We start from the raw sequence: 56,949 nt of genomic DNA on the forward strand, positions 1-56,949 counted from the left end.
GGGTGGGGTGACGGTGGCGCAGCTGCGGCGGATCATGCCGAACCTGTCACAGGCGAAGGCGGAGCAGTACCTGCCGCACCTGAACAAGGCGATGGCGGAGGCGAACATCAACACGCCCCGGCGCAAGGAGATGTTCCTGGCACAGCTGGCGCATGAGAGCGGCGAGCTGCGCTACATGGAGGAGATCGCCTCCGGCGCGGCGTACGAGGGCCGCAAGGACCTGGGCAACACGCAGCCGGGCGACGGCAAGCGCTACAAGGGCCGTGGCCCCATCCAGCTCACGGGCCGCGCGAACTACCGTGCGGCGGGCAAGGCGCTGGGCATCGACCTGGAAGGGCACCCGGAGCGCGCGAAGGATCCGGACGTCGCGTTCCGCATCGCGGGTTGGTACTGGCAGTCGCGCAACCTGAACAGCTACGCGGACGCGGGCAACTTCCGCGAGGTCACCCGCCGCATCAACGGCGGCTACAACGGCCTCGCGAGCCGCGAGATGTACTACCGCCGCGCGCAGGACGTGCTGGGCTGAGTCCGTCTGGGACGTGGGACGCGGGTCCCACGTTCTGGCGCATGGATGCGAAAGGGTGCCTGTGATTCCGGGCACCTGACCGTGGCGCACCGGCTGCACGGTGGACCGGCTCCTCCTTCCTCGGAGCGAGCCTGATGTCCCGAATCGATGCGCCCGGTAGCAGTCCCCTGTCCCCCGAACCCACGCTTCCCGAACCCGATGCACCCGCGCCACAGGTTCGCGTGGGCACGACCGCGTCCCGCAGGACTTCCGTCAGTGAAAGCAGTGCCTCCGCTTCTGGGCGCAACGAACTGCGGCCCTATGACGGCCCTGCCGTCGCTCCCACCGCGCCCCGGGCCTCCGCGCACGCGGATGGACCCTCTGTGTCCGCGCGCGAGCTCGCGGCGATGGGCGGCCGGCTGCGTTCCCCGTCCGCTCCCGTCCCCGAGGATGTCTATGCCTCGGTCCGCTCGCACCTGACGCGCAGCCTGTCCAATCCCTTCCTCACCGACAGCGACCTGAAGGCCACGCACGATGCGCTCGGCTCCGTGCCTCGCGACGCGTACCGCGCCACGCTGGAGCGCATGGACCGTGAGGGACTGCTCGCCACCTACGTGTCCCGGATGGATGCGCCTTCGCGTCAGTCCTTCCTCGAACAGGCCGCGTCCAATGGCGTCCTCTCCCGGCGCCCGGGCAGCGTGGAGGGTTCGCTCGGCATGCCCGGACGGCCGGAGACCTTCGTCAATGATCCGAAGCTGCCCGGTGCCCTTCGCGACGCGGTGAATGCCCACGCCACCGATACCGGTCGCGCCACCGTCGTCGCCTACGACGCATACCTGCAACGCTACGGCGACGCCGTGGCCCAGGCCGGCAGCCTCCAGGCCCTTCGCGCGCTCGGACCGCCCCAGACGCTGGACCTGCGTGAGACGTCGCTCGGCCTCTCCTGGTCCGACCCCCAGCGTGAGCGCTACGAAGCGGAATGGAAGGCCGGACTGGGGCGCCCTCAACACTCGCTCGTCCAGGCCTACGAGACCGTCACCGCCCGCGCGCAGGTCCTCTCCGGAGAACGGCCCGCCGGTGCCTTCGTCTCCGCTGAAGCGAGCGCGTCCCACGAGATGCTCGCCTTCAAGCGCGAAGCCCATGCCTCCGCTCGCGGCGCCACCGACGTCCAGACGCAGGCGGGGATCCACACCAAGGCCGGGCCCCTGGGCCTGGAGGTGATGATGGACGCGCACGGCAAGACGGAGACGGAGCTCCAGGTGGACCTGGGCATCGCCAGCGTGAGCCGCGACTCGGAGGGCAAGGTGGAGCTGTCCCTCGGCGCGGGCCCGCATGCCCGTGCCCATGCGTCCCTCAACCCTCGCACCGCGGAGTTCGGCGGCGGCATCGCCTTCGAAGTCTCCGACAAGTCCGGTCAGAGCCACGCGGGCCTCAAGCTGGGCTATGGCCTGCGCGGCCTCACCCCCGAGCGCGCCGCCCAGGCCGTCCGCAGCGACGTCCCCGGCCTCTTCAGCCGCCCCCGGGACCTGGACCCAGGCACCGCCTGGGATGCGCTGCCCGCGGAGCGCCGGGCCCTCTACGAACGGCAGGGCTGGACGCGCGAGGAGTGGGCCCAGGACTCACGGCGCTGACTACCGCACGTTCGCGAGCAGCAGCTTCTCCACCACCACCACGTCGTGCCACACACCGTCGAGCGAGGCGTGCTTCTCGTGCACGCCCACCTCGCGGAACCCCAGCCGCCCGAGCAACGCGCGGCTGCGCACGTTGGTGGCGAAGACTCGCGAGGTGAGCTTGTGGAAGCCCGCTGCTTCCGCCTCCTTCAGCAGCACTTCCATCAGGTGCCGGCCCACGTCCCGGCCCCGGGCCCGCGGCGCCACGTAGATGCTGAAGTCCGCGATGCCCGCGTAGCACTCGCGCGGGCTGTACGCGCTGGTGGAGGCGTACGCGATGACGCTTCCGTTCTCCTCCGCCACCAGCACCGGATGGCGCTTGCCCAGCCACGCGTCGATGTCCTCGGGCGTGCGCGGGCGCGTTTCGAAGGTGGAGGCGCGCTCGGCGAGGGCCGCGTTGTAGATGGCCGCGATGGCGGACCGGTCCTCCCGCGTGGCGGCCCGGACGGTGGGCGGCGCGGTCATGGCGTGGGCGGGGACGAGGGCTTCGCCGGCAGCGCCTCCGGCTCGGGTTCCGGACGCAGGGAGATGGCGGTCCACAGCGCCAGGTGCCACGGGATGAGGGCCAGGGCCCCGACCCCGACGGCCGCGCTCCCCAGCAGGGCCATCAGGCCCCAGAACACCGTCACCACCCACAGCCCCACCGACCCGACGACCTGCAGGTCCCGCGACCGCCCCTGGTGGCCCGCCAGGGCGGCCAGGGTGAAGAGCCAGATGCCCGCGCCGATGCCGAGCGTCACCTCGTCGGCGTTCAGATTGAAGTTGGTGAGGATGAGCCGGGCCCCCAGCAGCGCCACCGATTGGTACAGCAGGGACACCACCGCCAGCACGACGTCGCCCCCGCTCAGCCCCGACTCCTTCCCGCCGGCGCCCTTCGTCTCCAGCAACTCAACCGGCAGCTCCATGGCGTAGGGATAGCCCAGCGCGAGCAACGCCTCCTTCGCCGCGCTGCGCACCTTCATCCCGCCCGAACCCGCGTAGTCCCCCACCGCGTTGTTCCGGTCCAGCAGCGCCAGCAGCAGGTCCGCCCGCTCGCGCAGCGGTTCGTCCGGCGCGGGTGGACGGCCCAGGCCCACGATGAGCGCGTCGACGTCCGCGCGCACCATCCCCGGAGAGCGCACCTCCTCCAGCAGGACCGTCAGCGGCGGGAACGATTCCGCCATGGGCGCGGGAATGTCGGTGGGCGCCTCGTCGGCGGTGGACGGCGACGGCGCGGAACGGAGGGCTTCCTGGGACATGGGTGCTCCTACAGGGACAGTCATCCTCCGGCGGGAGCCCGGGAGCAAGGGGGGCCCCCGGCCCTCGGGTGCCAGGAGGAGACAGTGTCCGTGGAACCGCGGCCCGCCGCGGATCAGCGCAGGAACTTCTCCACCACCACCACGTCGTGCCACGCACCGTCGACCCGCGCGTGCTTTTCGTGGGTGCCCACCGTGGTGAACCTCAGGCGTTCAAACAGCTTCAGGTTGTGCGTGTGGTCCGCGAAGACGCTGGTGGTGAGCTTGTGGAGGCCCTGGGCCTCCGCCTCCTTCAGCAGCGCCTGGAGCAGCAGCTCGTCCACGCCACGGCCCCGGACCTCCCTGGCCACGAAGAGGCTGAAGTCCGCGATGCCCGCGTAGCACTCGCGCGAGCTGTAGGCGTGGGTGGACACGCATGCCACGACGCGCCCGTCCTCCTCCGCCACCAGCACCGGATGGCGGCCGTCCTGCCCGCCCTCGAACGGCTTCTCGAACTCCGTGGGACGCCGCGCCAGGGCCGCGTCCTGGAGACCCTCGATGGACTCCCGGTCCTCGGGCGTGGCGGGCCGCACGGTGGGCGGTGGCGGCTTCGCGCGCGGGGGCACCGGGGCCTCCAGCGGAGGCGGATCCGGCGTGTACATCATGAATGCGCCCACCAGCGTCAGGTGCCAGGGCATCAGGAGCGCAGTGACGAACTCGCCCTTGAACAAGGCCACCCCGGCCATCAACGCCCAGCACACCGCTTGAAGCAGGAGCAATGCCGACCCCTGCGTCTGCCGCTTCAGCTCGTCCCTCGCGATGCCCCACAGCGACAGCAGCGAGGGGAACAACACCAGGACGGCCACGGTGCCGAAGCCCTTGGAGAACAGCGCCTGGAAGTCCCACGGCGTCACGTTCTCGAGCGGCATCACCCGGCGCAGCTGGTACAGCGCGATCAGCGCGATGCAGACGGCGGTGCCCCAGCCTGGCGGCGAAGGGCTCGCGGCCTGGGGGGCCGTGGCGCCGGAGGCCGGCTCATCTTCCAGCGCCACGGGGGGAACCAGGGACAGCATGGCCGCCTCGGCCTCCTGCCAGGACTGCTTCCTGGGGGAGGCGGACTCCGACTGGGGGTGCTGGGGTTCCTGGGACATGGCGTCACTCCTCTTCCTCCATCGGGCCACCCGGGAGCAAGGGGGTGGGGCCGCCGTCCGGAGGACGAGGGAGCAACCGCCGGAAGGAGGCCACCTCCCGTCCGCGTGCGCACCCTTCCCGGGCACACCCCTGACTTCCCTTTTGCGACGAGCGAGGACACCCGATGCCGATGGAACGAGCGCAGCGGTTCGTGGACGCACTGCTGAAACTGGAGGAGCACGGCGACATCGAGCCGATGGTCGCGCTCTTCACCGACGATGCGCAGGTGAGCAACGTCGCTTCACCCAGCGTCTTCTCCGGCGCCGACGGCGCCCGCCGCTTCTGGACTGAGTACAAGGGCACCCTGGGCCAGGTGAAGTCCACCTTCCGCAACATGATTGAGTCCGGCGACCGCGTGGCCCTGGAGTGGGAGACGCAGGGCACCGCGCACAACGGGGCCGCCGTCGCCTACGAGGGCGTCTCCATCATCGAGTGGGACGGCGACCGGGTCCGCCGCTTCTTCGCCTACTTCGACCCGCATGCGCTGGGGCAGGAGCTCGCGCACGGCACCGCGCCCCGCTCGGAGGTGCCTTCGACGACACCGGCCTGACACGCGAAACTTCCGGCGGCCCCTGGGGTTCTTATGGCTCCAGCCATCCAGGGGCATGCTGTCATCACAAGGTTCACCCGCACTCACTGTGCACTTCCGTGCACCAGCACCGCGAGCCGGGGTAGCCTGGGAAGGCATGGCCCCCCCTTTTTGACGGGCCGCGTTGTCTCCCCCCGGGAACCCCATGATGACCCGCGTCATTTCGCCCCTCCTGGCCGTCCTGCTCCTGGCGGCCTCCCCCGCCGGCGCGGCCCTCGCTCCGGACGCTCCCGTGCTGGTCGCCGCGGCCAAGCGCAAACCCACGAAGCGCAAGCCCGTCCCTCCGCCGCCGAGCCCCTCGCAGGAGACCGCGCCCGCGGCCACCCCCGCGGCTCCTCAGGTGACGCCGGACGTGACGCCGCCGGTGTCCGCCACGCCGGAGTCCGGCTCCACGGGCGCCCCCACGAAGCAGGACTCCGGCACCCCGCCGTCGTCGGAGCCCAGCCTGGACTTCGACCTGCTCACGCCGGAGGCGGAGGCCTCCGCGGGCCTCCTGGATCCGAACCTGCAGAAGGACCTGGAGACGCGCCGCACCATGCTCAAGCTGCACCAGGGTCTGGGCCTGGCCATGGCCGGCGGCCTCACCGCGGCCACCGTGCTGGGGCAGATCCAGTTCAACGAGTCATTCCGGGGCGGCGGGGATGATCGCACGCTGCTCGCCTGGCACCGGGGTGTCGTCATCGGCACGTCGCTGCTGTTCGCCACCGTGGGCACGCTGGGCCTGCTGGCGCCGGATCCGGTGGAGCGTGCGTTCCAGTGGGACACGGTCACGTTCCACAAGATCTTCATGAGCCTGGCCACCGCCGGGATGATTGCCCAGGCCGTGCTGGGCATCCTGGCCACGCACAGCTACGGCGAGCTGCAGGAGCCCAAGTACGCCACCGCGCACCAGGTGGTGGGCTATGCCACGTTGGGCTGCGTCGCAGCGGGCATCGTGACGCTCACTTTCTGACCCGAACCCCCCTGTCGTGAATGTCTCCGCGCGCCGGCCGTTGTGCGAAGGCAAGCCGTATCCCCCTCTGGAGGACGCCGTGATTGCTCGACGACTCGTTCTTTCCGCTGCCCTGCTGCTCGCGCTGCCCGCCGCCGCGCAGAACGCGAAGATGTACTCGGTGAAGAAGGACGCCAGCTCCCTCACCTACAAGCTCATCCACAAGATGCACACCGTGTCCGGCAAGGCCGCCCCCAGCGAGGGCAAGGCCGTGTTGAAGCCGGACGGCACCCTCCAGGTGGCCGTGCGCGCGCAGGTGAAGGACTTCGACTCGCAGAACTCCAACCGCGACACGCACATGCTGGAGGTGACCGAGGCCTCCAAGTTCCCGCTGGTGGAGGTGAAGGCCGTGGGCTCCGGCGTGAAGACGCCCGCCACCTTCCCGGCCTCCGTGCCGGTGACCCTCAAGGGCAAGCTCACCTTCCACGGCGTGACGAAGGACGTGGAGATCCCCATGACGGTGAAGTTCGACTCCGCCACGCAGGTGACGGCGGATGGCTCCTTCAAGATCAGCCTGGAGGGCTACAACATCGAACGGCCGACGCTGCTACTCGTGAAGGTGGAAGACGAGCTGGTGCTGGAGCCGCACCTCGTCTTCTCGGAGGGCACGTGAGCTCGTCGCGTCGCGACTTCTTCAAGAAGCTGCTGGGCACGGGCGTGGTGGTGGCGGGCCTGCCGCCCGCGTGCGCGCCCAACATCGACCCCGCGCCGGTGCTGGACGTGCCCGCGCCCGGCGAGGACGGCATCGTGGCGTTGGTGGTGCAGCGCTACCCGGACCTGTCCCGCACGGGCGGCGCGGTGACGCTGCGCTTCCCGGGCGGCTCCGGGCAGGAGAACCTGCTGGTGATGCACCCGTCCGCGGACACCTATTCGGTGCTGTCCGCCACGTGCACCCACGTGGGCTGCCCCATGGGCTTCGACGGGACGGAGGCCGTGTGCCCCTGCCACCTGTCGAAGTTCAACGCCACGACGGGCGCGGTGACGAATGCGCCCGCCACGGTGCCGCTCAAGGTGTACGTGGCCACGTACAACGCGGGCACGCAGGTGCTGAGCATCAACATCAAGGCAGGCAGCGACAACTTCCCGTCGGTGATCGACGGCAAGGTGACGCTCACGTTCGCCGAGTTCCCGGACCTCCAGAACACGGGCGGCATGGTGAGCGGCAACCCCACCGGCTACGGCAAGACCATCTTCGTCTTCAAGCTGGAGGACGGCTCCTACTCCGCGGTGGACTCGGACTGCCCGCATGCGCACTGCGAGGTGGGCTTCGAGTCGAGCCTCGACGAACTGCTCTGCCCCTGCCATGCGTCCACGTTCACGAAGACGGGCGTCGTCACGCAGGGCCCTGCCACCAGCGACCTGAAGAAGTTCACGGTGACGGTGGACGCGTCCGGCGTGATCGTCACCATCGCCTGATCAGGGACGACGGGAGGCCCTCGGTGCCTCCCGTCCCCACCGGCCGGTGTCAGCGCAGCCGGCTCCAGAACGAGCGCCGCGAGGAGATGCGCTCCAGCGCCTCCTGCAGCTCCTCGTCCTGATCCGCGCGGCTGGCGATGTCCCCCAGCGCGATGATGCCCACGAGCCGGTCGTCGGGCTCCACCACGGGGATGCGGCGCACCTGACGGCGGCCCATCAGCTCGATGACGCCGTGCAGGTCCTCCTCCGGCAGCACCGCCTCCAGGTCCTCCGTCATCACGTCCGCCGCGCGCAGGCCGTCCACGGCGCGCTGGCCGGCGAAGGCGCGCAGCGCGAGGTCGCGGTCGGTGACGAGCCCCAACAGCCGCCCCTCCGCGTCCACGATGGGCACCACGCCGCAGTCCTCGTCGCGCATGAGCTGCGCCACCTCGCGCAGGGAGCTGTCGCGGCGGGCGGTGCGCACCTGGCGGGTCATGATGTCGCGCGCGGTGAGGGGCTCGCGCTTCCAGCGGCGGCGGGAGGTGCCGGACGCGTCGCGGGACTCGCGCAGCCGTGGGTCGAGCGGGAAGGACTCCTCCCGCTGGGGGGACATCCTGTCACGCGGGCTCGGGTCCGCGCGGGATGACGCTGACGCGCGGGCCGGACGGTCGCGCAGCAGGGGCTCCTCGCCGCCGTAGCCGGTGCGGTCCCACTCGCGGTAGTCGGCGCGCTCGGGCCGCATCTCCTGCACGGTGCCTTCGCCCTGGGTGCGCACGGGGCCCGCGCCGTTGGCGTAGCGCGGGTCCCGGTCATCGCGGCCGTAGGGCCCGGTGGTGCCGCCGTCGCGCTCGCCCTCTCGGTCCGCGCGCCAGGTGCCGGTGTCGTCCACGTCCGTGCGCACGCGGCCCATGCGCCACGCGGCGGCGCGGTGGAAGCGCCCCTGGCGGTCGGCGGGCGGCTCGTCGCGAGCGGGGCTCCAACCGCTCACGTCGGACTCCGCGCGCTCGCGCGAACCCGGGGGTGCCACGTCCGGCGCGCGGTGCGTGGCCATGGCGTCGGTGGGAGGCGTGGAGATGTCCGCGCGCCCCAGGTCATGCCTGCCGTTTCCGTTGCTGTAGTCCTTGGTGCCCATGTGCGTCGCAAGCCTCCTCGACTTGCGAACATGGGAAGCGGGCCCGGACGCGCAAAGCTCCAGCCAGCCAGGTGCGGCGCCGCTTGCCCGTCCGCCCTGGGCTGGAAGGCGGCGACCCGCGCGGGGACGTCAGCGTGCGGGTGTGGCACCGCTCGCCCGTCCGCCCTGGTGCGGGAGGCAACCCGCGCGGGACGTCAGGCGACGGTGAGCGCGTCGCCCAGGTGCACCAGTCCCCGGAAGTCCTCCAGGTCCGCGCCCGCGTCCGGCGCGGCGATGGCCAGCGCGCCCAGGGGCAACCCTTCGGCCAGCCGGGCCAGCAGCGAGCGGTGGGCCTTCGCGCGTGCGTCCTCCACGCCCGCCAGGTGCTCCAGCCCGATGACGGCGTCCGTGTCCGCGGCGTTGCTCGCGTGCGGCTTCAGCGCGGCGGCCGGGGCCAGGCCGTCCTCGCGCGCCCAGCTGCGGTTGAGCACGTAGCCCGCGAAGGGCAGCCCCTTCGCCTGGAGCGCCTCCTGGAAGAAGCCGGCCTCGCGCAGCGCGGCGGCCTCTGGCGACGTGACGAGCAGGAACGCCGCGTCCTTCGACGACAGGTGTTCGCGCAGCCGGTCCGCGTGCAGGCGGATGCCGGCGAACAGTCCGCCGAAGGCGGCGACGAAGGAGCGCATCTCCTGCGCGAAGCCGCCGCCGAAGATGCCGTCCAGCACGCGGCCCACCAGCGCCTGCGCGCCCTGCCACAGCCGGCCGGTGCGGCCCGAGTCGGGCCCGAAGAGGGAGATGACCCGGTCATCCAGGAAGCGCGACAGCCGGCCCGGGGCCTCCAGGAAGTCCAGCGCGTGGCGGCTGGGCGGCGTGTCCAGGAGGATGAGGTCGTAGTGGCCTTCCGCGAGGAAGGTGTCCAGCGCCTCCGCGGCGGCGTACTCCTGCACGCCCGCGACCAGCTCCGACAGGAAGCGGTACAGGCGGTGCTCCAGGATGGCGCGCGCGGCGCTCTCCGTGGCGGACATCCTGCGCACCATGCGCTCGAAGACGACGCTCGGCTCCAGCATCCACACGTCCAGCCGGCCCGTGCCGCGCGGGCCGTCCGCGTAGAGGCGCTCCGGAGGCACGGTGGTGGGCTCCGCGCCGTTCTCCTTCAGCCCCATGGCCTCCGCCAGCCGCCGCGCCGGGTCGATGGTGAGCACCAGCACGTGGCGCCCCGCGCGGGCCGCGGCCACGCCCAGCGCCGCCGCCGTCGTCGTCTTGCCCACGCCGCCCGCGCCGCACAGGACGATGATCCGCTTGTCGCGCAGCAGTCCGTCCAGGTTCATGGCGTGGCTTCCCGGCCGTCGTGAGTCGCGGCCCCTTCGAGTGTGGACACCAACAGCTCCGCCAACCGCTCCACCAGCGCCATGCCCGTCAGCGCCAGCTCCGGCATGCCCCAGTGGGGCACGCTCAGGCCCGCCGCCAGCCGCTGACGCGCTTCCCTCGCGCGCTCCAGCCGCTCCAGCGCCCGCTGTCCCCGGTGCGGCCCGTGCGTCTCCAAGAGCCGCTCCAGCGCCGCGCGCGACTCCGGCGTGAAGGGGTCCTCCGGCATGCGGTTGAGCACCGCCGCGGACAGGGGCAGGCCCACGTCCTTCAACTCGCCCACCAGCGACAGCGTCTCGCTCACCGGCAGGGGCTCCGGCAGGGTGGTGACCACCACGCCCGTGCGCGCGGGGTCCTGGAGCAGGTCCAGCCCCTCGCGCACCGCGCGCCCCACGGGCCCGCCCGGCATCAGCGACAGGATGCTGCGGGGCAGCGTGGCCAGCGCCAGCGCGTGGCCGGTTGCGGGCAGGTCCACCACGGTGAGCGGGTGCACCATGCGGCCGTCGGGGTGCGTGCGGCGCAGGAGCGCCAGCAGCTGGAACATCAGCCCCATCTCCTTCAGGGCCGGTCCCGCCTCCAGGAAGCGCCGCAGCGCCCGCGAGCGCAGCGCGGCCTCCGCCAGCCACTTCACGGGCAGGGTCTCCTCCAGGAACAGCCGGTGCCCCTCCGGGGCCGACAGGCGCACGAAGGACAGGTTCGGCGCCACGGGCACCACGCGCGGCCCCGCCTCCTTCACGCCCACCAGCCCCGCGAGCGTGGACGGGCCGCCCTCGTCCGGGGACAGCTCCGCCAGCAGCACCGGCCGGCCCGCGCGCGCCGCCGCCACCGCCAGCGCCGCGGAGAGCGTCGTCTTGCCCACGCCGCCCTTGCCCGACACGAGCACGGCGCGTCTGCTCCACAAGGACTCCAGCACCACGCTCCCATCCTCCGCGCCATGGGCGCGATCCTTCACAGTGAGCAAGGAAGCGCGTCCCGACAACCGGCCGGGGATGCGCCCAGGGGCGGCCGTCCGCCTGGCCGCCCGCTGGAGAGCATAGCGGTTTTCCGTTCACTCCCCGTCGGGTCCCCGCGCCGCGCTGCCCCGGCCGTGACACAAGCCGCGCCCCTGGCGCCGCATCCGGCGGTGCGTGGAGCCATGACGCGACGTGCGAGGAATGACCCGGCCCGTGAGGACACGTGGCGCCCGCGGGCGGCGAACCCGGAGGGTTGGACGGACAGCCCCCTCCGGAAAGAAGGGGTCACGGACTGGTGACGCCCCCCGGATTCTGGGTACCCTTCAGCCCTCTGCGTGGGAGAGGGCATGGCGGTGCTGCGGGAGTGGGTCTTCGGGACACAGCGTGTCTCGCTGGAGTCCTCCGACATCCTCTGGACGAAGGTCCGGGGTTCGTTTTCAGAGACGGACGTGCGGGAACTCGTGGACGTGTTCCACGAACTGGGGGCGGGGCCGGACAAGCCCCTGTACCTCGTCGTGGACCTGAGCAGCTCCGAGGGGCTGTCGGTCGCGCCGCGCAAGTACCTGGCCGAACACGTGCGTCCCACGTGGTTCCGCGCGGTCGTCTTCTTCGGCGCCAAGCGCACGCACCGCGAGGTGCTGCGCGCGCTCGTGGTGGCGCTCAACTTCACCGGCGACGCGAAGCTGGAGGCGGAGTTCGTGGACTCGGAGGCCCAGGCCCGCGCGTGGCTGACGGCCCACCGGCGCCGTCAGGACGCGCCTCCAGGCTGAGGGGCGCGCGGGCGGCCGGGGGGAGCTCCGGAGCTCCGGAGTGCGTCAGTGGACGGCCCAGCGCTCGGCGATCTCCTCGCACGCGAGCACCACGTCCCCCAGCCGGCGGATGTGCGCGCGCGGCGCGACGAACAGCGAGCCCGCGAACACGTCCACCACGGTCATCAGCCGGTGGTCCGCCGGGCCCAGCCGGCATAGGTGCTGCTCCGCGAAGCGCTGCAGCAGCGTGCCGATGTACTGGCCGCTCCGCTCGTCCAGCGGGTGCGTCTTGGAGAAGTAGAGCTTCATCAACCCCACGCGCGGGTTGCCCTGCTTGTCCAGCCGCTGCACCACCACCTCCGGGCGCACGCTGATGGTGACGCCGGCCATCTCCAGCACGGGCGGCTCCGCGCCCACCGCGCTGATGATGGCGTCGTCCAGGTCCAGCCAGGGCACCAGGTCCGCGAAGCGCTCCAGCGCCTCCGAGCACAACTGCATGCGCTGCGCCTCGAACTCCGTCTGCGGCACCGCGCAGGCGAACCGGCGCTGGGACTCCCGCAGCACGTTCAAATCCAGGCCCCGGCAGAGGAAGTCCGTGATGGCCTGGGACGCCTCCGGATAGCGCAGGTACTGGGCATCCGGCGGGTGCTTCTGGTCGTGGATGATGCGCTTGCGGCGGGCGGGCGTGGCGACCAGGTACTCGCCCAGCTTGTTCACCGAAACGCGCGGCAGTTCACGGGTTTCCGTCATGATTTCCCCCTCTGGAAGGCTGTCGGAATAGGTACACAGTACAGAGGGGGTCTGACATCCAATGGACAGGCGGACCTTGTCCGAAAGGGCAGGTTCGCGCGGGGGCGCTTCCCAGGGGTGGCGGGGTCCGGCAGGGTTCCGTTCCAGCAGCCGGGGGGAGGACCGCATGGAGCATCAGATTCGCGAATGGACGTGTGGCGCGCATCGGATCCGCATGACCGCGCCGGACGTGTTGCACACGAAGTACACGGGCGTCGTGGGGTTGCAGGACGCGAAGTGGGCGCTGAGGGTCTACGAGGAGATGGCGGCGCAGGGGCCGTTCTACCTGGTGGCCGAGGTGCCCGGCTCGGAGCTGCCGGCCGAGTCGCGCAAGTACCTGGCCAACAACGTGCGCGCGGAGTGGATGCGCTCGGTGGTGTACGTGGGGTCCGACCTGTCACAGCGCGTGGTGGGCAAGGCCATGTCGGTGGCCATGCTGCTCACCGGCCACGCGGCCAGCTTCGACACGGTCTTCGTGGACACGCTGGCGCAGGCGGACGCGTGGGTGAACGCGCACCGTGTGGATCACGCCCCGCGCCGTACGGGCTGAGCGCTGGCGGCATCCGGACGTGACGAAGGGCCAGGACGGGGCGGGAAGCCCGGGTCCTGGCCCGTGGTGTTTTCAGGGGACCGCCCGTCCGCGGCGCGGCGCCTGAACGGGTCCGACAGTCGGACCCGTTGGGACCGGGCGGTGGGCGGGGACCTCAGCGCTCGCGGCCCGGCATGCGGTCCGGGTGGCCGTAGCGGTACACGTCGGACAGCGGGTTGGTGCCCGCGTCGCTGCGAGGCCCGTCGCCATCCGGGATGTCGTCGAGCACGGCCCCGGGGGCGCGCTCGCGCGGGTCGTAGGGGTGCAGGCCGCTGGCGTCGTGGAGGCGCAGGTCGCGGTCGTCGGCGTCGTCCACGTCTTCCTCGGTGCGGAGGCGGACGCCCTTCTCGTCGGCCTCGGTCAGCTCGCGGCGGGACCGGGTCTCTTCGTCCTCGTCGGAGCTGGGGCGCTTCGGCTCCGTCTGCTCGCGAGGAGTGGAGGGCGTGGAGCCCTGGCCTTCGCGGAGGGGCTCGGTGCCTTGCCGTCGATCCGTCGGACGGCCGTAGAAATCCTCGGCGGGCTGCGGGGGTGCGGGACGCTTGTCGTTGTTGGCCATGAAGGATTCCCTCCGTCGGGAGAGGTTCTTCATCCACCCCCGTGTCCGGCAACCTGCTCCCGAAGCACTCGCCAGGGCCTGGAGGGCAGGCAGCCAGGCGGCAGGGCCCTCCCGTGCGCGGTGTCAGGGCAGCACGAGGAGGATGCCCCCGGCGAGCGCGGGTGCCTCGTCATCGCCGATGGCGCGCACGTGGCCGTAGCCGAGCTGTCCGGAGGTGTTGAAGCCCCAGCACAGCGCCCGGCCGGTGGCGAGCACGGCGCAGGTGTGCTGGCCGCCCGCGGTGATGGACGTGGCGGGGGCTCCGCCCACGTCGATGACGGCGGTGCCGGGCGCGGACAGGGAGCGCGTGTTGGCGTATCCCAGCCGTCCCCGGGCGCCGTTGCCCCAGCACTGGAGCTGGCTGGACTCGAGCAGGGCACAGGTGTGCTGCGCCCCGGCGGCGACCTGGACGGCGCGAAGGCCCGAGCCCAGTGCCACGGCGGTGAGGGGCGTGGCGTAGTCCGGGTTGCCGTTGCCCACCTGGCCGAAGGCGTTGGCGCCCCAGCAGCGCAGGGCGCCGGTGTCCAGCAGGGCGCAGGTGTGGTTCGTGCCCAGGGCGAGCTGCACGGCGGTGCCGCCCACGTCCACGTCACCGGCTGACGACGGCAACTCGGTGTCACCGACATCGTCATCACGGCTGTAACCCAGTTGCCGGTAGGCATTGGCGCCCCAGCAGCGCGGATGGCCGGAGAAGAGCAGGGCGCAGGTGTGGTCGCCGCCCGCGACCAGGTCCTGCACGGGGGCTCCGACGGGGACGTCGGTGGTGGGCGGTGGCTCGTTGTCGCCCAGGGTGTCGGTGTGGCCCAGGCCCAGCTGCCCGTGGGCGTTGTCGCCCCAGCAGCGCACGCCGCCGGAGGTGAGCAGGGCGCAGGTGTGGTTGGCGCCCGCGGTGATGCGCAGCGCACGGGCACCGCCCAGGTCGACGGTGCCCACGCTGGCGATGGGCTCGTCGTCACCGATGGCGCGCGAGTGGCCCAGGCCCAGCTGGCCGGAGGCATTGGCGCCCCAGCAGCGCACGCGCCCGGTGGAGAGCAGGGCGCAGGTGTGGCCCAGGCCGGTGGCGAGCTGCACGGCCTTCTCGCCCACGGCGAGTGGCACGGCGCCCCGGGAGGCGGGCGTCTCGTCATCGCCGACGTTGGCGGTGCCGGTGTAGCCGAGCCGGCCCTGCGCGCCGCCGCCGAAGCAGCGCACGGAGCCGTCGTTGAGGAGCGCGCAGGTGTGGCTGTCCCCGGCGCGAAGCTGGGCGACGTCCGTGGGGCCCCCCGTCTGCACGGGAGCGTCGGGGAACTGCTGCGCGCCCAGGCGGTAGGAGGCGGTGGTGCGGCCTCCTGCGGCGTCGGTGACCTGGAGGGACAGGCGGCCCTGGAGCGAGGGGGCGTAGTGCTGGAGGACGGTGGGGTTGGCCTGGGTGGTGAAGCCCGGGGCGGGTGTCACGGGCGCGTCCGGGGTGAAGCTCCACGCGTAGTCGAGCGTGCGGGAAGGCTGGTTGTCGGAGACGGAAGCGGACCACGCGACGTCGGAGGTGCCCGCGAGGCGCGACGCGGCCAGGCCCTGGATGACGGGGTTGAAGAGCACTCGCACGGTCGTGCCCAGCGAGTCCGAGGACTGATCCGCGGGCAGGACACGCGTCACGAACGTGGTGCTGACCGAGTGCCCCGCCGGGTTCGCGACGGTGAGCGAGTGGGTGTAGTCGGTGGGGCTGGGGATGCCGAAGGGAGGCAGGTAGCGGGCGACGAAGGCGCCGGAGGTGCCGGTGAGCGTGAACGTCCCGCTGGAGGGGACGAAGGAGCCGCCACCGGGCGCGGGCGTGAGGGTGAACGTGAGGGCTTCTCCGGAGGTGGCCTCGACGAAGAAGGTGAGGGTGGCGGGCTGACCGAAGACGAGCTCGCCAGGAATCTGGATGCGGGGGATGCGGGGCAGGGTGATGGGCGCGCCGTCGTTGGTGGGCGCGAGCGTGATGGCCACGGTCTCCCGGTCCGCGACCAGCGTCTGCGTGGTGCTGCCCTGGAAGAGGAGGACGTCGCCGCCGCTGTAGGCCCGGGCGATGAACGTGAGCGAACGGTGGCGAGGCAGGGACGGCATCGTGCCGGACCACCCGGAGGGCGAGGGCACCAGATCGAAGTTCGTGAACAACGCGCTGTGGCTGGCCGCGTCCTCCACGTCGATGCGGATGCGGGTCACGTCCGCGAAGGAGAAGCCCAGCGCGCGACGTGTCTGGGATTCGGAGCCGACAGCGTCCGCGGAGACAGTGAACGTGACGGAGGCGGTGGGCTCCGGCGTGACGGTGTCACCCGTGGATGACGGAGCAGTGCACGCGGAGGCGATGCACAGCAGGAGGAGCGCGAGGGCGGCGGGCTTCGTCATGGCTCACACGGGAAGACGGCGAAGCGGGCGCCCGGAGTGTGCCGGGCGCCCGCGAGTGCTCAGGGCCTACGGCGTCGGGGGCAGGAGCTGGATGTCGGCGGTGGGGGACGCGACGTTGGTGGTCGCGCCGTAGCCGAGCTGGCCCTGGCTGCCCAGGCCCCAGCAACGGGCCTTGCCGGTGGAGAGCAGCGCGCAGGAGTGGTTGTCACCGACGCTGACCTGGTAGGCCGTGGACCCGCCCAATTCCACCGAGGCCGCCGGCACGACGGCGGTGCCGCCGGTGTTGCCGAGCTGGTAGGCGGAGTTGCTTCCCCAGCACCGCACGTCGCCCGTGGAGAGCAGCGCGCAGGAGTGGTCGTTACCTGATGACACCTGCAGCGCGGTGACACCGCCGAAGTCCACCGCCGTCGTGCCCGGGTTGCCGAGATACTTGACGTAGCAGGTGATGGCCCAGGGTTGGCTGTACTCGCAGACGCCAATCTGGGTGCCGCCTCCGCCCGAGCCCACCTGTCCCAGGTAGTTGTTTCCCCAGCAGACGACGGAGCCGGACCGCAGCAGGGCGCAGGTGGCGTTCCGGTCCACGCTGACCTGGGCCACGAGGCCGGTGGGCTCCACCGGCGTCTGGCTGCCGGGCTTGAGGGACGCGCCCACGGCCTGGAGGTGCGGATAGCCGAGCTGCCCGTAGGTGTTCTTGCCCCAGCACAGCAGCCGTCCGGTGGAGAGCAGGGCGCAGGTGTGGTTCTCGCCCGCGGCGACATCGGTGGCGGTGTTGTTGCCCAGGTCCACGTCACCGGCCTGCCAGGGCTGCTCGTTGTCGCCGATGGTGTCCGTGTGGCCGTAGCCCAGCTGGCCCGCGTTGTTGCGGCCCCAGCAGCGGACCTTGCCGGTATCCATCACCGCGCAGGTGTGGTCCTTGCCAGCCGACAGGCGGATGGCGGGGCCGCCCAGGTTGACGTAGCCGAACTCCGTCACGGCCTCGCCATCACCCAGGTTCTGCGTGGTGTTGTAACCGAGTTGCCCGAAGTCATTGCGTCCCCAGCAGCGCACCAGCCCCGAATCCAGCAGGACGCAGGAATGGTCACCCCCCGTGGCCAGCTTGGTGGCCTTGCCCAGGATACCCACCGGGCCCGCCAGGTACGGCAGCCGTGCCTGGGTATTGCCCCAGTTGCTGGTGCTCGCGTAGCCGAGCTGGCCGTAGGCGCCGTAACCCCAGCAGCGCACGGAACCGTCGTTCAGCATCGCGCAGGTGTGATTGCTGCCGCCGCGAAGGGTGCTGATGCCATCGAGGGGGCCCTGGGCCACGGGCTCGTCCGGGAACTGATCCGGCGTGAGCTTGTAGTTGAGGGTGGTGGTGCCGTTGTTGGTGTCGGTGACGGAGAGCTTCAGGTCGCCCTGCAACGTGGTGGCGTAGTGCTGGAGGGTGGTGGGGTTCGTCTGTGTCGTGAACTCCGGCAGCGGGTCCGGCGTGGTTCCGGTGGAGGGAGTGAAGGTCCACGCGTAGGTGAGCGCCTCCTCGGGCGTGTCATCCGCGACGGTGGCGCTGAACTTCACGTTGGTGCCGGTGCGCTGGGCGTTCAGGCCGTTGATGACCGGGTTGAAGAGCACGGCGACGGAGGTGTCGATGACGCCGTTGGTCGTCTCCGGAGGCATGACCTTCGTGGTGAAGGTGGTGCTGATGGAGTGGCCGGCCGCGTTGGTGGCAGTGACGGTGTGGCTGAAGACCGTCTCGGTGGCGACGGTGGGAGGCGAGTACTGGGAGACGAAGGCGCCCGCCGTGTTCAGCAGGGTGATGCCGCCGTTCGGGGGAGAGAAGGCGCCGCTGCCCGTGGCCGACGAGGAGATGGAGTAGGTCAACGCCTCACCGACGTTGGCCTCGACGAAGAAGGTGATGTTGCCCGACTGCGCGGAGGCGAAGGCGCTGGGGATGCTGATTTTGCGGATGCGGGGGATGGAGATTTGAGCGCCGTTGGTGGAGGGCGCCAGGGGGATGGTGACGGTCTCGAAGTCGAGGTTCAGCGTGGCGTCGAGAGTGCCGGAGAAGAGGGGGTTGCCGGAGGCATCGAGCGCGCGTGCGAAGAAGGTGAGGGCCTTGGCCTTGGGGAGGAAGGGGAGCTTCCCGGTCCATGCCCCGGCGGAGGTGAAGAGGTCGAAGTTCTTGAAGATGACGAGGCCGCCAGCGCCCTGCTCGGAGACGTCGATGCGGATGCTCTTCACGTCGGCGTAGGAGAAGGCGAGGGCGGAGACGCGGCCCTTCTTCACGGCCTCGGCGAAGATGTCCTGGGCGCCGATGGAGACGGTGACCTGGGACTGCGTCTGTTCGGAAGGCGCGGAGGGCTCCTGCGCACTGGTGCCGGAACTACACGCGGCGATCCAAGGCGAAGACAGGGACAGCAGCAGCGCACCCAGCACGCCGCGAGACCAGCGGGGAGACGTTCTCTTCACGATGCACTCCAGGGTTGACGAAAGAGGAGGCCCGACGTCCACCGTCGGGCGAGACAGCGGGCGGGAAGGGGGACGACGGAGCCCACCCCTCCCGTGACGTCGAAAGCGGAGAGGACGCTTCTCATGCGCGGGAGCGTCCTCTGCGGTTCATCGATTACGGCGAGGGCGGCAGTAGCTGGATGTCGCCCGCGGCGGAGGGCTGCTCGGTATCACCGATGTGGTTGGTGTTGCCGTAGCCGAGCTGACCGGAGTTGCCCTGGCCCCAGCAGCGCGCCTTGCCCGTGGAGAGCAGCGCGCAGGTGTGGTTTCCGGAGGACACGGACACCTGGTACGCGGTGGCGCCATCCAGGTCCACGGCCGGGCCCGGCGTGGACTTCGCCGCTGAGTTGCCATAGCCCGTCTGGCCGTAGAGGCCGAATCCCCAGCACCGCACGCTGCCCGTGGAGAGCAGGGCGCAGGTGTGGCTCATGCCTGTCGAGATCTGCAGCGCGCTGGTGCCCAGGTCGATGCTCCCCGAGTCCCTGAGCAGGTAGCTGCCGTTGGACTGGCCCGTGCCCAGTTGATACGAGCCATTGAAGCCCCAGCACCGCACGGTTCCCGTCTTCAGCAGGGCGCAGGTGTGATTGCTGCCGGTGGTGATCTGCGAAACCGGGCCACCTGGATCGAACGGGGCCTGGCCGCCCGGCAGCTCGTTATCACCAATGGTGAGGGTGTGGGCCTGACCGAGCTGGCCATGGAGATTGTAGCCCCAGCAGAGCATCTTGTCGTTGGAGAGCAGGGCGCAGGTGTGCGTGCCTCCTGCGGCGACATCCGTGGCCGTGGCTCCGCCCAGGTCCACGTCGCCCGCCTTCCAGGGCTGCTCGTCGTCACCAATGTTGTTCGTGTTCCCGTAGCCCAGCTGGCCGTACTGATTGCGGCCCCAGCAGCGCACCTTGCCGGTGGCCATCACCGCGCAGGAGTGCTCCGCGCCCACCGCGATGCGGATGGCGGGCCCGCCCAGGTTGACGTAGCCGAAGCTGGCCACCGGCTCGCCGTCGCCCAGGTTCTGGGTGCTGTTGTAGCCCAGCTGTCCGTAGGTGTTCTGGCCCCAGCACCGCACCAGGCCCGTGTCCAGCAGCACGCACGAGTGGTTGCCACCCGCCGCCAGCTTCGTGGCCTTGCCTAGCAGCTTCACCTCACCGGCCGTGTACGGCAGCTCGTTGTCGCCGATGTTCTGGGTGCTCTCGTAGCCGAGCTGACCGAAGGCGCCGTAGCCCCAGCAGCGCACGGAGCCGTCATTCAGCAAGGCACACGTGTGGTCGTTGCCGCCGCGGATGCTGTTGATGCCGGAGAGCGGTCCTTCGGCGACGGGGTTGTCCGGGAACTGATCCGGAGTGAGCTTGTACGTGAGCGTGGTGGTGCCGTTGTTGCCGTCCGTCACGGCGAGCTTCAGGTCACCCTGCACGGCGGTGGTGTAGTTCTGGAGCGTGGAGGGGTTCGTCGCGCCGGTGAACACGGGCACGGGGTCCGGCGTGGTGCCGGTGGCGGGCGTGAAACTCCACGCGTAGGTGAGGGCTTCCTGCGCCCCGTCGTCGCTCACGTCGGCGGTGAGGATGACGTTCTGCGTGTCGCGGACGCGTTGGCCGTTGAGGCCGTTGATGACGGGGTTGAAGAGGACGGCGACGGAGGTGTCGATGACGCCGTTGGTCGTCTCCGGAGGCTTCACCTTGGTGGTGAAGGTGGTGCTGATGGAGTGGCCAGCGGGGTTGGTCACCGTGACGGTATGGGAGAAGACCGTCTCGGAAGACACCGTCGGGGGCGTGTACTGGGAGACGAAGGCGCCCGCGGTGTTCTGCAGTGTGATGGCACCGTTGAGCGGGGAGAAGCTGCCGCTGCCCGCGACGGCGGAGGTGATGGCGTAGCGCAGCGCTTCGCCATTCGTTGCTTCCACCGCGAAGGTGATGTTGCCCGACTGCGAAGAGGCGAAGGCACTGGGGATGCTGATCTTTCGGATGCGAGGGAGGGAGATGACAGCGTTGTTGTTGGCGGGTGCCAGGGGAATGATGACGGTCTCGAAGTCGAGGTTCAGCGTGGCGTCGAGCGAGCCGGAGAAGAGGGGGTTGCCGGAGGCATCGAGCGCGCGTGCGAAGAAGGTGAGGGCCTTGGCCTTGGGGAGGAAGGGCAGCTTCCCGGTCCACGCCCCGGCGGAGGTGAAGAGGTCGAAGTTCTTGAAGATGACGAGCCCACCGGCGCCCTGCTCGGAGACGTCGATGCGGATGCTCTTCACGTCGGAGTAGGAGAAGGCGAAGGCGGAGACGCGGCCCTTCACGGCCTGGGCGAAGATGTCCTGGGCGCCGATGGAGACGGTGACCTGGGACTGCGTCTGCTCGGAAGGCGCGGAGGGTTCTGGAGCGCTCGAACCGGAGCTGCACGCGGCGAGCCACGGAGACGACAGCGACAGCAGCAGCGCGCCCAACATTCCGCGCGAACGGAACCAACGAGGGGATGACCTCTGCACGGAACACTCCTGAAGGCGAAGGGAATTGCAGACGGAAAGGAAGCGGGCGCCCCGGTCCTGCGAGCGCCCGCGGAGGCGTCAGCGACTACGGCGCGGGGGGCAGGAGCTGGATGTCACCCGAGGCGGAGGGCTGCTCGTTGTCGCCGAGGTGGTTGGTGTTGCCGTAGCCAAGCTGTCCGGAGTTGCCCTGGCCCCAGCAGCGCGCCTTGCCCGTGGAGAGCAGCACGCAGGTGTGGTTTCCGGAGGCGGAGGACGCGACCTGGTAAGCGGTGGCTCCGTCCAGGTTCACGGCCGGGCCCGGCGTGTTGCGCGCCGTCGTGGAGCCGTAGCCAATCTGGCCGAAGTTGGCCTGCCCCCAGCACCGCACGCTTCCCGTGGAGAGCAGGGCGCAGGTGTGGCTCACGCCCGCCGTGACCTGCAAGGCACCGGTGCCCAGGTCGATGCTGCCGGAGTCCTTGAACAGGAAGTTGCCGCCGGGCTGCCCGGTGCCCAGCTGGCCATTGCCATTGGCGCCCCAGCACCGCACGGTGCCCGTCTTCAGCAGGGCGCAGGTGTGGTTGTTGCCCATGGCGATCTGCGCGACCGGACCGCTCGGCTCGAGCGCGGGCTGGCTGCCCGGCACCTCGTTGTCTCCGATGGTGCTGGCGTGGGCGTAGCCGAGCTGTCCCTCCAGGTTGTAGCCCCAGCACTGCATCTTGTCGTTGGAGAGCAGGGCGCAGGTGTGGTTGCTGCCCGCGACCACATCCGTCGCGGTGACGCCGCCCAGGTCCACGTCGCCCGCGGTCCAGGGCTGCTCGTCGTCGCCGATGTTGTTGGTGTGTCCGTAGCCGAGCTGGCCGTACTGGTTGCGGCCCCAGCAGCGCACCTTGCCCGTGGCCATCAGCGCGCAGGAGTGCGTCTCGCCCACCGCGATGCGGGTAGCGGGACCGCCCAGGTTGACGTAGCCGAAGCTGGCCACCGGCTCGCCGTCGCCCAGGTTGTCCATGTTGTTGTAACCGAGCTGCCCGTAGTTGTTCAGGCCCCAGCAGCGCACCAGGCCCGTGTCCATCAGCGCGCACGAGTGGTTGCCACCCATGGCGATCTTCGTGGCCTTGCCGAGCAGCTTCACCTCACCGGCCGTGTACGGCAGCTCGTTGTCACCGATGTTCTGGGTGTTCTCGTAGCCCAGCTGTCCGTAGGCCCCGTAACCCCAGCACCGCACGGAGCCGTTGTTGAAGAGGGTGCACGTATGGTCCCGGCCGTTGCGGATGCTGTTGATTCCATCCAGCGGCCCTTCGGCGACGGGGTTGTCCGGGAACTGATCCGGGGTGAGCTTGTAGGTGAGCGTGGTGGTGCCGTTGTTGGCATCCGTCACGGCGAGCTTCAGGTCGCCCTGCAAGCTGGTGGCGTAGTTCTGGAGCGTGGAGGGGTTCGTCGCTCCGGTGAAGGCGGGCACCGGGTCCGGGGTGGTGCCGGAAGCGGGCGTGAAGCTCCACGCGTAGGTGAGGGCTTCCTGCGCCCCGTCGTCACTCACGTCCGCCGTGAAGATGACGTTCTGCGTGTCGCGGACGCGTTGGCCGTTGAGGCCGTTGATGACAGGGTTGAAGAGGACTGCGACGGAGGTGTCGATGACACCGTTGGTGGTCTCCGGGGGCTGCACCTTCGTCGTGAAGGTGGTGCTGATGGAGTGCCCGGCGGGGTTCGTCACCGTGACGGTGTGGCTGAAGACCGTCTCGGAGGACACCGTGGGAGGCGTGTACTGCGAGACGAAGGCACCCGCCGTGTTCTGCAACGTGATGGCGCCGTTGAGCGGAGAGAAGGTGCCACTGCCCGTAACGGCGGAGGTGATGGCGTAGCGGAGCGCCTCGCCGTTGGTGGCCTCCACCGCGAAGGTGATGTTGCCGGACTGCGCGGAGGCGAAGGCGCTGGGGATGCTGATCTTCTTGATGCGGGGCAGGGAGATGACGGCGTTGTTGTTGGCCGGGGCCAGCGGAATGGTGACGGTCTGGAAGTCGAGGTTCAGCGTGGCATCGAGCGAGCCGGAGAAGAGGAGGTTGCCGGAGGCATCGAGTGCGCGGGCAAAGAAGGTGAGAGCCTTGGCCTTGGGGAGGAAGGGCAGCTTTCCAGTCCACGCCCCGGCGGAGGTGAAGAGGTCGAAGTTCTTGAAGATGACGAGCCCGCCATCACCCTGCTCGGAGACGTCGATGCGGATGCTCTTCACGTCGGAGTAGGAGAAGGCGAGGGCGGAGACGCGGCCCTTCTTCACGGCCTCGGCGAAGATGTCCTGGGCACCGATGGAGACGGTGACCTGGGACTGCGTCTGCTCGGAAGGCGCGGCGGGTTCCTGCGCACTGGTGCCCGAACTACACGCGGCAATCCAAGGCGAAGACAGGGACAGCAGCAGCGCGCCCAACATGCCGCGCGACCGGAACCAACGGGGGGATGATCTCTTCACGAAGGCACTCCTTGGGAGGACAGAAGACAGACAAAGGTCAATGGCTCACTGCGGACACACGCCGGCCTCACGTGCCTGGGCCGGAGCCCGGAGACACGTTTCCCGTGCCGCGCTCGGAGGGAGCACGGCCGGGGGACGTCATGGAAAACAGGGGGGTGGACAGGCCTGCGCCGACCCGGGGGGACCTCCCGGCCCTCGGCGCATGTCTGTTCTACAGCTGGAAACGCAAATGACAGTGCCAGCGGGTGAAAATGCTGTCACGCCTTTTATTGGCTTCTGTGAAAGTCTGTCAATGTCTGGGTTTGCGCTGACTGGCGGGTGGAATGCGTGTCAGTCGCGGCGGACCCGCGCGGTGACAGGAATCGTCAGCCCTCTCGGCACGCGAACTGGAAGAACGGGCCGGCAAGGTGATGCACCGGGTTGCTGAGTGAGAGGAATCAAGCAACTCACGGAAGCTTCGTGAAACACCCTGGTTCTTGGCGGCTCGTATGAAATCCGGAAAAGACAGTCATGGACCGGCAGCGGCACCCCATTGGTCCCGGGGGACTCGGGTGGTGGGAGTCCCAGGGAGCCTGTGCCGGAGCGGCTTCACACCGGCTGGTGGCCGTCGTCGTCGTCCTCGAAGTCGTCTCCCGGCGCCTCCGCGTCCGGTCCGCCCAACTCGTCAAAGTCCTCCACGAGCAGGGGGGCGTCATTCACGTCCGGCGTCACGTCATCACCCCCCATGAACGGCGGTGGGCGTTCCGCGCCCGAGGCCTCGAACGCCGCCTCGGACGCCATCGCGGCCTCCTCGGCGGTCAGCTCCGCCGGGTGCAGCCCTCCCTCCAGCAGCTCCGCCTGATTGCGCCGGCCGGTGGCCTCCCTCGCCGCCTCTTCCACCTCTTCCGCCGCGGCCTGCCGTCCGTACCCGGGCGCGTGGTCGCGCAGCCACTCCCGCAGCACCGCCGCCAGCGCCGCCGCCGTGCCGAAGCGGTCCACTGGGGATTGGCGCAGCGCCCGGACCAACACCGCGCGCAGCCCCTCCGGCACGTCGCGCGCCAGGTTCTCCACCTCCCTGGGGCCCACCAGCGCCATGCGCGCCGCCACCTCCGTCAGGGGCATCCACGTGGGCCCCTGCGCCTGCACCGGCGGCAGGTCCGGCGGGGGCGGCGGGGCTGCCGCGTCGTCCCCATGCGCCAGCGGGTGCGTCCCCGTCAGCACCTCCAGCAGCACCAGCCCCAGCGAGAAGAGGTCGCTTCGCGCGTCCAGGGGCTCGCGCCGGAGCGCCTCCGGTGAGGCGTACGCCACGTCCCCCTTCACCAGCGGACGGCTGGTGATCTCCCGGCCCGGCAGCGTGGAGAACGCGGTGGTGAAGTTCGTGAGCTTCACCTCGCCATGCACGCCCAGGCGCAGGTTCCGGGGGCTCACGTCCCGGTGCACGATGCCCAGCGGCCGGTTCCATTCATCCCGCAGCGTGTGCGCGTGGTGCAGCGCCTCCGCCACCTCGGAGACGACCCACGCGCCGAACGCCGGGGACATGGGCTTGCGCCGCATGGCCACCAGGTTGAGCACCGTGTCCAGCGACCGCCCCTCCACGTACTCCATCACCACGTGCGGGACGCCCCGGTACGCCTTCAGGTGGTAGACCTTCGCGATGCCCGGGTGGTTGAGCCGGAACGTCAGCTCCACCTCCTCCACCAGCCGCCGCCGCTCCACGAAGCCAGACGGGTTGCGCAGCCGCTTGATGACCACCGGGCCCCCCAGCCCGCCCCGGTAGCGCCGCCGCGCCAGCATCAACAGCTCCCCCGTGGAGCGCACCTCCAGCTTGCGCACGAACTCGAAGGCCGTGCCTCCCACCGTGAACAGCACGCGCGGCCGGCGGGGCACGCCGGGAATCTCCTCCGTCGTCGTATCGGGCGTCTTCATGTCCTGCCTTTCAACCTGTGAGGTCGAGCGGGAATCGCTCAACCCCGCAGGTAGCACAAACCCTGTCGTGGGGAAAACCTCCAGGGTTGGATGAAGTGCAGGGGACTCCCAGGGTTCACCCGCCCCGGCGCAATCCCAGACGCCGGAGCCACTGCTCCCACCGCCGCCGCCACGCCAGCCGCCGGGCCACCCACCAGGGCATCGGCGGGGGCAGGGGCGCGGCCAGCCCCAGCGACGGTCCCGGCGGCCCGGAAGGCGTGGGCGCGCTGGAGTGGGGCGGGGCGCCGGGAACGCGCCGCTCGTAGGCGCGGGCCCAGCGGCGCAGCTCGCGGCCCTCCTCGTTGCCGTCGAAGTACGCGTCGGATTCCTCCGTGACCGCGTCCTGGGGCGGCGGCGCGTTGAACAGCGGCGTGTCCCAGCTGTCCGGAGCGCGCTCCAGCGCGGCGCTCAGGTCGGCGTAGAGGTCCGCGCCCATCTGGTAGCGCTGGCTGGCGTCCTGGCGGAGCAGCCGGTCACAGATGTCATTGAGGGCGCGGGGCACGCGGGGGTTGAGCGAGCGCGCCGTCCGCCCCTTGATGTTCTGGATTCCGCCCAGCAGCGCCGCGGCCGGCAGGCCCGGGGGATAGGGGAAGTCCCCGGTGAGCACCTGGAAGAGCGTCAGCCCCAATGAATAGAGGTCATCCGTGGGCTGATAGACGTAGCGGGACATGCCCCCGGGGTTGTCCAGCCAGTAGCGCAACAGCTCCGGGCTGCGGTAGCTGGGCGTGCCCGGCGGGGGCCGCCCGTCCGTGATGGCCGGGGCGCAGGCGTGGTCGCTGGAGCCGAAGTCCACCAGCACCGGCCGCGCGTCCGACGCCCGGACGATGATGTTGCTGCCCTTGATGTCGCGGTGGCGCACGCCCGCGCGGTGGATGAAGTCCATGGTCAGCGCCAGCTCGGAGAACAGCCGCGCCACCTGCCGCGCCGTGGGTTTGGCCTCCATGGCCCAGTCCGACAGCGTGGGACCCTCCACGTAGTCCATGACCAGGAAGAGGTAGCCCGTGCGCGGGTGCGGCCAGCGGTGGTAGCCGCGCAGCGCCACCACGTTGGGGTGGGTCATGCGGTGCAGCACGCTCACCTCCTTGAGCGTGCGCGCGTCCACCTGCGAGCCGTCCTCGGCGTCCTGCGGCCCCTGGAGCGCGAACTTCAGCGCCACGTGGAAGCCCCCGGTCTCCGCCAGGAACACGGTGCCGAAGCCACCGGTGGCCAGGCGCTTCAACAGCCGGAAGCTGCCCACCACCTCCTGTGGCTGAAGGAGCAGCGGATGTCCTCCTTCCAGGCTCATGGCGTCACGCCTCCTACGCCCGGGGAGGGCCAAGTGGATGCTGGATGTGGAGAGTTCAATGGGAGAGGGAGAACGTGGCTGGGAGGATGCATGCGCGAAAGTGCCGACTGGACGTGGCAGGTCCATAGCATGGCGGATGCCCCTTGGGGTAGTATTGGTGCCGTGTCAGGTAGGATGCCGGACGCCTGACTTCATGGGAGACATGCTCCGGCCAGGGGTGGTGAGCGGCAATGAACGAGGAGCTGGCCATCACGGTGGGCACGGCGGCGCGCGAGGCCCGCGAGCGGCAGGGCCTGACCCAGGGCGACGTCGCCAGCCAGGTGGGCATCGCGATGGAGGTCTACAGCCGCATGGAGCGCGGGCGGGTGCTGCCCAGCTCCACCACCTTGCGCAGGCTGTCCATGGTGTTGCGCATCCGCGCGGACACCCTCCTGGGGTTGGACGGGCCCACGCCGCCACACGAAGCGCTCACGCTGGCGCTCGCGGACCGCGAGGAGGACCCTCCCTCCCTGCGCCGGCTGGTGCGCGCGTTGAGGCCCCTGGATGAAGAGGACCTGAAGGCCATGGGGCTCATCATCCAGGGAGCGCTCGCGCTGCGGGACCGCTGAGCCCACGGGCGCCACGGCCCCGAAAACTTGCGCCCTGGGGGAGAGATGCAAGGTTTTGGGGGTGCCCTCCCAGGTGAATGGAAATCTGAACACGGTGTTTGGCGCGGCCGCCCGTGACGCGCGGCTGCGGTTGGGACTCACGCAGGCGGACGTGGCGGACCGCGTGGGCATCGCCATGGAGGTCTACAGCCGCATGGAGCGCGGCAAGATGCTGCCCCGCGCCCAGAACCTGCGGCGGCTGTGCGACGTGCTGTCCGTGTCCGCGGACGCGCTCCTGGGCGTGGGGCCTGGCCCCTCTCCGGTGTCGCCCCGGGCCACGCCGCGCCAGGAGGACTCGCTGGAGCTGCGGCGCCTGGTGCGCACGCTGCGTGAACTGGAGCCCCGCCAGCTCAAGGCCGTGGCGCGCGTGGTGCGCACGGTGGTGTCCGTCATGCCCCCAAAGCCAGCCCCTGAGTCCCCGCCGACGTCCCGGAAGAAGCCGCCGGCCCCTGGCCGGAAGCGCCGCGCGGGTTAGCTGAAGCCCCAGGGGCGGATAGGATCACGGCCCTGGCATCCCGGAGGCCTTCCAGGCTCGCCTGCTAGTTCGTGCTGATGGCGTCCTGGGGAGTCGTAGCGCTCCGGGGCGCGCGAATGTCCAGCTCCGCCAGCACTTCGCCCGCCTGCCGCATCAGCTCCCGCAGCTCGGCTTCCGCCTCCTTGGGGCCGAAGAGCTTGCCCTCCCCCTGCCAGCGGTGCAGGTCCACCACCAGCTCGCGCGCCGTCTGGTAGCGGCCAGCGGGCGACCTTTGAAGCAGCCGGTTGAGGACCACGCGCAGCACCTGCGGCAGGGGTGCCAGCAGCGAATCCAGGTCCGCCTGCGTGTAGGTCGCCGCGCGCCAGATCGCGTCCTGGACCGCGGCGGGACTTCCCGCCGACCGGGCCCGCTTGATGGCACGCCGGCAGCGCGCGAGTTGCCTGTCCGGCAGCGCTTCCTTCACCGCTCCGGTCAGGCTGTCCGGGGCGTCGAGGAGGTTCTTTCCTGTCGCCAGCTCCAGCAGGACATTGCCGAGCGCGAAGAGGTCCGAGCGCGCATCCGCGAGGCCCATCAGGAGCGTCTCCGGGGAGGAGTAGAACGCATCCCCCTGCGGCCGATGCACGGTGGACGCCACGCGGCCGGGCAGGTCTGAAAGGGCGAGCCCGAAGTCGGAGACCTCCACGCTGCCCCGCCAATCCACGAAGACGTGCGCCACGTCGAGCGCCCGGTGAACGATGTGGAGGGGCCTTCCCTGCTCGTCCCTGGCGCCGTGGGCATGCTCCAGGGCCGCCGCCACCTGCGTCCCCAGGTACAGCACGAACAGGGGCGACAGGTACCGCCTGCACTCCCCGGCGACCGTGATCAGGTCGTTCAGGCTGTTTCCGGACGGATGGTCGGTGATGACGTACCAGCCGCCTTCGCCCTTGTGCAGCCCGTGGACGCGAAGAATCCTCGGGTGATCAAGGTAGGCCGCGAGCCGCACCTGCTCTTCGAGCTTCGCCCGTGCGCGCTTGACGCGGGCCCCCTCCTCGACGGTGGGACGCCCCACCGCCTTGAGCAGCACCTTCCCCCGGATGGCGCCCTCCAGCGTGCGGCGCCGGGCGAGCAGCAGGCTCAGCCCGTGATGGGCCTCTCCCAGGTCCTCGCGGAACTCGTACTGGAAGCCGTCCTTCACGAAGAGAATCGCCCCTCGTGGAACCTTGAACTCGATTGCCGGCACGCTCTGCCCTCCTCACGTTCGCGCGGGCCCGACGCCAACGCTTCACGGCGAACGCTACCTGGGAGATGGGCAACGAGGGAACGACCCTACAGGGTCCTGTCGGGATTGGCGCGGGACGGCCGGAATCAAGCACCTACCCAACACGTCGCCACCTGGGGCTCAGGGCCAGCGGTCCACCACGAACCCGGTGTTGCTGTTGCGCGCTTTCACCTTGCCGTCCTTGAATGCCTGGGCCCGGCTCTCGACCACGAAGCAGATGGGGTATTCGTCCTGCCCCGGGAGCTTCACGCGGTCATACCGGACGACGAGCGCCGGCCCGTTCACGCGGCCCATCTTGTCCGACAGGTAATAGGCCTTGCCGTAGAAGCGTGTGCCGGCAGGGGCGAGCGCCATCATCTCTGGATATCCTTCGTTTTCCACGCGGATCCCCACCACGTCATCCCCCGAGGTGAACCATATGTCCTCAAATGGCGAGTGTCGGTCATCAAGCTGGAGCGAGAACCTGTCGAAGCGCGACCAGTGAAGCTGCTCGCGCATCGCCTCTTCCGCTTCTGCCGGGCAGGTGAAGGACTCGGGCCGGAGCTGCGCACCGGGACACCCCGCCGCCAGCGCCGCGACGAGCGACAGCGCCGCGCACTCGACGACGGCGGCGGGCTTCTTCTTCAGGCGGGGCGTGCGTCCCTGGGACGGACCTTCGGGTGCGGGGGTCTTCAAGGCGGATCCTTCCTTCTGTGTTGCGTCGATTGCAGGCCCCGGGGGAGCCACGGGTGAGCGGCTGGGGGGTGACATATCAGGAGGCGCAGTCCTCCCAGGTACGGACCGGTTGGGGCTGGGAGGAGGTGGGCTCGCGGCAATGCGCGACTCGTTCCAGAGGCCCGCGACAACCCCGAGCGCGACGAGGACGGCGATGCCCGCGGGCCACCACGACCGCCGGCGCGGACGCTCCAGGAGGGCGCCCGGCCGCTTGAGGGGAACGGGAGTGGGTTGCAGCGGCAACGCCGCGGGAGGCCCCCCATGCGCCGGCTCCGCCGGGTGCTGTTCCGAGGGGCGGTGCACAGGCACGTCGTATTCGGCGGCGGTCTGCTGCCGGAGCTCCGCCAGCTCGCGGCGGAGCGCCTCGGTGTCAACCGGACGCCGCGCAGGCTCTCGTGACAGCAGGGTCAGCGCGAGGTCACTCACCCCTTCAGGGACGCGAGGATTCATCGCTCGGGGAGCTGGCGGCACGAAGACGCGGCTGTTCAGGTCGAAGCGCGCGCGAAACTCCGTCGGTCGAGGGTCGGTCAGCAGCTCATGGAGCATGACGCCCAACGCGAAGATCTCGTCAGCCACCCGGGAGGCGTAGCGGGCTCGGGGCTCGTCCTTGTGGTCCTGCATGAACTGGAACTGCTCGGGGGCCCGGTAGCGTTCCGTCCCCGGAGGCAAGCCGCCATCCGTCAGGTCCTCGGCGAACGCATGGGTCGCGCATCCAAAATCGATGATGACGGGCTCGCCGTCGCTCTTCCGGATCAGCACGTTGGACAGCTTCAGGTCCCGATGCAGGATGCCCCGGCGGTGCATGTAGGCCAGCGCCCCGGCGATCTTCTCGAAGACCCCAAGGACTTCGCGAAAGGAGGGGTGCTTGCGCTCGGCCCACTCCGCGAGCGTCCAGCCGTCCACATAGTCGAGCGCGAGATAGAGGTTCCCACTCTCCGCGAGCCCGTAACCGCGCGGCCGGATGATGTTCGGATGGTCCAGCATGAGCAGCGTCGTCACCTCGCGCAGGGTCCGAGCGTGGGTCTGCTTCGGGTCGCCGCTGGCCTCCCGGTGCCTGGCGACCTTGAGGGCACGACGCTGGCTGTTCTTCTCGCCAAGAAAGACGAATGCGAATCCGCCGCCGCCCAGCGCCTTGGAAACCTGCCACCCGTCAATGAAGGTGTTGGCCGATGCTTCCGTCGGATGCAGGGTCACTGGGACGCCCCCGCTCCGGACTTCGGGAAGCGCACGTCCGGAGTCGATAGACGGCGCCCGCCATCCCCGCGCACCTCCACGGTGAAGACGAGATCCGCCTTCGGATCCATCACGGGCACTTCCACGACCGCGAGCACGCGCCCCCGTCTTCCAGAGGGGATCGGTCCTCTCGGCTCCACCATGAGCCGCGCACGCAAGGGCATGCCGGCCCGGCCCGTGAATGTCGCCTCCTGCGGCGTCCAAGGCGGCCGGCCAGCGCCGTTAGTGATTGTCATGTCCACGAGGATCCAGCCCTTGCCTCGAAACGAGATGCCAGCTTCGGAACCGAGCCCACTCGCAGTATCCAGCATGTCTTGGACTCTGGAGGTCGTGACGCCCTCCGAGCCCAGGTAGCCGAGCAACACGAAGTCTTCGGGCTTCGGCACCGGAGCGGGAGCGTCCGCCGGACAGGTCCCGTTCGGCGGCTCCGGGCGTTGCACGTCGATCCGCGAGTTCACTTCGGCGGGGTCGGTCACGAGCACGAAGGCGGCCCGTGCGGGCGCTCGGCCGTCGGCGAAGAAGACCCCGAACTCTTGACGTTCACCGTCGCCAAGGTCGGCCACGGGCTGAACGATGACGGAGCGTTCGCCCGCATCCAGGACGCGGATCCGGCACTCGTCGAAGGTCAGGGTCTTCTTCTGGATGGGCGAGGAGAAGAGGAACACCGTCGGCGTGTCTCCAGCGACGTGGACGACGGGCATCGGTCCGGTGGACGTGCTGGAGAGGAGCACGGAGCGCTTGCGCTCAATACGCGTCCGCGTGGCCGGCTGGGACTGCGCGGCGGCTCCCCAAGCAATTGTTAGCGCGAGGGGAAGAGCCAATCTGAAGGGTTGGAGCAAGGATGCGTAACCTCCCGAATGGGAAGGCTACCATCGCCGCCGTTCGTGCAGCGGGGCTCATTCCTGCCGCCGGAGCGGCGTCCCAGGCCCCTGAATCGGGTCAGGGCGGCGCACGTCCGCCAATCGCCGGGAACCGCTCATAGGCCCGCTTGAGCGCGTCCAGGTGGGCGGGGTTGTCCAGGTCGAGCGGCGCGTCGGTGAGCTGCACGACCCATCCGCCCGATTCCGTGCGCCGCGCGCGTGAGAGCAGTTCGGCGTCGCGCGTGGGGTCCGGGAACCCGATGGCCTGCGCGGCGGCAGCCGACCAGTAGTTCAGCCACCCAAGGTAATAGGGAATCTCGGGCGCGCGGATGTGCTCGAAGAGCCTCAGGGCGGGCAATCCCCGGCGTGGGGATGGGGGTCCTTCCAGCGTGGGGGCGGTCTGATACGCGATGTCCACGGCGGCGTCGTCTGGCGTCGCCTCCCCCCATCGCGCACGTGCCCCTTCCGCTACGCCCTCAAGCACAGCCGCCGCTGACGCGATCACGGGCTTGTCCAGTGGCAGTTTGGCATGCACTTCGAACAGGTCCTGAGCACCTGGGCTGAAGAGTCCTGATCTTTCCCTTCCCCAGACCGTCACGGGGGAGCCCTGGTCTCCGTTGCACACGATCGGGAATCCTCCATCCTCGATCTTTTCCAGGATCCACCCATCACGCAGCGGCAATGCGATAGGACGCCCGCCATTGGAGAGTCTCCACTCCAGCCGCAGGCCGGGAAGCGCCTTCTCCATTCCATGAACGCTATCAATTGTGCGGCGGTCTTTGCCCACAAGCGCGGGCGCGTAGACGATGATGCCGAGTCTTTTTCGGGCAGTCATCGTTTGCACCCCGTGACAACGATATTGAGGCTCCGGTCCTCCCGCTGAAGCGCGTCTTTGTGCGCCTGGGTGCTCACCCCAATGACGAAACCATATCCACACGCCGCCGCGGCCTTCCGCTCTTTGTTCAATTGTTTGATTTCCTTCTCAATCTCCCGATCTCGAACATAGTCGTTGTACGTATCAAATTGATGGGTCTTGATCTCCCACAGCTTGCGAACGCCGACTTGCAGCGCATCGAAGCGCACGCCTCCAACGAGCACGTCCATCCCGGGATAGCGGTTGGGCGGGAACCTGTCGGCGCACTCATTATGCGGGTCGTCCTCGCCCGCGTGAGGTACTGGAACAGGCTCGCAACTGGCGCGGCCCGTCCGGTCCACAGGGACAGGCGGCACCGGGGGCTGCCAGTCCTGCCCCGCTGGCTCGGGCTTCGGCTTGGGCTTGCGTTGCGCTTCGGCTTCCCGGGATGACACCTTCGCTCCTCGTGAGGTCCCTGCTTCCTCGGGGTAGGCATGGCGGAGTTCATATGCATCCAGCGCTTCCTGGATGGCGACGGCGACCACCAATCCTCCAAGCACGATGACGGCTCCCACGGCGATCTCAGGAGCCGCCAGCACGCAGAACCCAAGCCCCACGGCTGCGGCATCCGCTGAGGCGACCGAGCATCTTCCCGTGGTGTCGTGGAACTCGATCCGGTCAGGGTCGAGGGTCCGATAGCACTTCTCCACCAGCACGGGCCAAGGCTGGGAGGCCTCACGGACAGCGCACCGCCCCCCGTCCGTCCACGGCAGCGTCGCCGCTCGCTGGAGGTTGGCGAGCCTCGGGTTCCGGGACACGAACTCTCTTGGGCTCGGCGCCGACGTGGCGCACGAGGAGAGGATGATCAGGAGTGCGGCGCAGGCGCAGAATCTCATGGTCACGTTCTTTCAGTCGAGCCAGGGGAGCAGGGCTGTCGGCCTGTGGAGACTGGCAGCAAGTGGTCGACGACTGGGGCCTGGAACGTGCTGACGCGCTGCAGCCCTGGCTCGAAGGGGCACGAGATGGCGCGGCACGAATGAACAGTGGCCGGCCGACGAGCGGAGCGGGCCGTCCCCCGCGCCCGCGTCCCGGAAGAAGCCATTGGCCCTGGGTCGCAAGCGCCGCACCCCTTGGCGCGGCGCCAAGGGCAGACAAATCCTTCCGGACTGCAATCCGCTGTTCGCCCGCCCGCTCTCCGGACCCGGGACCGGGCCTTCGTGCGGGTCCCTCTCCCCAATGGCAGACAAGTGGGGTAGCACGGGGCGCACGCCATGCTTCCTCCCCCGACGCCCGCGGATGAGCCGCGGCGCCTCCAGGCGCTGCGTTCGCTGTGTCTGCTGGACACGCCCGCCCACGAGCGCTTCGACCGCATCGTGCGCGCCGCGTCGCACCTGTTCCGGGTGCCCATCGCGCTCGTGTCGCTCATCGACGAGGACCGCCAGTGGTTCAAGGCCCGCCAGGGGCTGGACGCCACGGAGACGCCTCGCGAGGTGTCCTTCTGCGGCCACGCCATCCTCTCCGCCTCCACCTTCGTGGTGCCGGACGCGCTGAAGGACCCGCGCTTCCACGACAACCCCCTGGTGCTGGGCGCTCCCTTCGTCCGCTTCTACGCGGGCCACCCCCTGCGCGCCGCGGACGGCAGCCGCGTGGGCACCTTGTGCCTCATCGATTCCCAGCCTCGCGACTTCTCCGACGCGGACCGCGCCGCGCTCGCGGACATGGCCGGCTGGGCGGAGGTGGAGCTCAACGCCCTGCATGAGCGCGAGGCCCGCGCCGCGCTGGAGCAGCAGGAGCGCTTCTTCGAAGTCTCCGTGGACATGCTCTGCATCGCCGCCATGGACGGCACCTTCCTGCGCCTGTCCCGGGCCTGGAGCCGCACCCTCGGCTTCTCCGACGCGGAGCTCTACAGCACGTCCCTGGTGGACCTGGCCCTGGAGGAGGACCGCGCCGCCACCTCCAAGCACCTGGCCCGCGCCCTGGAAGGCGCCCCCGTCCTCCAGTTCGAGCACCGCGCCCGCTGCCGTGACGGCTCCTGGCGCTGGCTCCAGTGGAACGCCGTGCCGGACCCGGAGGAGGGGCTGCTCTACGCCGTCGCCCGCGACGTCACCCAGGCCCGCCTGCTGGAGGAGGAGCGCCACCGCGTGGAGCGGATGAAGAACGAGTTCATCTCCACCGTGAGCCACGAGCTGCGCACGCCGCTCACCTCCATCCGCGGCTCGCTGGGCCTGCTCTGTGGAGGCATCGCCGGTCCGCTGGACTCGCAGGTGGCCCAGATGGTGGGCATCGCCCACAAGAACAGCGAACGGCTGCTGCGCCTCATCAACGACATCCTGGACCTGGAGAAGATGGAGTCCGGCCGGCTGGACCTGAACCTGGCCCCCACGGACGTCGCGCCGCTGCTGGCCCAGGCGCTCCAGGCCCACCAGGGCTACGCGGACGAATACGGCGTGCGCCTGGAGGCCGTCGTGGACATCCCCGACGCCCGCGCCCGCGTGGACGAGGACCGCTTCATCCAGGTGCTGGCGAACCTCCTGTCCAACGCCATCAAGTTCTCCCCCCAGGGCGAGCGCGTCACCCTGTTCCTCACCCGCGAGGCGGGCGCACTGCGCGTGGGGGTGCAGGACCATGGCCCGGGCATCCCGGAGGCCTTCCAGTCCCGCGTCTTCCAGAAGTTCGCCCAGGCGGACGCGTCCGACACCCGCAAGCGCCCCGGCACCGGCCTGGGGCTGAGCATCGCCCACGGGCTGGTGGCCCGCATGGGCGGCACCCTGCGCTTCACCACCGCCCCCGGCGCCGGCACCCGCTTCTCCTTCGACCTGCCGGAGTGCGGCCCCGGGCCGGACGCCACCTGAGGGGATCCACTTCCGGCCCGCGCCCGTAACCCCCGATCCAAACCCCTCTTCCCGGAGCACTCCCTCCCATGGCGAAAATCGAGAAGGTCCTGCTCGTGGACGATGAGGATGACATCCGCACCATCGGGCAGCTGAGCCTGAGCCGTGTGGGGGGATGGAAGACGGTGCTCGCGTCCTCGGGCGCGGAGGCCCTGGAGAAGGCGGGTCAGGAAGGTCCCGACCTCATCCTCCTGGACGTGATGATGCCCGGCATGGACGGGCCCACCACGTTCGGCCGGTTGCGCGCCCAGCCCGCCACCGCGAACACGCCCATCATCTTCATGACCGCCAAGGTCCAGAAGCAGGAGGTGGCGCGCTACCTGGAGCTGGGCGCGGTGGGCGTCATCGGCAAGCCGTTCGACCCCATGACGCTGCCGCAGGAAATCCGCCGCCTGGTGCCCTGATGGAACCCCGCCTGTCCAAACGCTCCGCCGCGCTGGCCGCCGGCGCCCTGGTGCTCCTGAGCGCCCTGTTCGTCCTGGGCCGCCCGGGCTCCACCGCCGACCACGACCGCTACCGCACCCAGCTGCGGCAGCTGCGCGTGGCCACGTCGGAGCTGGAACAGGACGTGCTGCGTCAGCGCGTGGGCATGGCGGAGCTGCACGGCGCCTCCGACCGGGACTTCGAAGCGCTGGCGGCCCGCGCCCGCATGCTGCGCACGGCGCCCGGCTTCCTCCCGGCGGAAGGGATGCGGTCGCTGAACGTGTCCCTGGACACGTACCTGCGCGTGCTGGAGGGCTCGCGCGTCCTGCTGACGGCGGCCCGCGAGAAGGACCAGAAGCTGGCGGCCCTGCGCGAAGCCTTCCCCGCGGCCGTCGCCTCCGCCACCGCCTCGCTGCCCCCGGGCGCGCTTCGGGAGCAGGCGGAGGCGCTGGGCGTGGACGTCATCCTCGCCTCCCGCGCGCAGGGGGAAGCGTCGGGGGCCCGCGTGGAGGCCTCGCTCGCGCGACTGGCCCGGGCGCGTGAGGGGCAGCCGCTCTCCGGCCCCGCCCGCGCCGCGCTGGACGGCCTGGAGGCCCGCGCGCGCGAGCTGACGGCGCTCCAGCGCTCCGCGGACGCGTCCTTCCAGGCGCTGCTGGACCCCGGCGCTACTGGAGAGGCCGAGCGCCTCATCTCCACGTACCTCCAGCTCCAGGAGCAGTCCCAGGCCCGCGCGGAGCGCACGCGCATCGTGCTCTTCGGCGTGTCGCTGCTGCTGGTGGGCTACGTGCTCGTCGTGCTGGTGCGGCTGGCCCGGGCGTCCGCGGCGCTGGGGGAGCTCAACCGGGGGCTGGAGGCGCGCGTGGCGGAGCGCACCCAGGCCCTGTCCGCCGCGAGCGCGGAGGCGCGGGCCAGCGACGCGCGCAAGGCCGCCATCCTGGAGGCGTCGCCGGACGGCATCGTGGTGCTGGACGAGTCCGGCCGCGTCGCGGAGTTCAACCCCGCCGCGACGTCCCACTTCCGCCTGCCGTCCGTGCGGGCGGTGGGCGCGGACTTCCTGTCGCTGGCGCTGCCCGCGTCGCTGGCGGCCTCGCAGCGGGAGGCCGTCCACGCCGCGCTCCTCCATGACGGCGGCGCGCGGCGCGTGGAGACGCCGTGCCTGCGCGCGGACGGCGACGTGTTCCCCGCGGAGCTCACCTTCGCGCGCGTGCACGCGGACGGCCCGCCGCGCACCACCGTCTTCGTGCGCGACCTCACGGAGCGCAAGGCCGTGGAGCGGATGAAGAACGAGTTCGTCTCCACCGTGAGCCACGAGCTGCGCACGCCGCTCACCTCCATCCGCGGCTCGCTGGGCCTCTTGGAGAACGGCATCGTGGGGGAGCTGCCCTCGCAGGCGCTGGACATGGTGCGCATCGCGCGCACCAACACCGAACGGCTCATCCGCCTCATCAACGACATCCTGGACCTGGAGAAGATGGAGTCGGGGATGCTGGAGCTGAAGCTCCAGCCGCAGACGGCGCAGGACCTGGTGGAGGCCACGCTCGCGGGCGTGCAGGGCATGGCGGAGACCGCGCACGTCACCCTGCGCTCGGACGTGGAGGGCGCGCCGCAGGTGAAGGGCGACCGCGACCGGCTCATCCAGGTGCTCACCAACCTGGTCTCCAACGCCATCAAGTTCTCCCCCCAGGGCTCCTCCGTGGTGGTGGCGGCCGGCTTCACGGGGGACGGCCGGGTGCGCTTCAGCGTCACGGACCAGGGCTCCGGCATCCCGGAGGAGAAGCTCCCGCGCCTCTTCGGCCGCTTCCAGCAGCTGGACGCGTCCGACACCCGCTCCAAGGGCGGCACCGGCCTGGGGCTGGCCATCTCGCAGGCCATCGTGGAGCAGCACGGCGGCCGCATCGAGGTGAACAGCCCGCCCGGCCAGGGCGCCACCTTCCACTTCACCCTGGAGGCCCTGCGCGTCGCCGCGCCGGGTGCCTCCGCGGTGCTGCCCACGGACGAGTCGCGCCACAACGTGCTCATCGTCACCGCGGACACGGACCTGTCCGCCCTCTTGCGCGGCCTGCTGTCGCACGAAGGCTACCGGGTGGTGCGCGCCGCCACGCTCACGGAGGCCGTGCAGGCGGTGGAGCACTCGCTGCCGGACGCGCTGGTGGTGGACACGCAGATGCCGGACGGCCCCGTGCTGGACTGGGTGCGCCGCCTGCGGGAACAGCCGCGCACGCGCGAGCTGCCCGTGCTGGCCCTGTCCGGGCGTTCGCAGACGGGGGTGAAGGACGCGGGCACGGCGCTGCTGGTGGACTGGCTGCCCACGCCCGTGGAGGAAACGCGGTTGCTGAAGACACTGCGTTACGCCATGCGCCAGCCGGGCCAGGCGCGCGTGCTGGTGGTGGATGACGACGCCACCACGCGCCGGGTGCTGTGCGCGCAGTTCGAACGGCTGGGCGCGCTGTGCATCGAGGCGGCGGACGGGGAGAGCGCGGTGGCGCTCGCGCGGGACACGCCCCCGGACCTCATCGTGCTGGACGTGGGGCTGCCCCGGCTGGACGGCTTCGAGGTGGTGGACATCCTGCGCCAGGGCAAGGGCCGCGCCACGCCGCTCATCGTCTTCACCGGCCGCGAGCTGTCGCGCACCGACCAGCGCCAGCTCACCCTGGGCATCACCCGGCACCTGACGAAGGCCCGCGCTTCCGAGGAGGAGCTAATGGCCTCCGTGCGGGAGCTGCTCAACGGACTGCTGGCCCGCCGCGACGCCGCGGCCGAGCCCCGAAAGGCGATGCCATGAGCACCGCTCGCACTGACAAGATGCTGCTCTTCCTGGAGGACGACCGCGACCTCCAGACGCTGGTCTGCACCTTCCTGCGCGACAAGGGCTACCAGGTGACGCCCGCGCGCTCCGCCGCGGAAGCGCGCGAGGTGCTCCAGTCCAAGCCGGTGGACGCCGCCATCGTGGACGGCCTGTTGCCGGGCATGACGGGCGCGGACTTCATCCGCGAGCTGCGCCAGACGAAGCCGAACCTGCCGGTGCTCTTCGCGTCCGCCTTCTGGAAGGACCTCAAGAGCCACGAACTGCTCACGCGCCAGCTGGGCGTGGCGCGCGTGGTGCACAAGCCCTACCGGCCGGAGGAGCTGGCGGTGTGGCTGGAGCAGCTCTTCGCGGTGGTGGAGCCGCCGCCCCCGCCCTCGGAGTCCCTCGGCTCGATGGACGACGACGAGGACGACGAGCCCGTGGACGACTTCGCGGCCAGCCTGGCCCTCTTGAGCGCGGACTACGGCGCGAAGCTGCCGGAGCGGCTGGCCTCGCTCCAGGCCCTGTTTGGCAGGGGGCGCCACGGCGACGCGGCGGCCATGGAGGAGGCCTACAGCGTCGTGCACAAGCTGCACGGCACCGCGGGCAGCTACGGCTTCCGCGACGTGAGCATCGCGGCGGGAGCGCTGGAGGACGTGCTCCAGCCGGTGAAGACCGGCGGCACGCTGGACTGGGCCCGGGTGGACGCGGGCTTCCGCGCGCTGGAGGACCGGGTGTCGCTGCCGGTCCTCACCCCGGAGCCGGAGGCGGAGGAGGCCGTCGTCGCCGCCATGGGCACGCTGCTCGTGGTGGACGAGGACGCGGCCATCCTCGCGGACGCGAAGCAGATGGGCGACCGGGAAGGGGTGCGGGTGGTGACGGCCCGCTCGCCCCAGGAGGCCTGCGCCGCGGTGGAGCGTCAGTGGGTGGACGGGGCGCTGCTGCACATGGGCTCAGCGGGGCTCGCCACCGCGAACGCGCTGCGCGCGATGGAGGGCCACCAGTCCCTGCCGCTGGCCTTCTCCAGCACCGGGGCGGGCCTCCAGGAGCGCGTGCACGCGGCGCACGCGGGCGCGTCGCTGTTCCTGCCCCGGCCCTTCACCCAGCAGGACTTCGCCACCGCGGCGGAGCGGCTGGTGACGGCGCGCCGGCTGGAGCGCGCCAAGGTGATGGTGGTGGATGACGATCCGGAGGCGGTGCGCGCCCTCTCCCAGGCGCTGGTGAGCGACGCGGTGGAGGTGGTGGGGCTGGAGAACGCCTACGGCCTGCTGGACGCGCTCGCGCAGCACCGCCCGGACCTGCTGCTGCTGGACGTGCAGATGCCCGGGCCCAGCGGCTTCGATTTGTGCCGCATCCTGCGCCTGACGCCGGAGTGGCAGGAGCTGCCCATCCTGCTCATCACCACGCAGGTGGGGCTGGAGTTCCGGCTGGCCGCGTTCCAGGCCGGCGCGGACGACTACCTGGCCAAGCCCGTGCTGAAGGAGGAGCTGCGCGCCCGCGTGCACGCCCGGCTGGAGCGGGCGCGGCTGTCGCGCGAGCGCACGGAGCGCGACGCGCTCACCGGCCTCATGCTGCGCCGCCCCTTCGTGGAGGCGGTGGCCACGCGGCTGTCGGAGGCGCGCCGGAGCGACAGGCCGCTGGCGCTGTGCTTCCTGGACGTGGACCACTTCAAGAAGGTGAACGATCAGCACGGCCACCTCGCGGGGGACCGCGTGCTGACGCGGCTGGGCCGGCTGTTGGGGGCGCGCTTCCGCCGCGAGGACCTGCGCGCCCGCTGGGGCGGCGAGGAGTTCGTCGTCGCGCTGCTGGGGGAGACGCCGGAGAGCGCGAAGGAGATCCTCTCCCGCACCGCGGAGGAGCTGGCGGGGATGGCCTTCGAAAGCGACGCGGGACACACCTTCCACGTCACCTTCAGCGCGGGGCTCGCGGTGGCGCCCATGGACGGCACCACCCTGGATGAGCTCCTGCGCGTCGCCGACGCCCGGCTCTACCGGGCGAAGGAGAACGGCCGCAACCGCATCGAAACGGAGTGACGCCAGCGCGTCACGGCTCCGCCAGCACCAGCAGCCCGCGCGACATGTCGATGGCGTACACGTACCCGTCGCCCGGCACGCGGATGCCAATGGCCCCCTGGTAGAGGCTGGAGGTGCTGTGCGGGTGCGCTTCCTGGAAGGAGTCGAAGGCGGCGATCTCCTTCGGCTGCTCGGGGTGGGCCACGTCGAAGACGCGCACGCCCTCGTGGTACCAGGCCACGTAGAGCCGCGTGCCCTTCAGCACCATGTTGTGGATGGACGTCTGCGGGCGCTTCTTCACCTGGCCGATGAGCTGGATGTTCGCGGGGTGGGTGACGTCCAGCACGCGCAGGTGCGCGCCAAAGCGCTCGCCGCCCTCGAAGGCGATGGTGCGCCCGTCGATGGTGCCCACCGCGTTCGCGTGGCTGTACTGGCCGTCGAAGGCATACGTGCCCAGCACGGGCGTCCAGTCCGCGCGCTTCACGTCCAGGACGACATAGCCCCTGCGCGTGTGGTTGACGTAGAGCCGGTCCTGGTAGGCGAACGCGTCGTGCGGGTAACTGATCTCCCCCTCACGGGGCACGGAGATGCGGTTGAGCAGCAGGGGATCCAGCGGCGAGGTCACGTCGAACAGGAGCGTCTCGCCGTTGGGGGACGGGGACATGGCGTACAGCCGGTCGCCGTCCACGAACACGGTGTGCACGTCGATGACGCCGCCGGGCAGCGCGCGCACGTACTGCGGGGACGCGGGGTTCGTGATGTCGTAGACGATGAGGCCGGAGTCGCCGCTGGCGACGTAGAGCGCGTCCCCCTTGGACCAGACGCCGTTCCAGTAGTTGTCGGTGGGCAGGCTCACGCGGGTGACGAAGACCGGGTGGGCCGGGTCGCTCACGTTGAAGACGCTCAGGCCGCCAGCCTCGTCGCGCCGGGGGAGGGACACCACGTAGGCGTGGCCCTGGGTGACGTAGACGTCCACGGGGTCACCCTCGGGGACGGCGGTCTCGGAGACGAGGCGCATCTCCTGGGCGCCCGTGTCCTCTTCCCGGTCCAGGTTCATCCGCCGGGCGTCGAAGGTCCCGGAGTAGTCCGGCACGCCGTCGGTGCAGCGCACGAAGCAGCCGGTGATGCGTCCGGGCTCCGGCACGTGGCAGCCCGCGAGCGCGTACCGCTGCTTCTTCTTGGAGGAGGTGGTGACTTCGCCGGTGACGAAGAACCCCTGGGCGTCCACCTGGTTGCGCACGAGGGGCCAGCCCAGGAAGGAGGGGTTCGTGTCCAGGCGGAAGCCCGCGCCGAACACGCTCGTGGCGTGGTAGCGGAGGACGGCCTGGTAGACGCCGGACTGCTCCAGGGCGCCCACCGCCCGCAGGTCACAGCCGGTGAGGCGGAAGCTGGCCGGGTCGGTGCAGTTCGCACGGGGCGCCGCGTAGTCCGCGTCCATGCAGGGCTCGGTGGGGACCACGTCCACGTAGTCGGTGAGCTCGACGACGGGCTGCGGATCCGAAGTGCCGGCGTCCGGCACGGAAGGGGCGTTGTCGCTGCATCCGGACAGGGACAGGGCGCAGGCGAACAGGCCTGTGCCCACGAGGCGAAGGGCGGACGTCATGGGATGGAGGCTCCAGCGCAGGGCTTCGCGGTCCACGGCCGACGCGCGAAGCCCCAGGAGTCTAGCCCACGGCCCGAAGCGGATGCGCGAGCCCCCGAAGCACGCCGGTCCGGGTAGGCTCGCGAGCACGTCATGCCCCTCACGCGTCTGGACATCGCAGGCTACCGCTCCGTGCGTCAGCTCCACCTGGAGCTGGGGCCGGTGACCGTGGTGGTGGGACCCAACGGCAGCGGCAAGACGAACCTGTACCGCGCGCTGTACCTGCTCGCGGCGGCGGCGGAAGGACGGCTCGCGCGCACGCTGGCGGACGAAGGCGGCGCCCCGAGCGTGATGTGGGCCGGCCCGCGCGACCCGAAGAAACCGGCGCGCGTGCGCGTGACGGTGGACCTGGACGACCTCACCTACGAGCTGCAATGCGGCGTGGTACCCAGCGCGCCCGGAGAGCCGCGACCGACGATGTTCACCCTGGACCCGGAGGTGAAGGAGGAGCACCTCTGGGGGCACTCCGGAGGCCGGCGTCTGGTGTTGATGGAGCGCAAGGACCGCACGGCCTTCATCCGCGACTCGGACGGAAAGCGCGTGACGTTCCCCACGGAGCTGTGGGGCGCGGAGTCGGTGATGGATCAGCTCTCCGAACCGCACCGCTTCCCCCGGCTGTCGGAGGTCCAGCGCACGTTGGGAGCGTGGCGCTTCTACCACCACTTCCGCACCGACCCGGACGCGCTGCCCCGGCACCCGCAGGTGGGCGTGCGCACGCCAGTGCTCGCATCCGACGGGCGCGACCTCGCGGCGGCGCTTCAAACCATCTGGGAGGTGGGGGACGAGCGCGCCCTGGAGCAGGGCATCGACGACGCCTTCCCCGGAGCGAGGCTGGAGGTGCGAGCGGAGCAAGGCCGCTTCAGCCTCTTCCTGCACATGCCCGGCCTGTCGAGGCCCATGGCGGCCGCGGAGCTGTCGGACGGAACGCTGCGCTACCTGTGCCTGCTGGCGGCGCTGCTCAGCCCCAGGCCGCCCCCGTTCCTCGCGCTGAATGAACCGGAGACCAGCCTGCACCCGGAGCTGCTCGAACCGCTGGGCCGGCTCATCGTGCGAGCCTCCGAATACAGTCAGGTCTGGGTGACGACGCACGCGGAAGCGCTCGCCCGAGTCATCGCCGACAAGACCGGCACCTCGCCCGTGCACCTGGAGAAGCAGCAGGGCGCGACGACGGTGAAGCGGACCTGGAACGAAGAATGACGCCCGGCCTCTACCTCACGCACAAGCCCGTGGGCGCCACCAGCTTCGCCACCGTCCGGGCCTTCCAGGAGGAAGCGCAGGCGACGAGGCCCGGCCGCCGCACGGCGCTGGTCCACGGCGGCACGTTGGATCCGTTCGCGGAAGGGCTGCTGTTGATGCTGGTGGGTCCGGCCACGCACCTCTTCGAACACCTGCACGCGGCGCCCAAGGTCTACGAGGCCCGCGTGGAGTGGGGCACGGAGATGGACACCGGCGACCTGCACGGCCGCCCCGTGCACCAGGGTGACGCCTCCGCGCTCACGCCCGAGCGCCTCGACGAAGCGCTGCGCCCGTTCCTCGGCTGGACGGACCAGGTGCCGCCCGCCACCAGCGCGAAGAAGCTCGGAGGCGAGCCCGCCTACCGCAAGGCCCACCGGGGTGAAGCCGTGGACCTGCCCCCGTCGCGCGTGTACCTGCACGCCGCGCGGTGGCTCTCGCACGACCTGCCTGGAGCCAGCGTCCTGGAGCTGACCTGCCGGGGCGGCTACTACGTCCGCTCCCTGGCCCGCGACCTGGGGCGCGCGCTCGGCTGCGGCGCGCACCTCTCCGAGTTGAAGCGCACGGCCATCGGTCCCTGGAAGGACCCGGGCCCCGGCCATCGTATCGAACTGCACGGCCGAGACCTGCTGCCCTGGACGCACTCACGCGCGCTCACGGATCAAGACGTGGGCACCCTGCGCCAGGGCCAACCCATTCCCGTCGCGCCGCTCCAGGCTCCGGACTGGCGCCTCCCACCGGGCTACCCGGAGCCACCGGGTCCCGTGCGCGGCTTCCACCAGGGGAAGTTGACCTTCCTGCTCACGCCCCGGGACGGCGTGCTCGCGCCAGAGACAGAGCTGCGCGGCGGCGTCTAGAACAGACGCCCCATGGCCCCACCCGACCTGAAGACCGTCGAGCTGACCCCGGTGCTCTGGCCCGACCTCGAGAAGCTCTTCGGCCCCAACGGCGCCTGCGGCGGCTGCTGGTGCATGTACTGGCGCATCCCGGAGGGCGAGCGCTACGACGACGTGCGAGGCCCCGACGCGAAGCGCCGCTTCAAGGCCCTGGTCGCGAGCGGAGCCGCGAAGGGCGTCCTCGCCTACGCGGACGGCGAACCGGTGGGCTGGGCCACCTTCGGCCCGCGCCGCGACTTCCCGCGCCTGGACCGCGCCCCCAGCTTCAAGTGCGACGACGCGGACACGGTCTCCTCCGTGCCCTGCTTCTTCATCCACCGGAACTGGCGCAACCAGGGCGTGGCCACCGCGCTGCTCGCCGCCGTGGAGGCCGCGGTGCGCCGCGAAGGCCCCCACACCCTCGAAGGCTATCCGGTGAAACCACCCCGGGGCGAAGCGCGTATCAGCAACGGAATGGCCTACACGGGCACGCTCCCGTTCTTCCTCAAGCGCGGCTACGTCCACGTCGGGGACCGCCCCGCCGGAAAGCAGCGCGTGCGCAAGGCGCTCAGGCCCGCGCGCCGGAAGTGATGCTTCCGGTCACCACCCCGGGGGTGGGGGGGATGGTGACTGTCATCACCGCTGGTGACTGTTGTCACCACCCCGGCCTTCGCGTCATCACCGCGTAACTCCATGGAATCACTCAGGGTGTGCTGGCAGGCAGGGCTGGCACGACGCGCGCAATAGGTCCCGGCATGACTGCTTCCGCAAAGGAAGCCGCTCCTACCGGAGATCAAAAATGACCACCATCAAGTCCACCGTCACCACCTCCCTGAACAGCAGCGCGGCGCTCGGCAACAAGGAACTCGCCGTCCTGCGCGGGACCTCGTCCCCCGCGAAGCAGGCGGCGGAGATGGCCGCCACGCTGAACAACGTGAAGGCGCAGGTGGAAGGCCTGAAGTCGCAGCTGGCGGAGCTCAAGGCGAAGCAGGGCGGCGACCAGTTCACCACCGGCGGCGGCCACGGCTGCTGGGGCACCCCGAGCGACAACTGGCAGCCCAAGGACCTGGGCGCCCTGGTGGAGATGAACAAGCTCAACCAGACCCAGGGCCCCATCGGCGCGGAGAAGTTCGCGGACAGCATCGAGGCCGCCGTCGGCGACCTGGACGGCCAGGCCGCCTCCGGTGAGTACCGCGCCGTCGCGGACTGGGCCGCCAACAACCGCGAGCGCCTCACCCCGGAAGCCCGCCAGGTGATGGACATCTACAGCAAGTACGCGGCGCTCTCCCAGGCGCGCGGCGAGTCCGGCATCCCTCAGGGTGACTTCAAGAAGATGCTCGCGGAGATGCGCGACGTGGGTGACGCCGGCGCGAAGAAGTCGCTCGCCAACCTGGACAGCAAGACCCACGGCGGCACGGTGTCTGGCCAGGACATGGCCCGCGCCATCCAGACGGGCACCGCGGACCACGACGGCCAGGCCGCCGGCGCGGAGCTGAAGGAGTTCGAGAAGTGGGCCTCCAAGAACGAGAGCCGCCTGTCCCCGGAGGCCAAGGAGGTCCTGGACGTCTACCGCAAGGCCGCCAAGGCCGCGCAGGCCGAAGGCCGCACCGGCCTCACGGACAAGGAGACCGCCGCCCTCAACAAGGAGATGCGCAAGGTGGGCGCCGGTGACGTGAGCGCCCGCAAGGCCACGGAGGCGCTGGACAAGGAGCAGGGCCCCATCTCCGGCGAGGACCTCACCAAGGCCATCAAGGACGGCATCTCCGACACCGACGGCCACTCCTCCACCTCCGAGCTGAAGGAGTTCGAGAAGTGGGCCGCCAAGAACGAGAGCCGCCTCACGCCCGAGGCCAAGGAGGTCCTGAAGACCTACCAGCAGGCCGCGAAGAAGGCCGGCCCGGAGGGCATGACGCAGAAGGAGGCCGACGCCATGTTCAAGAAGATGGACGGCTTCAAGACCTTCCACGACAGCTCCATGCGCGACGCGCTGGAGGGCCTGGACTCCAAGAAGGGCAAGATCTCCGGCAGCGACCTGACCGCCGCCATCGAGAAGGGCGCGGGGGACCTGGACGGCCAGGCGGCCGGCACCGAGTTCACCGACACGATGAAGTGGGCGCGCCAGAACTACGACCGCCTCACGCCCGAGGCGAAGAAGGTGGTGGACACCTACGAGAAGTACGCCACCCGGTCGCAGGCCCAGGGCTCCACGGGCATCGACCAGAAGGACTTCAAGAAGATGATCAACGAGATGAAGTTCATCAGCACCCCGCGCCCCACGCGCCCCGTGTTCTTCGCGGCCTGATGTGAAGCAGGGGGGATTTGAAGCAGGGGGGATTTGAAGCGAGGGGGATACAGCCACACGCATCCAGGGTTGTTCCCGCCGGTCGCCCGGCGGTGAACCCAGAGGTGCCCCGGACCTTCGGGGGAGGGTCCGGGGCCCTTTCATTTGCGGGCCCCGGTCGGGCCGGACAGGCTCGGAGTCTTAGTGCTTCTTCGCCTTGGCGATGGTGGCGTGCGCTTCCTTCACCACGTTCTCCACGGTGAAGCCGAACTTCTGCTGCAGCGCCTTGATGGGCGCGGAGGCACCGAAGCTGCGCATGCCGATGGCGCTGCCCGTGTGTCCCACCCAGCGCTCCCAGCCGAACGCCGCGCCCTTCTCCACGGAGACGCGCGCCTTCACGGACGGGGGCAGCACGCTGTCCTGGTACTCCTGGGGCTGCTGCTCGAACAGCTCCCACGAAGGCATGCTCACCACGCGCGCCTTGACGCCCTCGGCCTTGAGCTTCTCCGCGGCCTCCACCACCAGCGCCACCTCCGTGCCCGTGCCGATGAGGATGACGTCCGGCGTGCCGCCCTCCGCCTCCAGCAGCGTGTACGCGCCCTTGGCCACGCCGGACGCCGGCGCGAACTTCGTGCGGTCCAGCGTGGGCACCGGCTGACGCGACAGCACGAGCACCACCGGGTGGTGCTGCTGCTGCGCGATGTAGCGCCACGCCTCCGTCACCTCGTTGGCGTCACCGGGGCGCAGCACGATGTTGCCCGGCACCGCGCGCAGGGACACCAGCTGCTCCACCGGCTGGTGCGTGGGGCCGTCCTCGCCCAGGCCAATGGAGTCGTGCGTGAAGATGTGGATGGACGGAATCTCCATCAGCGACGACAGGCGCATGGAGGGGCGCTCGTAGTCACTGAAGATGAGGAACGTGGCGCCGTAGGCGCGCACGTGGCTCAGGTTGAGGCCGTTGACGATGGAGCCCATCGCGTGCTCGCGCACGCCGAAGTGGATGTTGCGGCCCGAGTACTCGCCCGGCTTCATGGACGTGGAGGCGGACAGGTACGTCTTCGTGGACGGGTTCAGGTCCGCGGAGCCGCCCACCAGCCACGGGTAGTTCTTCGCCAGCGCGTTGAGCACCTTGCCGCCGGACTCACGGGTGGCCATGCCCTTCGCGTCCGCGGGGAACACCGGCAGCTCCTTGTCCCAGCCTTCCGGCAGCTCGCGCTTGAGCATCGCCTCCAGCTCGCGCGCCAGCTCCGGGTGCTGCTTGCTGTAGTCCGCCCGCGACTTCTCCCACGCGTCGCGCAGCGCCTTGCCGCGAGCGCCCATGCGCTCCTGGAAGCGCTCGCGCACGCCGTCGGGCACCAGGAACTGCGCGTCCTCGGGCCAGCCGTAGGCCTTCTTGGTGGCCTTGATCTCCTCGGCGCCCAGGGGTTCGCCGTGGGCGCTGGCGGAGCCCTGCTTCTTGGGCGACCCGTAGCCGATGAAGGAGTTGACGATGATGAGCGTGGGCTTGCCGCGCTCGTCCTTGAAGGAGCGGTAGGCCTTGGACAGCGCGTCCAGGTCGTTGGCGTCGGTGACCTTCAGCACGCGCCAGCCGTAGCCCTCGAAGCGGCGGCCCACGTCCTCCGTGAAGGCCAGGTCGGTGCTGCCGTCGATGGAGATGTGATTGCTGTCGTAGATCCAGCACAGGTTGGGCAGCTGGAGGTGGCCCGCGAGCGACGCGGCCTCGGACGCCACGCCCTCCATCATGTCGCCGTCGCCGCAGAGCGCGTAGACGTCATGGGTGAACAGGTCGAAGCCCGGCTTGTTGAAGTGGCCGGCCAGCCACTTGCTGGCGATGGCCATGCCCACGCTGTTGGAGACGCCCGCGCCCAGGGGGCCGGTGGTGGTCTCCACGCCGGTGGTCCAGTGGTATTCCGGGTGGCCCGGGGTGGCGGAGTCCAGCTGGCGGAAGTTGCGGATGTCGTCCAGCGACACGGCCGGCACGTCGGTGACCTTGGCGTCCTTCACGCGCTTCACGCCGGCCAGGTGCAGCAGGCTGTAGAGCAGCATGGACGCGTGGCCGTTGGACAGGATGAAGCGGTCGCGGTCCGGCCAGTTCGGCTGGGCCGGGTCGTAGCGCAGCTCCTGCTGCCACAGCTGGTAGGCCACGGGCGCCAGCGCCATGGGCGCGCCCGGGTGGCCCGAGTGGGCCTTCTCCACCGCGTCCATGGACAGCGTGCGGATGGTGTTGATTGCCTGGGTATCGATCTTCTCGGTCGTCATGCGGCCTCCCGCGCTGAGCCTTCGTCGCGGGCGCACCATGCCGTAACTGGGTCCGCCGCGCCGCACCAAACGCGCCCGTCCGTCGGCAGGCACACCGACGGTCGGGCGGGGGGCCGGGGGCTTTTTCCGGGAATGCGCTACGGAACGCGGCCGCTCTGGACGAACGCCGCGACCACGGCATCGGTGAAGGCCCGGGAGCAATGGCCCTCCGGGTCCAGGTCGGGGTCCAGGATGGTGAGCTCCAGGCCCACCGCCTGGGGGCTCGCGAGCAGCGACGCGAGCAGCGCGGTCAACTCCTCCAGGCGCAGCCCGTCCGGGTTGGGCGAATCCACGGCGGGCATGACGCTCAGGTCCAGCACGTCCGCGTCCACGTGGATCCAGAACCCCGGAAGCCCCCGAGCCTCCAGCCGCGAGCGGGCCTCGTCGCCCACGGCCTTCGCGCCGCGCGCACGGATGGCGGTGAGCGGCAGCGAAGGGATGCGGGAGGTGTCGAACTCGTGCACCGCGGACTCGGCGGTGTCCTCGGCGGTGCGGGACAGGCCCAGGTGCACCACGTCCTCTTCGCGCAGGTAGGGCTTGAGGCCGTCCAGGTCGCACAGGGCATCGGGCCCATGTCCGGTGGCCAGCGCCAGGTCCAGCCCCGCCGCGGTGAACCAGCCCGCCAGGCGAGCGCGGTCCTTCACGTAGGAGAAGTCGTCATGCGCGTCGATGAACGCCAGCCCATGCGCCCCGGCCCGTCGAAGCGCGAGCGAAGAGCCCACGAGCACGCTGCAATCCCCACCCAGCAGCAGCACGAACCGTCCCAGGGCCCGCAGCGCGCCCACGCGGTCCGCGAGCGCCACGCTGTAGCGGCCCAGCGCCGCGCCGTTGCGGAAGCCGATGTCCGGCTCCGCCGCCGGTGAGTACGGAGGCGGCGTCACGACGCCCGCGTCCTCCGCGCCCAACCGCGCCACGATGCCCTGCTCGCGCAGGACCCGGGGCAGTTGATACACGCCCGGAATCGCACCCGGGGAAGCGGGCCGCAGGCCCAGGTTGGACGGCGCATCCAGGACGCTGATGGGCGGGAACATGGGGAAGAGATACCGCTGTTCCGGCCTGCTCGCCCTTCTTCAGTAGCGGGAGCAGCCCCTGGATGCGGATGGCTTTGGCGGATGGACGCTCAGCAGGTGTTTCCTGCCGTGAGTTGGATAGGCCGGAATGATTGGATTTTTCCTCCGCACCGGGAAATTCTGATGAGCGTTTGGGTTTGGCGTGTCGAGCAGGTGCTTTGACCCGCCCGATTACGAGGTGCGCAAAATCTAACGCCGCGCCGCCGCCCCGCGCGGTGTCTTCCCCCGGGTGAGGTGATTCACCGCCTCACCCAGTCCCTCCACGGTGAGGGCGAACATGGGGAACACGTTGGCGATGACCGCGATGGTGCCCGTGCGCCACGACCCGCGAGGCTCCGGGTTGAGCCACACGTTGCGCTCGAAGTGCTGCGCCAGCTGCATCATCCACGTGAGCCCCTCCAGCCCCTCCTGCCGGTACTGGCCATTCGCATCCGTGCGGATGCCCAGCTCATACGGGGCCATGGACGCGTCACCCACCATCACCAGCTTGTGATGCCTTCCCACCTGCGCGGTGAGCTCCGGCACGGTGATGCCGCCGGTGAGCTGCGGCGTGGCGTACAGCTTCCCGTAGACGCAGTTGTGGAAGTAGTAGGTCCGCAGCTCCTTGAAGTGCGAGGCCTGGCTGGCGACGCTGAACAGCCGGCTCACCAGGTGCGCGTACGGGTCCATGGACCCGCCCACGTCCATGCACAGCACCACGCGCGTGTTGGGCCGGCGCGGCGGGCGAGTCACCACCTCCAGCTCGCCCGCGTTCTTCGCGGTGGCGGCGATGCTCTCGTCCACGTCCAGCTCATCCGCCGCGCCCTCGCGAGCGAAGGCCCGCAGCTTGCGCAGCGCCACCGCCATCTGCCGCGTGTCCAGCACCACGTCGTCGCGGTAGCCCGCGTACTTGCGCGCGCCGGCCTGCCACAGCGCCTGCCCCTGCCGGCCGCCCGTGCCGCCAATGCGCACGCCCTGCCGGGCCGCGCCGTTGTTGCCAAAGGCAGACGCGCCGCCCGTGCCCACCCAGCGATTGCCGCCGTCGTGGCGCTCGGTCTGCTCCTTCAGGCGCTGCTCCAGTTGCCGGCGCAGCTCCTCCGGGTCCCACTGCTCCAGCAGCGCCAGCTCCTCCGGGCTCAGGTCGGTGCGCTCCTTGGCCTCCTCCAGCCAGGACAACAGCTCCTCGGTGAGCTTCAGCGCGTCGGACGCGACGCCCTGGAAGTGCGCGAGGAACGCCTGGTCAAAGGCATCCAGCTGCGTCTCCGAGTGCACCAGGAGCGCGCGCGCCACGTGGTAGAACCCATCCAGGCTGCTGTCATGCAGCCCGGCCTTCAGCGCCCCGGCCAGGGCGAGCGCCTCCTGCGCGCCCACCTTCACCCCGCGCTTTCGCAGCTCGTAGAAGAACGGCAGGAACATGGCGTGGTCCCCTTGCCGCTTAAGCGCGCGTCCGCCGGCCGCGCCCGAACGCCTCGGCCACCGCCACCAGGTCCTGCTCCTTCTTGAGCAGCGCGCCCAGGAACGGCAGCTGCTCCTCCAGCTTCAGCTCCACCACGCCGTTGGCCTTGAGCACCGAAATCCAGTCGATGAGCTCGCTGGTGGAGGGCCGCTTGCGCAGCCGCGTCATCGCGCGCAGCTCGTAGAAGACCTTGAGCGCCTGCTCCGCCAGGGCGGCGTCCAGCCCCGGGTGGTGCACGTCCACGATGCGCTGCATGAGCTCGCGCTCCGGGAAGTCGATGAAGTGGAACACGCACCGGCGCAGGAACGCGTCGGGCAGTTCCTTCTCGTTGTTGCTGGTGATGAGCACCACGGGGCGGTTCTTCGCCACGACCTCGTCGTTGGTCTCGGAGATGCGGAAGCGCATCCGGTCCAGTTCGTGGAGCAGGTCGTTGGGGAACTCCAGGTCCGCCTTGTCCACCTCGTCGATGAGCAGCACCACGCGCTCCGGCGAAGCGAAGGCCTCGCCCAGCGGCCCCAGGCGGATGTATCGCCGGATGTCTCGCACGTCCCCGTCCCCGAAGCGCGAGTCATACAGCCGCTGCACGGTGTCGTAGACATACAAGCCGTCCTGCGCGCGCGTGGTGCTCTTCACGTGCCAGGTGAGCAGCTTCAATCCCAGTCCCTGGGCAATCGCTTCCGCCAGGAGCGTCTTGCCGGTGCCGGGCTCGCCCTTGACCAGCAGGGGGCGCTGGAGCGTGAGGGCGCAGTTGACGGCCGCCTGCAGGCCCTCGCTCGTGAGGTAGGAGTCGGTGCCGCGGAAGCGAACAGGAGTGGGAACCGGAGTCATGGATGGCTCCTTTAACATCCTGGGCAATGTTTCCATCCCTCGACAGGCGGATGGGTGTATATCCTGCCCCACATGGCCCCACTTTCTCTTGAGACCGAACTTCGCGACATGGTCCGCCGCGAGTTGCAACTGCAACTGGCTCCCGTTCAGAAGGCCGTGGCCCGTATGGCCAAGGGGCTGGATGCGCTGGACGCGCTGCGCGCGGTAACCGACCGTCTGGCTCCGCTGTCCAGCCGCCTGGGTGCCGTGGCGGGCGTGCGTACGCCCACGCTGGCCCCGGAGCCGGCCGTCCGCCGCGGTCCGGGCCGTCCGCCGAAGTCCGCCGCCGCGAAGGCCGCGTCCGCCGCCGCGAAGGCCGCGCCCGCCGCGAAGGCACCGGCCGCGAAGGCCACGCCCGCCGCGAAGGCACCGGCCGCGAAGGCCGCGCCCGCCGCGAAAGCCGCGCCCGTGAAGACGGTCGCCGTGCCCGCCGCGAAGTCCCCGGGCCGTCCGCCGAAGGCCGCCGCCGTGGAAGACAACCAGGCCTGCGCCGTCATCGGCTGCAAGCGCCAGAGCCGCTCCAAGGGCTACTGCTCGGCGCACTACCAGAAGCTGCGCCTGCTCATCCGCACCGGCCGCCGTCCGGACGCGTGGGTGGATGGCGCGAAGTCGCAGTCGGTCCCGGACGTCACGCTGCCGCGTGGACGCGCGGGCAGCCAGGCGCTGAAGGAAGCGGCGAAGCCGGTCGCCCCCGCGGCGCCGCCCAAGCCCAAGGCGTGGCTGCGCAAGAAGGGCTCCAGTGGCGGAATGGTGTCGCTGAACTGACGGAGGACGTCGTCCGCGGTCCTCCCCGCGTGGCGGGTCGCCCCGAGCGGCCCGCCATCCGTGCCCCGGGCCCGACACGCACTGCTTCCTACGGTTGACATGAGGCCCGTGGCGGTGTGAATCCCGGCCCCATGAGCGAGCAATATCCAGTCACCGTCGCGGTCCGCCGTCCCGACGGTTCGGTGGAGCAGGTCCGGGTGGGCACGGCGTATCGGAACGAAGACGGCTTCACGCTGCAGCTGGGCGAGCTGTCCATGAGCGCCACGCCCGTCGCGGCGTCGGCCCCGGCGTACCGCCGTCCCGCGTCCTCGGGCGCCCCGTCCGGCGGGGGTGGTGGCGGCGACGGCACGCTCCTTCCCAACTACGGCCGCAGCAAGGGCGCCCCTGTCTACGGCGCCAGCCTCCAGGACCTGGAGTTCTACGCCAACGGCGCGCGCCGCTCCCTGGCGGACCCCAGCAAGTCGCGCTGGCACGACAAGGAGCGCCAGCTCCTCGCCGCCATCGAGGCGGAGATTGCCCGGCAGCGCGGTGAGGGCGGCGGTGGCGGCGAGCCCCCCGCGCGTGGCGGTGGTGGAGGCCGGGGCGGTGGCTACGGCTACGGCAACCCGCCGGACGACGGCGACATCCCGCCCCCCGGTGACGACGACAACATCCCGTTCTGAGGGGAACCTGGGCCCCGCGGCCATTCGACGGCCGCGGGAGATCCAATCGGTCCCGGTTTACGCAATACAGGTGGAGCGCGGTGCGCCCTGCTGGCCATCGGGGGAGGCATTGACATTCGGAAACCAATGGCAGACACCATGCGTGTTTTCGATGTCCACTTTGAGTGAATTGACACGCCGCGTGTGATTCATTCCACGTCGGTAGCTTCACTTTTGAAGTATTCCGCATCCTCCTGATTTCCCAGGCCTCAGGGGGTCTTCTGTCATCGCGTGCACTTCACGGATGACGTGTCCAGGAACAGGAACTCCGTCTTTCCAAGGGCTTAGGGAGTGGCCTGGAACGTGCTCTATGCACGCGTGCCAGGGAATCCATCCCGTCCGGCGAGGCTGTGAAATCGCGAGGCCATGGAAATGACCGAACGGGTGTGTGTCGTGGGCGCCGGTTCCTTCGTCCCTGCGCGGACCATCTCCAACGAGCGGATCGCGAAGGCGATCCCCGGTTGGTCGGCCGCCCGCATCGAGGAAAAGATTGGCATCAAGGAGCGCCGGTTCCTCTGGGACTTTGATGATGAGACCGGCCGCGCCATCCCCCCGCCGGACGACGTGCTGGGGCGCTTCTACCCGGCGACGAACACGGACATGTGCGAGGTGTCGCTGCGCCAGGCCCTCTCCCGCAGCGGCGTGGAGGCGAAGGAGCTGGACGCGCTGTTCGTGGTGACGTGCACCCCGGACGCGCCGCACTTCAACCACGACGCCATGGTGTTGCATGAGCGGCTGGGCCTGCGCGAGGACGCCTTCGCGCTGGTGGTGGACGACGGCTGCGGCGGCACGCCCTACGTGCTGGACCTGGTGCGCAAGATGATGGACGGCGGCCGCTTCCGCACGGTGGCGGTGGTGGCCTCGGCGTTCACCTCGCCGCTGCTCAACCGGGAGGTCTACACGGACGAGCTGCCGCCCACGCCGGGCCGCCCCAAGGCGCTCAACGCCTATCTGTCCATGTATGTCTTCGGGGACGGCGCGGGAGCGGTGGTGCTGCGCAAGCAGGAGGGCGAAGAGGACGGCCCGGGCATCCTCAACTCTTTCTCCGGCAACGCGTACGCGGAGCTGGTGACGCGCCGGGGCGGCGGCATGCTGAAGCTGCCCTACCAGCCGGGTCGCACGCGCCCGTCGGACATGGCCTTCGTGGTGGATGGCTTCAAGGTCGCGCGCAGCTACCCGGAGTACATGCAGAAGTGCCTGGACGCGGTGCTCACACCCGCACTCCGCGAGCAGGTGAAGCGCTACTACTTCCACCAGCCCAACAAGCGGGTGATGGACTCGTTCGTGAACCGCGCGGGCCTGCCGAAGGAGGCCGTGGCCTGCAACGTGGACCGGATTGGCAATACGTCCGCGGCCGGGATGTTGATTCTCCTGGCGGACGACCTGGAGCAGGGTCGTGTTGCACTCGGCACTGGGGACCTGGTGGTGGTGGCGGCTGTCGGTGCCAACGTCCATTATGGGGCCCAGCTCGTGCGGCTGTGATGTGCACGGGTCTTCATCTCCTCCCCCCCGGAGATTCCCCCCTCTATGAGTGAGCAGCGCAAGGAAGTCACAGGCCTGGATCCGGCCATTGCCCAGGACCTGGAGAAACGCCTGGCCCTGGCGACCCCCGACGACACGGCCCGAGGCATGTTCTTCAACGGAGCGCTGAACGCGGTGCGCATTCTCGGTGGCGATGCCGCGGTGGAGAAGTGCCTGGCGTCGGTGCAGGAGAAGAAGTTCGTGGACTTCTTCAACTACCCGGTGTCGGGCTTCCTGAAGTTGTCCTTTACCGGAGCGCAGTTGATGGGGCCGCAGCTGGGCGGCTTCGACGCGATGTTGCGCAAGATGGGCACGCAGGCGACCACGGACTTCCTGTCGTCGGCTGCGGGCAAGACGCTGTTGCTGCTCGCGGGTGACAGCCCGAAGCGGCTGGTGACGAACCTGCCCACGGGCTACCGCGCGGCGGTGAGCTACGGCGAGCGCACCGTGGAGTGGACCAGCGACCGCGCGGGCAGGCTCGTGATGAAGCGGGACTTCATGCCGCCCGCCTACCACGAGGGCGTGCTCCAGGGAGTCATCGAGGCGCTGGGCGCCCGGGGTGTCCAGGTGAAGGGCCGCCAGACGGGCCCGGTGGACACGGAGTACGCGCTGTCCTGGCAGTGACCGGAGCAGACAACCCGCGGTCCTGAAGGATGGGTTTGAACATGACGCGGGAGCAGGCGGGATCCACGGTGCGGCTGCAGTCCGGCTCGGAGTGGGTGTATGCCTTTCGCTCGCAGGAGGATGCCGCCACGCCACCGGATGAAGCGGTGTGCGCGGCGGCGCCCTTCAGTCCGACCGTGAAGCTGGGCGCGGGCCTCTACGTGCCGGTGGCGGACGGTGGCCATGAACGCGTGGGTTCGGCCACGGCCTGCTTCCGGCTGACGGACTGGGCCTTCACCCCGGGCACGCAGGTGCCGTTCTACGCGCGCTTCCTGCTGCCGGTGGGAGCCTTCACCGCGTCCGGCGAGTGCGTGCTCGTGAGCAACGACCAGCCCCAGGCGGGGGTGGTGCTCGCGGGAGGCACGCTGAAGCTGGTGGAGGTCCCGCCGGGCTTCGCGGGAGGCGTGCTGTCCAACCTGAGCGTGTTCAACCCGCTCAAGCTGCCCGGCTTCGCCACGGGCTCGTACTACACGCTCTACACCTTCCGGAAGGAAGGCACGGGCACCCCCAGCCCCTGAGCGCGGACGCACCGTGCCGGCCCCTCTCCCGGCACGCCACGGTGAACAGGAATGTCGGGGATGCCTGGGAGAATACGTCCCTGGGCATCCGATGCCATCACGAGGGGGACGCATGGAAAGCAGGTGGAATCCGCTCTACGAATCGCTCGGCTACCGGCCGCCAGCGACGGGCAGGGCCGCGCCGTCCGGGCTCCCGGCGGACGCTCCGCCGCCAGGGGACACGGACCTGCCCCTCCTCGGTCCCGAGGAGCTGGAGGCGC

48 protein-coding genes (1 of these 48 only partly in view) are annotated in these 56,949 nt (G+C 70.3%); 24 read left to right on the top strand and 24 right to left on the bottom strand.

Annotated features, from left to right (window positions below; genetic code table 11):
* Both D7X32_RS13025 and D7X32_RS13030 read left to right on the top strand, forming a co-directional pair.
* A partial coding sequence (locus D7X32_RS13025) for a glycoside hydrolase family 19 protein (RefSeq protein WP_279635579.1) occupies positions 1-526 on the top strand: 526 nt, incomplete at its 5' end.
* A gap of 134 nt (positions 527-660) precedes the next feature.
* Positions 661-2,136, top strand: coding sequence for a hypothetical protein (locus tag D7X32_RS13030; protein ID WP_147450132.1), 1,476 nt, complete (start codon positions 661-663; stop codon positions 2,134-2,136).
* Here the strand turns inward: D7X32_RS13030 and D7X32_RS13035 are convergent, their stop codons facing one another.
* The 3 genes from D7X32_RS13035 to D7X32_RS13045 form a co-directional block, all read right to left on the bottom strand.
* Entirely contained in the window at positions 2,137-2,640 is a 504-nt protein-coding gene (locus D7X32_RS13035; protein ID WP_120602860.1) for an arsinothricin resistance N-acetyltransferase ArsN1 family A, read from the bottom strand.
* Positions 2,637-3,413 (bottom strand): hypothetical protein, encoded by a 777-nt coding sequence (locus D7X32_RS13040; RefSeq protein WP_120602861.1) that lies wholly within the window; start codon positions 3,411-3,413, stop codon positions 2,637-2,639. Before D7X32_RS13040 ends, D7X32_RS13035 begins: the two co-directional genes overlap by 4 nt.
* A 113-nt stretch (positions 3,414-3,526) precedes the next feature.
* The gene (locus tag D7X32_RS13045; RefSeq protein WP_120602862.1) at positions 3,527-4,540 is read right to left on the bottom strand and encodes a GNAT family N-acetyltransferase; all 1,014 of its coding nucleotides are present in this window, start codon (positions 4,538-4,540) and stop codon (positions 3,527-3,529) included.
* A gap of 164 nt (positions 4,541-4,704) precedes the next feature.
* Here D7X32_RS13045 and D7X32_RS13050 point away from each other — a divergent pair, with 164 nt between their 5' ends.
* The 4 genes from D7X32_RS13050 (at position 4,705) to D7X32_RS13065 (ending at position 7,576) form a co-directional block, all read left to right on the top strand.
* Positions 4,705-5,130, top strand: coding sequence for a nuclear transport factor 2 family protein (locus D7X32_RS13050; RefSeq protein WP_120602863.1), 426 nt, complete (start codon positions 4,705-4,707; stop codon positions 5,128-5,130).
* 184 nt (positions 5,131-5,314) lie between these two features.
* Entirely contained in the window at positions 5,315-6,121 is an 807-nt protein-coding gene (locus tag D7X32_RS13055; protein WP_120602864.1) for a hypothetical protein, read from the top strand.
* A gap of 79 nt (positions 6,122-6,200) precedes the next feature.
* Positions 6,201-6,773 (top strand): YceI family protein, encoded by a 573-nt coding sequence (locus D7X32_RS13060; RefSeq protein WP_120602902.1) that lies wholly within the window; start codon positions 6,201-6,203, stop codon positions 6,771-6,773.
* A complete protein-coding gene (locus D7X32_RS13065; protein WP_120602865.1) occupies positions 6,770-7,576 on the top strand; it encodes a Rieske 2Fe-2S domain-containing protein in 807 nt (268 codons plus the stop codon). The genes D7X32_RS13060 and D7X32_RS13065 overlap by 4 nt, the downstream gene beginning before the upstream one ends.
* 49 nt (positions 7,577-7,625) lie before the next feature.
* Here D7X32_RS13065 and D7X32_RS13070 read toward each other — a convergent pair whose 3' ends face one another.
* The 3 genes from D7X32_RS13070 to D7X32_RS13080 form a co-directional block, all read right to left on the bottom strand.
* Positions 7,626-8,687: a CBS domain-containing protein gene (locus D7X32_RS13070; protein ID WP_208752413.1), complete on the bottom strand. Its 1,062-nt coding sequence runs from the start codon at positions 8,685-8,687 to the stop codon at positions 7,626-7,628.
* Between the two features lie 194 nt (positions 8,688-8,881).
* The gene (locus tag D7X32_RS13075; protein ID WP_120602866.1) at positions 8,882-9,991 is read right to left on the bottom strand and encodes an ArsA family ATPase; all 1,110 of its coding nucleotides are present in this window, start codon (positions 9,989-9,991) and stop codon (positions 8,882-8,884) included.
* Positions 9,988-10,941, bottom strand: coding sequence for an ArsA family ATPase (locus D7X32_RS13080; RefSeq protein ID WP_341868127.1), 954 nt, complete (start codon positions 10,939-10,941; stop codon positions 9,988-9,990). Before D7X32_RS13080 ends, D7X32_RS13075 begins: the two co-directional genes overlap by 4 nt.
* Positions 10,942-11,328: 387 nt before the next feature.
* Between D7X32_RS13080 and D7X32_RS13085 the strand changes: the two genes are divergently transcribed.
* Positions 11,329-11,751, top strand: coding sequence for a SpoIIAA family protein (locus tag D7X32_RS13085; protein ID WP_120602867.1), 423 nt, complete (start codon positions 11,329-11,331; stop codon positions 11,749-11,751).
* 45 nt (positions 11,752-11,796) lie between these two features.
* On the opposite strand, the gene D7X32_RS13090 is transcribed toward D7X32_RS13085, so the two are convergent.
* Positions 11,797-12,480 carry a hypothetical protein gene (locus D7X32_RS13090; RefSeq protein WP_120559418.1) on the bottom strand — a complete coding sequence of 228 codons (684 nt, stop codon included), beginning with the start codon at positions 12,478-12,480 and terminating at the stop codon, positions 11,797-11,799.
* Positions 12,481-12,646: 166 nt separating this feature from the next.
* On the opposite strand from D7X32_RS13090, the gene D7X32_RS13095 reads away from it, so the two are divergent.
* A complete protein-coding gene (locus D7X32_RS13095) occupies positions 12,647-13,069 on the top strand; it encodes an STAS/SEC14 domain-containing protein (protein ID WP_120602868.1) in 423 nt (140 codons plus the stop codon).
* A gap of 154 nt (positions 13,070-13,223) precedes the next feature.
* Here the strand turns inward: D7X32_RS13095 and D7X32_RS13100 are convergent, their stop codons facing one another.
* The 7 genes from D7X32_RS13100 to D7X32_RS13130 all read right to left on the bottom strand — a co-directional run bounded on the left by D7X32_RS13100 (position 13,224) and on the right by D7X32_RS13130 (position 26,669).
* The gene (locus tag D7X32_RS13100; protein ID WP_244238984.1) at positions 13,224-13,664 is read right to left on the bottom strand and encodes a hypothetical protein; all 441 of its coding nucleotides are present in this window, start codon (positions 13,662-13,664) and stop codon (positions 13,224-13,226) included.
* A gap of 123 nt (positions 13,665-13,787) precedes the next feature.
* The gene (locus tag D7X32_RS13105) at positions 13,788-16,067 is read right to left on the bottom strand and encodes an RCC1 domain-containing protein (protein WP_120602870.1); all 2,280 of its coding nucleotides are present in this window, start codon (positions 16,065-16,067) and stop codon (positions 13,788-13,790) included.
* Between the two features lie 66 nt (positions 16,068-16,133).
* Positions 16,134-18,509: an RCC1 domain-containing protein gene (locus D7X32_RS13110; protein WP_120602871.1), complete on the bottom strand. Its 2,376-nt coding sequence runs from the start codon at positions 18,507-18,509 to the stop codon at positions 16,134-16,136.
* Between the two features lie 154 nt (positions 18,510-18,663).
* Complete coding sequence (locus D7X32_RS13115; RefSeq protein WP_120602872.1) at positions 18,664-20,967, bottom strand: RCC1 domain-containing protein; 2,304 nt, start codon at positions 20,965-20,967, stop codon at positions 18,664-18,666.
* 124 nt (positions 20,968-21,091) lie between these two features.
* The gene (locus D7X32_RS13120; protein WP_244238986.1) at positions 21,092-23,440 is read right to left on the bottom strand and encodes an RCC1 domain-containing protein; all 2,349 of its coding nucleotides are present in this window, start codon (positions 23,438-23,440) and stop codon (positions 21,092-21,094) included.
* A 588-nt stretch (positions 23,441-24,028) separates the two neighbouring features.
* The gene (locus D7X32_RS13125) at positions 24,029-25,345 is read right to left on the bottom strand and encodes a serine/threonine-protein kinase (RefSeq protein WP_120602874.1); all 1,317 of its coding nucleotides are present in this window, start codon (positions 25,343-25,345) and stop codon (positions 24,029-24,031) included.
* A gap of 115 nt (positions 25,346-25,460) precedes the next feature.
* Complete coding sequence (locus tag D7X32_RS13130) at positions 25,461-26,669, bottom strand: serine/threonine-protein kinase (RefSeq protein WP_120602875.1); 1,209 nt, start codon at positions 26,667-26,669, stop codon at positions 25,461-25,463.
* A gap of 230 nt (positions 26,670-26,899) precedes the next feature.
* Between D7X32_RS13130 and D7X32_RS13135 the strand changes: the two genes are divergently transcribed.
* Together D7X32_RS13135 and D7X32_RS13140 are read left to right on the top strand one after the other, a co-directional pair.
* Entirely contained in the window at positions 26,900-27,277 is a 378-nt protein-coding gene (locus tag D7X32_RS13135) for a helix-turn-helix domain-containing protein (RefSeq protein WP_120602876.1), read from the top strand.
* Positions 27,278-27,350: 73 nt separating this feature from the next.
* Entirely contained in the window at positions 27,351-27,791 is a 441-nt protein-coding gene (locus tag D7X32_RS13140; RefSeq protein WP_120602905.1) for a helix-turn-helix domain-containing protein, read from the top strand.
* 64 nt (positions 27,792-27,855) lie between these two features.
* On the opposite strand, the gene D7X32_RS13145 is transcribed toward D7X32_RS13140, so the two are convergent.
* From D7X32_RS13145 to D7X32_RS13165, 5 genes are all read right to left on the bottom strand, one after another.
* The gene (locus D7X32_RS13145) at positions 27,856-29,010 is read right to left on the bottom strand and encodes a serine/threonine protein kinase (protein ID WP_120602877.1); all 1,155 of its coding nucleotides are present in this window, start codon (positions 29,008-29,010) and stop codon (positions 27,856-27,858) included.
* Between the two features lie 159 nt (positions 29,011-29,169).
* The gene (locus D7X32_RS13150) at positions 29,170-30,957 is read right to left on the bottom strand and encodes a serine/threonine protein kinase (protein ID WP_120602878.1); all 1,788 of its coding nucleotides are present in this window, start codon (positions 30,955-30,957) and stop codon (positions 29,170-29,172) included.
* Positions 30,954-31,835, bottom strand: coding sequence for a DUF2381 family protein (locus D7X32_RS13155; protein ID WP_120602879.1), 882 nt, complete (start codon positions 31,833-31,835; stop codon positions 30,954-30,956). The genes D7X32_RS13150 and D7X32_RS13155 overlap by 4 nt, the downstream gene beginning before the upstream one ends.
* A gap of 100 nt (positions 31,836-31,935) precedes the next feature.
* Positions 31,936-32,691 carry a DUF5953 family protein gene (locus D7X32_RS13160; RefSeq protein WP_120602880.1) on the bottom strand — a complete coding sequence of 252 codons (756 nt, stop codon included), beginning with the start codon at positions 32,689-32,691 and terminating at the stop codon, positions 31,936-31,938.
* Complete coding sequence (locus D7X32_RS13165) at positions 32,688-33,425, bottom strand: DUF6310 domain-containing protein (RefSeq protein WP_341868126.1); 738 nt, start codon at positions 33,423-33,425, stop codon at positions 32,688-32,690. The genes D7X32_RS13160 and D7X32_RS13165 overlap by 4 nt, the downstream gene beginning before the upstream one ends.
* A 555-nt stretch (positions 33,426-33,980) precedes the next feature.
* On the opposite strand from D7X32_RS13165, the gene D7X32_RS13170 reads away from it, so the two are divergent.
* From D7X32_RS13170 to D7X32_RS13185, 4 genes are all read left to right on the top strand, one after another.
* Entirely contained in the window at positions 33,981-35,561 is a 1,581-nt protein-coding gene (locus D7X32_RS13170; RefSeq protein WP_120602882.1) for a GAF domain-containing sensor histidine kinase, read from the top strand.
* A gap of 68 nt (positions 35,562-35,629) precedes the next feature.
* On the top strand, positions 35,630-36,004 hold the full coding sequence (locus tag D7X32_RS13175; protein ID WP_014400722.1) for a response regulator: 375 nt from the start codon (positions 35,630-35,632) through the stop codon (positions 36,002-36,004).
* A complete protein-coding gene (locus D7X32_RS13180) occupies positions 36,004-38,805 on the top strand; it encodes an ATP-binding protein (protein ID WP_120602883.1) in 2,802 nt (933 codons plus the stop codon). The genes D7X32_RS13175 and D7X32_RS13180 overlap by 1 nt, the downstream gene beginning before the upstream one ends.
* Positions 38,802-40,841 carry a response regulator gene (locus D7X32_RS13185; RefSeq protein ID WP_120602884.1) on the top strand — a complete coding sequence of 680 codons (2,040 nt, stop codon included), beginning with the start codon at positions 38,802-38,804 and terminating at the stop codon, positions 40,839-40,841. Before D7X32_RS13180 ends, D7X32_RS13185 begins: the two co-directional genes overlap by 4 nt.
* 10 nt (positions 40,842-40,851) lie before the next feature.
* Here the strand turns inward: D7X32_RS13185 and D7X32_RS13190 are convergent, their stop codons facing one another.
* Complete coding sequence (locus tag D7X32_RS13190) at positions 40,852-42,423, bottom strand: LVIVD repeat-containing protein (RefSeq protein ID WP_120602885.1); 1,572 nt, start codon at positions 42,421-42,423, stop codon at positions 40,852-40,854.
* 132 nt (positions 42,424-42,555) lie between these two features.
* Between D7X32_RS13190 and D7X32_RS13195 the strand changes: the two genes are divergently transcribed.
* The 4 genes from D7X32_RS13195 (at position 42,556) to D7X32_RS13210 (ending at position 46,872) form a co-directional block, all read left to right on the top strand.
* Positions 42,556-43,659 carry an AAA family ATPase gene (locus tag D7X32_RS13195; RefSeq protein WP_120602886.1) on the top strand — a complete coding sequence of 368 codons (1,104 nt, stop codon included), beginning with the start codon at positions 42,556-42,558 and terminating at the stop codon, positions 43,657-43,659.
* Entirely contained in the window at positions 43,656-44,552 is an 897-nt protein-coding gene (truB, locus tag D7X32_RS13200) for a tRNA pseudouridine(55) synthase TruB (protein WP_171446625.1), read from the top strand. Before D7X32_RS13195 ends, truB begins: the two co-directional genes overlap by 4 nt.
* Before the next feature lie 12 nt (positions 44,553-44,564).
* Entirely contained in the window at positions 44,565-45,161 is a 597-nt protein-coding gene (locus D7X32_RS13205; RefSeq protein ID WP_120602888.1) for a GNAT family N-acetyltransferase, read from the top strand.
* 208 nt (positions 45,162-45,369) lie between these two features.
* Entirely contained in the window at positions 45,370-46,872 is a 1,503-nt protein-coding gene (locus D7X32_RS13210) for a hypothetical protein (RefSeq protein WP_120602889.1), read from the top strand.
* 180 nt (positions 46,873-47,052) lie between these two features.
* Here the strand turns inward: D7X32_RS13210 and tkt are convergent, their stop codons facing one another.
* The 4 genes from tkt to D7X32_RS13230 form a co-directional block, all read right to left on the bottom strand.
* Positions 47,053-49,110, bottom strand: a complete 2,058-nt coding sequence (gene tkt / locus D7X32_RS13215; RefSeq protein WP_120602890.1) for a transketolase — start codon at positions 49,108-49,110, stop codon at positions 47,053-47,055.
* 137 nt (positions 49,111-49,247) lie between these two features.
* Positions 49,248-50,180 (bottom strand): arginase family protein, encoded by a 933-nt coding sequence (locus tag D7X32_RS13220; protein ID WP_120602891.1) that lies wholly within the window; start codon positions 50,178-50,180, stop codon positions 49,248-49,250.
* A gap of 228 nt (positions 50,181-50,408) precedes the next feature.
* Positions 50,409-51,614 carry a vWA domain-containing protein gene (locus D7X32_RS13225; protein ID WP_120602892.1) on the bottom strand — a complete coding sequence of 402 codons (1,206 nt, stop codon included), beginning with the start codon at positions 51,612-51,614 and terminating at the stop codon, positions 50,409-50,411.
* A 19-nt stretch (positions 51,615-51,633) separates the two neighbouring features.
* Positions 51,634-52,482 (bottom strand): AAA family ATPase, encoded by an 849-nt coding sequence (locus D7X32_RS13230; protein WP_120602893.1) that lies wholly within the window; start codon positions 52,480-52,482, stop codon positions 51,634-51,636.
* A 108-nt stretch (positions 52,483-52,590) separates the two neighbouring features.
* Here D7X32_RS13230 and D7X32_RS13235 point away from each other — a divergent pair, with 108 nt between their 5' ends.
* The 6 genes from D7X32_RS13235 to D7X32_RS13260 form a co-directional block, all read left to right on the top strand.
* Positions 52,591-53,286 (top strand): vegetative protein, encoded by a 696-nt coding sequence (locus tag D7X32_RS13235; protein WP_244238987.1) that lies wholly within the window; start codon positions 52,591-52,593, stop codon positions 53,284-53,286.
* A gap of 131 nt (positions 53,287-53,417) precedes the next feature.
* Positions 53,418-53,948 carry a hypothetical protein gene (locus D7X32_RS13240; RefSeq protein ID WP_120602895.1) on the top strand — a complete coding sequence of 177 codons (531 nt, stop codon included), beginning with the start codon at positions 53,418-53,420 and terminating at the stop codon, positions 53,946-53,948.
* 411 nt (positions 53,949-54,359) lie between these two features.
* Positions 54,360-55,469 carry a 3-oxoacyl-ACP synthase III family protein gene (locus D7X32_RS13245; RefSeq protein ID WP_120602896.1) on the top strand — a complete coding sequence of 370 codons (1,110 nt, stop codon included), beginning with the start codon at positions 54,360-54,362 and terminating at the stop codon, positions 55,467-55,469.
* A 45-nt stretch (positions 55,470-55,514) separates the two neighbouring features.
* Positions 55,515-56,132 carry a DUF2378 family protein gene (locus D7X32_RS13250; protein ID WP_120602897.1) on the top strand — a complete coding sequence of 206 codons (618 nt, stop codon included), beginning with the start codon at positions 55,515-55,517 and terminating at the stop codon, positions 56,130-56,132.
* 41 nt (positions 56,133-56,173) lie between these two features.
* Positions 56,174-56,689: a hypothetical protein gene (locus D7X32_RS13255; protein WP_120602906.1), complete on the top strand. Its 516-nt coding sequence runs from the start codon at positions 56,174-56,176 to the stop codon at positions 56,687-56,689.
* 112 nt (positions 56,690-56,801) lie between these two features.
* Positions 56,802-56,949: the 5' end (the start) of a hypothetical protein gene (locus tag D7X32_RS13260; RefSeq protein WP_120602898.1), read on the top strand. 1,307 nt of this gene lie beyond the right edge of the window; the window shows 148 of its 1,455 coding nt (coding positions 1-148); it begins with the start codon at positions 56,802-56,804; its stop codon lies beyond the right edge, outside the window.

This window comes from Corallococcus carmarthensis (assembly GCF_003611695.1).
Taxonomy (GTDB): domain Bacteria; phylum Myxococcota; class Myxococcia; order Myxococcales; family Myxococcaceae; genus Corallococcus; species Corallococcus carmarthensis.

What these genes read in the sequence shown, in the direction of transcription:
- D7X32_RS13030 (WP_147450132.1), top strand. Translation starts at nt 661, where the DNA reads ATGTCCCGAATCGATGCGCCCGGTAGCAGTCCCCTGTCCCCCGAACCC.
- D7X32_RS13035 (WP_120602860.1), bottom strand. Translation starts at nt 2,640, where the DNA reads ATGACCGCGCCGCCCACCGTCCGGGCCGCCACGCGGGAGGACCGGTCC.
- D7X32_RS13040 (WP_120602861.1), bottom strand. Translation starts at nt 3,413, where the DNA reads ATGTCCCAGGAAGCCCTCCGTTCCGCGCCGTCGCCGTCCACCGCCGAC.
- D7X32_RS13045 (WP_120602862.1), bottom strand. Translation starts at nt 4,540, where the DNA reads ATGTCCCAGGAACCCCAGCACCCCCAGTCGGAGTCCGCCTCCCCCAGG.
- D7X32_RS13050 (WP_120602863.1), top strand. Translation starts at nt 4,705, where the DNA reads ATGCCGATGGAACGAGCGCAGCGGTTCGTGGACGCACTGCTGAAACTG.
- D7X32_RS13055 (WP_120602864.1), top strand. Translation starts at nt 5,315, where the DNA reads ATGATGACCCGCGTCATTTCGCCCCTCCTGGCCGTCCTGCTCCTGGCG.
- D7X32_RS13070 (WP_208752413.1), bottom strand. Translation starts at nt 8,687, where the DNA reads ATGGGCACCAAGGACTACAGCAACGGAAACGGCAGGCATGACCTGGGG.
- D7X32_RS13075 (WP_120602866.1), bottom strand. Translation starts at nt 9,991, where the DNA reads ATGAACCTGGACGGACTGCTGCGCGACAAGCGGATCATCGTCCTGTGC.
- D7X32_RS13085 (WP_120602867.1), top strand. Translation starts at nt 11,329, where the DNA reads ATGGCGGTGCTGCGGGAGTGGGTCTTCGGGACACAGCGTGTCTCGCTG.
- D7X32_RS13090 (WP_120559418.1), bottom strand. Translation starts at nt 12,480, where the DNA reads ATGACGGAAACCCGTGAACTGCCGCGCGTTTCGGTGAACAAGCTGGGC.
- D7X32_RS13095 (WP_120602868.1), top strand. Translation starts at nt 12,647, where the DNA reads ATGGAGCATCAGATTCGCGAATGGACGTGTGGCGCGCATCGGATCCGC.
- D7X32_RS13100 (WP_244238984.1), bottom strand. Translation starts at nt 13,664, where the DNA reads ATGGCCAACAACGACAAGCGTCCCGCACCCCCGCAGCCCGCCGAGGAT.
- D7X32_RS13105 (WP_120602870.1), bottom strand. Translation starts at nt 16,067, where the DNA reads ATGACGAAGCCCGCCGCCCTCGCGCTCCTCCTGCTGTGCATCGCCTCC.
- D7X32_RS13115 (WP_120602872.1), bottom strand. Translation starts at nt 20,967, where the DNA reads ATGTTGGGCGCGCTGCTGCTGTCGCTGTCGTCTCCGTGGCTCGCCGCG.
- D7X32_RS13125 (WP_120602874.1), bottom strand. Translation starts at nt 25,345, where the DNA reads ATGAAGACGCCCGATACGACGACGGAGGAGATTCCCGGCGTGCCCCGC.
- D7X32_RS13130 (WP_120602875.1), bottom strand. Translation starts at nt 26,669, where the DNA reads ATGAGCCTGGAAGGAGGACATCCGCTGCTCCTTCAGCCACAGGAGGTG.
- D7X32_RS13135 (WP_120602876.1), top strand. Translation starts at nt 26,900, where the DNA reads ATGAACGAGGAGCTGGCCATCACGGTGGGCACGGCGGCGCGCGAGGCC.
- D7X32_RS13160 (WP_120602880.1), bottom strand. Translation starts at nt 32,691, where the DNA reads ATGACTGCCCGAAAAAGACTCGGCATCATCGTCTACGCGCCCGCGCTT.
- D7X32_RS13170 (WP_120602882.1), top strand. Translation starts at nt 33,981, where the DNA reads ATGCTTCCTCCCCCGACGCCCGCGGATGAGCCGCGGCGCCTCCAGGCG.
- D7X32_RS13175 (WP_014400722.1), top strand. Translation starts at nt 35,630, where the DNA reads ATGGCGAAAATCGAGAAGGTCCTGCTCGTGGACGATGAGGATGACATC.
- D7X32_RS13180 (WP_120602883.1), top strand. Translation starts at nt 36,004, where the DNA reads ATGGAACCCCGCCTGTCCAAACGCTCCGCCGCGCTGGCCGCCGGCGCC.
- D7X32_RS13185 (WP_120602884.1), top strand. Translation starts at nt 38,802, where the DNA reads ATGAGCACCGCTCGCACTGACAAGATGCTGCTCTTCCTGGAGGACGAC.
- D7X32_RS13190 (WP_120602885.1), bottom strand. Translation starts at nt 42,423, where the DNA reads ATGACGTCCGCCCTTCGCCTCGTGGGCACAGGCCTGTTCGCCTGCGCC.
- D7X32_RS13195 (WP_120602886.1), top strand. Translation starts at nt 42,556, where the DNA reads ATGCCCCTCACGCGTCTGGACATCGCAGGCTACCGCTCCGTGCGTCAG.
- truB (WP_171446625.1), top strand. Translation starts at nt 43,656, where the DNA reads ATGACGCCCGGCCTCTACCTCACGCACAAGCCCGTGGGCGCCACCAGC.
- D7X32_RS13205 (WP_120602888.1), top strand. Translation starts at nt 44,565, where the DNA reads ATGGCCCCACCCGACCTGAAGACCGTCGAGCTGACCCCGGTGCTCTGG.
- D7X32_RS13210 (WP_120602889.1), top strand. Translation starts at nt 45,370, where the DNA reads ATGACCACCATCAAGTCCACCGTCACCACCTCCCTGAACAGCAGCGCG.
- tkt (WP_120602890.1), bottom strand. Translation starts at nt 49,110, where the DNA reads ATGACGACCGAGAAGATCGATACCCAGGCAATCAACACCATCCGCACG.
- D7X32_RS13220 (WP_120602891.1), bottom strand. Translation starts at nt 50,180, where the DNA reads ATGTTCCCGCCCATCAGCGTCCTGGATGCGCCGTCCAACCTGGGCCTG.
- D7X32_RS13225 (WP_120602892.1), bottom strand. Translation starts at nt 51,614, where the DNA reads ATGTTCCTGCCGTTCTTCTACGAGCTGCGAAAGCGCGGGGTGAAGGTG.
- D7X32_RS13230 (WP_120602893.1), bottom strand. Translation starts at nt 52,482, where the DNA reads ATGACTCCGGTTCCCACTCCTGTTCGCTTCCGCGGCACCGACTCCTAC.
- D7X32_RS13235 (WP_244238987.1), top strand. Translation starts at nt 52,591, where the DNA reads ATGGTCCGCCGCGAGTTGCAACTGCAACTGGCTCCCGTTCAGAAGGCC.
- D7X32_RS13240 (WP_120602895.1), top strand. Translation starts at nt 53,418, where the DNA reads ATGAGCGAGCAATATCCAGTCACCGTCGCGGTCCGCCGTCCCGACGGT.
- D7X32_RS13245 (WP_120602896.1), top strand. Translation starts at nt 54,360, where the DNA reads ATGACCGAACGGGTGTGTGTCGTGGGCGCCGGTTCCTTCGTCCCTGCG.
- D7X32_RS13250 (WP_120602897.1), top strand. Translation starts at nt 55,515, where the DNA reads ATGAGTGAGCAGCGCAAGGAAGTCACAGGCCTGGATCCGGCCATTGCC.
- D7X32_RS13255 (WP_120602906.1), top strand. Translation starts at nt 56,174, where the DNA reads ATGACGCGGGAGCAGGCGGGATCCACGGTGCGGCTGCAGTCCGGCTCG.